Raw genomic sequence first — 43,700 nt, forward strand, 5'->3', positions numbered from 1 at the left:
AAAAGCGCTTCTTGAAAGGCTTACCTCATCTTACTTTCAGCCTTAGAGTACAATTCTCCCGCATTGGCACGGTGACGCCATTATCTGCGGAAATTATTTCTCGCTTGTTATTAATTTTCTAAAAGGGGAACCATAGGGTTGAGCAGAAAAGGTGGTGAATACTTTGAACTGGATAGAGATGCTTGCTAATCTATCTCCTTCCCTGATATTTACACGTATATATGCTAAAAAGAAGTATAGAAAACAACTTCTATAGTATCTGTAAGTTCAACAATTAAGTCAGAAGCATGAAACAACTGCCGAAGATTGATAGCAACCAAGTTTTGCAAAAACTCAAACAGATTCAATTAGATATTACCTCAATTGAAACAGAACCCCCTGTAATGCTTACTGAGGTGATAGGATTTATACGGTGCAAAGTGACTCTAACTGATAATCGTAGTAGTCAAGCCTTAGCAAATTTTTCTCTAACCAAAGAAGGTAAATTATTGCCTGGTGAAATTTCAATTGAAGAGGCAGAGACAACTGCCATATTTAGAGCCTTATCCTACTTGGGGTATGAAACAGAAGCTTTAACTCATTAAGCGTAATTATGTAAATAATTATTAGCTAAGAGTGTAGATAGAAAAAAGAGGTGCTCATGTTAAAAAACCAGCTTACAGAAGAAAATCTTGCCTTTGTTTTTCAAGAACAGCAGTTTTGCTGTGTCAAAATTAGTTCAAATGTATACAGGTTAGAGGCTATTCTTAAAGCTACATACAAGTTTACAGACAAGTGTTACATTCATGTAGAACCTGCAACTCAAGACAAATTCTTAGTTCGTTTCAAAACTAAGAATCAATGTTATAGTTCTCAAGAATTAGCACATGAATTTTGCAACGAGCTGCTTGACCAAGAATTGCGTATCATCATCGCTCAAGAAACAGAAGCAGTCAGAAATCTAATTATGGCTCATGCTTTTTCTAAGACGGCTCTCATTGAGCCTGAGCTTGAGATAGCGGATTACATAGAAGATCCGCTTAAAATTGGAAGACAAGATGAGAAGTTTTAATGTTAACACCTCTAAATTTTTGTTATACAATTTATGACCTGTCTGTAATTTACCAGCAGATGCAAGCATTGTCCAACAAAATCATTATCCGCATTATTCAGCAAAGCAATTCTTAAATTCAAGTACAATTCCTATTTTTCCAGGGTCTAAAAATTTTCTATAAATAACGAATAAGTATTTATTAAAATACTATAAAAAATGAGTGGCAAATTTAAAGCATTTGAAGCTTATCAACAAAATAGTAGCTACAACCTACTTCCTTTTAGGTTTATAACACTAGATACTCATCGTTATATACTCACAAATATTGCAGGCGAGTACATAGTTGTTTCTAAAAATGAGCTTCAAGATTTTACTAGGAAGCAACTTACGAGCCAAAATCCCCTCTATAACGAGCTAAAATCTAGGCATTTCCTTTATGATGAAGAATCTGATATTGCTCTAGAGCTTCTAGCAATCAAGTATAGGACTAAACAGAGTTATCTTGTTAACTTTACAGGACTGCACATCTTTGTAGTCACACTAAGATGCGACCACTCTTGTCCATACTGTCAGGTATCGCGCCAGTCAGAAGATAAGACGGCTTTTGATATGACTGGAGAAATGGCAGATAAGGGCATAGATATTTTGTTTCAAAGTCCTTCACATACATTAAAAGTAGAGTTTCAAGGCGGTGAATCACTCTTAAATTTTGAGCTAATAAAGTATATTGTTGAACAAGTCGAAACTAGAAATCAGGCTGTTGGAAAAGATATTGAATTTGTAATTGCTACTAATCTATCTCCATTAACCGATGAGATATTAGATTTTTGCTTAGAACATAGGATTTTTATTTCTACATCCCTTGACGGTCTAGAAGAATTACATAACAAAAATAGACCTAAAAGAGCTAATGATAGCTATGCCAGATTAATCTCTGGCGTAGAGCGCGTCAGGTCTAAGTTAGGACCGCATTCTGTCTCCGCGCTGATGACTACTACTCGTGAAAGCCTCAAATATCCTCGTGAAATTGTAGATGAATACCTTCGCCAAGGATTTAAGAGTATTTTTCTTCGTTCTATCAGTCCCTATGGCTTTGCTGTAAAAACAGCTAGTTCCACTGGGTATCAAATGAAGGAATGGTTAGATTTTTACAAAGAGGTTTTGACATACATCTTAGAGATTAACAGAGCAGGAGTTTATTTTGTTGAAGAATATACTGCTCTTATTCTTAAAAAGATGTTAACCCCATATCCAACAGGATATGTTGACTTACAATCCCCATCTGGTATTGGGATATCGGTAATAGTTTTTAACTATGACAGTGATGTCTATGCCTCTGATGAATCAAGAATGTTGGCAGAAATGAATGATAAAACATTCAGATTGGGTAATCTCCTAACAAATTCATACCAACAGATTTTTACAAGTGATATTCTTTTAGACACTATTTACGAAACAATGTTAGAAGGAATGCCAGGATGTACAGACTGTGCATTTCTTCCTTATTGTGGCAGCGACCCAGTTTATCATCATTCAACTCAAGGTGACACAATTGGACACAAGCCTACAAGTGGATTTTGTCAGAAAAATATGTCAATTATGAAATACCTCATCAAGCTCATGGAAGATGAGCCTAAGGTAAGACAAATATTTGAAAGCTGGCTCTAAAAAAAATTGGACTAAGTGTATGTTGAAACTACATGGTTTTACTACAACTAAATGGAATGAAGAACCTTTTATCGCTAGGTTAACTGATAACCATTTGTTTTCATCACATCTGGGTGAATCAGAAGCTTTTATTGTCAAATCGGAAACTTTAAACAATTCAAAATTACAAGAGTTCCGCTGTTTAATTAGCAAGGATAATGAGGAAATTCAAATTCCTAAAAATGAAGATTACAATCATCGATTAGTTCGCCTGCCAACTGATTTTAATTATTTGGTATCAGGAGACATAATAAAATTTTATCCCCAGTCTGGCAGAATAACTGTTTTTTATAGGAAACATTCAAAGCATAACGTTATTTTTTTAACTGAGAGGTGTAACAGTAACTGTTTGATGTGTTCCCAACCACCTCGTAATGTTGATGATAGTCATTTGATTAATGATTACTTAAAAGTCATTCCATTGATGTCTACAGATACAGTAGAAATAGGAATTACTGGTGGGGAACCAACTTTATTAAAGAATAATTTTCTGAATATTGTTAAAGCTTGTCGAGACTATTTGCCAAGTACTTCCTTACATACTCTTTCTAACGGTCGGCTTTTTAGTTACCTACAGTATGCAAAAGTTTTAGCGCAAATAAAACATCCTGATTTAATGATTGGAATTCCTCTATATTCGGATATTGCTAGTATTCACGATTATGTTGTCCAAGCAAAGGGTGCTTTTAACCAAACTATAAAAGGAATTATAAATCTTGCACGCACTAATGTTCAAGTAGAGATTAGAATAGTTGTTCACAAACAAACTTACGAACGTCTCCCTCAGATAGCTCGCTTCATTGCACGTAACCTTCCTTTTGCTAGTCACATTACTTTCATGGGACTGGAAATTATGGGTCATACTAGGGCAAATCTTGACAACCTTTGGATCGATCCGGTGGACTACCAAGATGAACTAGAAGAAGCTGTCCACTACTTACATAAACAACGTATGAATGTTTCTATTTATAACCACCAACTGTGCGTTTTGCGGAACTCTTTATGGTCATTTGCAAAAAATTCCATCTCTGATTGGAAAAATGAATACTTTCCACAATGCGAATCTTGTGTTGTAAAAAACAGGTGTGGAGGATTTTTTTCCTCCGCAACTTTGCGTTTTAGTAATTATATATATCCAATTAGTTCAGATGTTTTATGAAAAAGTATATTGGAAAAATATTAACTGTTGGGCTTGCAGTTGAAGCGTTGCTTCAAACCACTTCTGGGCTTCCTGCCAATGCAGAAATAATTGAAAAGATAGCCGTTGCACAAGATGTCACAAGTAATGTGACTACATCTGACATTCAAGTTGAACCACTGGTACTTGCTTCTAGTGATAATGCTAGTGTGCTAATTGCTGGACATGGCTCTCACAGTTCTCACAGTTCTCATAGCTCCCATAGTTCTCATTACTCAGCAAGTGGTGGTGGCGGATATTCAGGCGGCGGTGGTGGCGGATATTCAGGAGGCGGTGGTGGCGGATATTCAGGAGGCAGCGGTGATCCATATACTCCATCATCACCAGCACTTACGGAGCAGCAGTTAATAAATTCGCTCCCCAAACTGGAATCTTTGCTTACAAAACCAGGAATTTCTATTTCTGTAGTTGACGTTAAAGTTAACCAGAAAAAATTTGGCAAAGTAGGTCTTTTGATTAATGGACAATCCTACATACCAACCAACTTGCTTAAACTGCTACCTACAAGTACTGGATTGCAAAAGGATTTAATACTAACTTTATTTACTGCCCAGTCATTAGGAATTCCAATGTTAACTTATAAAGGCAGTATCTTTATAGAATCATCTGGGGTGTCAAAGTTGTATAGAGATATGTCTGTCAGTTGGGATAATAAAAACAAAGTAGTGATTGTGCAAACTGGTCTGGCGTTGCAAAACTGAGAGTGCTTCTGCAACTTTTTCCCCTTTCTGCTCGATGAAGTCGAGAAGGTCTTCTGGGGTTTCACCCGGGATACGCGCAAATTGGGACACGTTGTAAAGTTATGTTACGCCGATGTTTGAAAACCTTGATTTAACGTTGTTTCGATACCGGATTGAGCGTGTTCTCTCTTGTGAAGACATTCCCTAAAAAGGTCATTAATGGCGTCACGGTGCCAATGCGGGAGAATTGTACGTTAAGAAAATTTCAAGTGCCTGAAACAACGATTTTTCGTTCAAATTAGATCAAAACTAGCAGCATAACCATTTATCTGTGATTTCAGTCTTTTAACGCAAAGTTAACCTTTGGAAGCAGTATTGTTACAAATACCTTTCTGTGATTTGAACTAAAAATTGAGATTTTAACCCATGATATGCTTCAGAAATGAGTATCCATTTTATAGTTCACTTTTAGTATTCGAGTTTTTGTAATAATAATGATTATCGTGTGGTGGCTAGAAAGACTCATAAAAGAGGTGTTTGTATAAATCCTTCGGCTTAATTATCATTATTATTCAGCTACGGTTTGAGTAGGCGATCGCCCAACAACAGAGCGATCGCTTGTTCAATGAAATATTTGATTTTTACTCAGATATCTACTAAAACAAAAGTTTTGAACCATAACATGGGTATTTGAACCATATTTTGAATTGAAAGTTTAAGTTAGAACAATTTTGTCAGGGATTTTTTGTGCAAGTTTTGTCCAATTGTGTTTTTTAAACTCATTCTTGAATTATGATTCAAAATTTCAACCCTCTCTCATGTATGAATGCAAAATTTGATATTGGGATTGGTTAAAAAGCCCAAAATTGCGTTAACTCTTTCTCGATTTATCGTTCAAAATTTTTCTCATATTATGATTCAAAGGACACTTTCTCGTATTCCATTGTGTCCACTGCTTCAACTATCGATAACGCTTGCGGTAGTCCCAAGGCTTCTCTAACCCTGGCTGACTCCACACCCCAGCCTTAGATGCGATCGCTATCTTCTCAGCTTGCTCAAAAGCTGTGACATTGGGGCAATTCTTCGCGTATTGCCTATATAGGTAAGCATTTCCAGACTTGAGCATTTCCTCTTGAAAACTCATTTCCAGCCCCCACTCCCCACTAACTGAGGCCATCACCTCAGCCACAGTTCGCCCGTAACGGTCTGTTTCGATAGGTACGATCATTACTTGATTTTTCGCTAGGGCAACAAGCGATCGCAACTTCTCACGCGCCTCATCCCCAAATGGTTGCCCCGGCGCTTTACCGTGTTTCACTTCAGGAGAGTCAATCCCACAGAACCGGATTTTTTTGGTTTCGCCACGGCGACCGACAGTAATCGTGTCACCATCTGCAACGCTAACCACTGTCCATTGTTCCGACAGTGGCATTGCACGGGGTGATGTGGAGTCTGCCGCAGCTTCTACAAGCGATTTAGTTATGGGGGAAAATACAGCAGCGAGGGCGATGACAGAGGCGATAGAGGCAAGTAAGAAAACTGGGCTATTTAGGAGATTTTTGGGCATTGATAATATCTCGGTTGTGATGCTTATATAAGTCAGTTTGCCCAGTTATCTTGACTTTCTTTTCATGGCTATGGTTTTTCTCTTTTTGAGACTGTTATTTATTTGTCTGCCGGATACTTTTAATCTTATACAATTGTCTGCCAGACAAGAAGCATTTCATTCAATACATGAACAGGAAACATTAATAATGTTTTAACCAATAATATTTTATGCAAATACTTGTCTGCCAGACACAAAATCACTGATTGATGCAGCAGCTATTTACATTGTTTTTATAGAAATATCGGCATAATTCCTCAAAACAAATCATGCAGTTTTGTTTAAAACAAAAGGTTAAATTTCAGTAGCTTCACTATTTATAAAAAATAAAATTACAGATGAATATGGTTTCAAGAAAAGACGAAATTCAACTTCAATATTGGTGATGTATGAACAAATTACAAATAGCTAAGTTGGGATTAATTGCGACTGCTGCACTTAGTGCGATCGCTTCTGGTATTAATCCGGCTGCTGCAATCCCTTATAACAGCGCCACTGTAGGCATCACCGTGCCAAACCGGGTTAATTGTACTCTAAGGCTGAAACCCTTGTTTTATATAGCTTCAAACCCCTTCCAGCCACCAATCGTCAACAATATCTTCAGATAACTCATATTCTGAAGTAATCTGCCGAGCATACTCATCACCTATCTCTTTTGAATGTCCAATCAACATCGCAAAAGACTCTGTAATATCTTGTTTTCCGGGTTGGCGAATATGCTTCTCAGCAATATGTCGTAAAGCATGGGGGTTAGTCCATCTTTCTTCGCCAAATAAAGCCTTTGATGACATAGCGATCGCTCTGGTGACAACTCGCCAAATGCTGGCTACATTAAGAGGATTGCCAAAAACTTCTATGCCATTCTTCCTACTCTTGCCAAACATGAAGAATAAATGATTGTGGCTCTCAAAATTGGTTTTAGCTACCTCCCAAAAAGCAATTCGTTGTTCTACTTTCCTTAACTTTTTCTCTAAGTAATCAATGTATTGTTGAGGAGAATTTTGTACTCGATTATCAAAAATACCTTTTTTCGCAGCTTCTAACTGGCTATGAATATTTTCAATTTGATCAGAATTTTGCCCCCAAAATTTCATCCAACCATCTAAGGTTTTGATTGATTCCTCAATTAAAGGTCGCCACTTGTACACCCACATATCTAGGTCTTCGGTTAAAATATCAGGTAATTTATAGTGGCGCATTTTACCAGTAACACCAGAATTTTTGTGTTTTGTTATTTTGGCTACATAGTACGGATTTCCATCTTCATCTTCAGATCGAAATAAAGTTTCACCCAGTTTGAAGTTTCTAATTTCCTCTTGGCGAACAGGACAGTAGACTAGAATTTTGACAATTAAATAAATCTGCCATGAGCGAGCAACTGCGGAAGTGTTTCTTTTTTGCGAAGAAGCGACTTCTCCAGTTTCATCTTCATTCCCGATGTGAGTAGCACAAGATTTTCGCAAATAATCAACAACTTGTCTAGCTTGTTCATGTGTTAGTTGTTTATTTTCCCATTTCTGTTCTTCCAGTTTTCCTTTTTCTTTCGCATATTCCTCAGCTAACTCATTACGTAAATCTTTTAAATCTAAAATTAAAGGAATATCAGACCAATTGCGCCTAGTAGATTTATCATAATTAAGCCACTTAGCGATAGCAATTGCTGTTTTCACCATATTGACACCTGTTGAATGGGAAACTCCGCGTGTTTCAACTGCCCAATAAGTGTATTCATCTAAAAGTTCTACATCGCTCAACAGTTCTAAATGTAACTCTGATAACAAAATATTGCTAAACTCATAAATTAATTTGATTTGTAGTGCAGAAAGGGAAGAATTTTTATAATTAGATAAAAACCTCAAAAAAGCAGGAGATAAGAGATAGTTATTGACATCAGCCAATAGCTCTAAATGTGATTCAGACAGTAATTTATTTTCAACATACCATCCCAAAAAGCGGAGTATTCTTTCTTCATCATTTTTAAAACTTGATTGTTTGATTGCATCAATTTTAGGTCTTCTAGCTTCTCCTTTTTGTCTATGCTGTCCATATTCACGTACAGTTCGGCGGATACTTTTTCCTCCTGTTAATCGGAAATGTTTAAACTCCTCAATTTTGTTAATGACAGATAGTGGTAATTCGTCTTTTGCTAGACCATAAAAAGAAGCTTCGCCAGCACCAGTTCCTGGTTTAGGAGCAATCTTAGTTCTTGATGGAGCGATTTTAACAACAGGGTCAGGGAATAAATAAATCCACCAGGGTTGCTTTTCTAACCACTCCAAAAATCGTTTCAGAGCCGAACGGTAATTTTTGACAGTATTGATAGAAATTTCGTTATTTTCAATGGCTCTGGTAATCTGGCACTCAAATATTTTTAGAGCATCTTTAAGTTGAGCAACTGGAAAATTGTTACTGTATGCTACGAATTCATCAATCTTAAAATCTTTGGTTTTTGGGTCTAATTTTGGAAAAACGTATTTTCTTAGTGAAATGCTAAGATATTTCTCAAAATTGACATCAAGTTTCTTAGGTTCTTGATTAATTCGCCATAGTTCAATAGCATAGCCAAGTGTATATTGCCCCATATAAAAACAGTTTTTATTCCGAGTATTTAGTAATAAATAAAAAATAATCAATCTAATTTATAATTTAAATTAATTATGTAGTTTAAAGCTAAAAGTATAGTACATTAGTTTTATACAATTGGCAAGTATGACTTCATACGTTTTTTGTATGAAGTCATACTTGATAAAAACAAGTAAAATTCTTGTACAGCAAAGAGTTTAAATAATTAAGCTTTTTACGCTTCAGGGATTACTTCCGTCGGATTATGGTTGAGGGCAGTAAATTTTATAGTACAATTGTACTATAATTAGTTAGAGAGAAGTATGAATAAATACACAGTATCTTATGCGCTTAATCTTTGGAATAATTCAAAAAAATCTCAAAATATTGATGTTAATTTTGAAAAATATTTGAGTTTAGCTTTGAGAAAATTCGTCTTTACTCAATTTGATGCAGAAGCTAAAAACTTAACTACTAAACAGTTTTATACATATTCTCAGCAAGTGGACATTGAACAACTTAAAGATGCACTAACTATCTTTGATATCCAAACTAAAATTTTCATTGAACAAGGTAAAATGTCTGAAAAAACTAGAAATAATTATCGTTCTAGTTTAGCAAGGTTCATAGCATGGATAGAAGAACAAATTTGGTGGAAGGAGTTATTTTTAGGTAAAGTAACAGATACAGATGTAGCTCCTTTCCGGGAACCGCTTGCTCTTAAACCAACTCGCGGTAAATTACCATCCTATGGATTAAGACTAGATGATTTATCAGAGAATGTCTTAAAACAAATTGAGGAATTTAAACAATTCCGTGTGAGCGGAGGAAAAAATATTCGACTTTCCTTTCGGGAACGGAGACAGCAAGGAGAAGGTAGAGCTTTTAGTCCGAAGATAGATCCAATTAAACTTACCACTTTTAATAAAGATGAGCAGGCAATATCACGTTTTTTTGGTTGGTATAATCAAAACTATCTTGATGAAGAATTGCATTTAGAATTACTAACGAATGTTGAATTACTAGATGATTACACTTACTGGGCTACAACAACTAGAAATGTGAGTCACTCTACTGGTATGGAAATGGTAGGTACGGGTATAGCCATTGCGAAGTGGTTAAACTTTAACATCTCAAAGCGTCGCAACTGGTTAGACGTACCAATTATTTTAGAACTACAAGATTTGCAGAGTGAGTATGCAGAAATTTATGAGCAAGAAAAGAAGCAGTCTTTAAGTGAAAAGTGGGATTCCAAAAAGGTAACTCACCAGCAAGCACGTCAAGTAGTTCAATTATTACAAAAATTCTGCGCTCCTAATTATGGTAAGCATGATTTGCAAACTGGAGAATTTCTAAGTCATGGAACACGAAATAATTCATCTGTAGCTAGAGCTTGGCAGATTTACTTAATTGTGAAAATTTTCGTTTACTGTCCTGTTCGTCAAGAAGAAATTAGAAATTTAAAATTGGGTGAAACTTTGTTTCGTCAAGAGGATGAACAGGGTAATCCCTATTATGTAGCTAAAATCAGAGAACACAAGCGTTCTTCTTTAACTGCTAAACCCCGTCATTACAGATTGCCTGCAATTTTAACGGCAGATTTAGATATCTGGGTTTATAAATGGCGACCTTTAATTGAGGAATCAGTAAAAACTTTGCCAGGATGGATAGATTTTTGGGGCTACGGTGGAGGGAAAATAGAACGCATCGAAGCTAGATTAGAAGCGGCTAAACAAGGAGTTGTTGGAGAAAAAGTTACCAATTCTCCTGATGAATATATTCAGCAAGAACAAATAAGATTACAAGCAGCTAAAAGTTGTATAGCAGTTTGGGAAGTTGCTAAAGAAAATTTAGAAAGCCATAACTACTTATTTTTCATCCTTACCAAGCGTGAACCAGAAAGTTTTGGTAAACCTCATTATGTAGCTAGTATCTGGCGGCTAGTCAATAGAGCTATTGCTAGAGGAACCAAAACACTTTTTGGAGAAGAACGATGGACTAATCCCCATGCCCTGCGCCATATCGCTGAGGCGCATATTCGTCTGTCCGGTAAGGCTGACATTGCTGCTTCTTTTGGTGCTTTGATCGGCCACTCCAAGGAGATGGGCGACGAGTATGCCAGCCAAGTCCTTTCTGAATATGACTTAACGAAAAATATTGTTGATGACTGGTGGGAATAAGTTTTATGTGACAGATAGGGGAGCTGACTTTTCCCGTTAAGTCTCTTTTGCAAGCAGCCAACCTTCACAAAGGTCATGCAATTTTAACCAACCTCGCCACAGTACCTGGATACCAATTGGTGTTTTGCTTCGATGTTCTAGGTAGCCGCCAAGACGAGCGATCGCTTCGACAGCCCAATTAACTGTGAGGAGTTTGGGTGGTTTGGGAGACTTAGCTTTTAAAATCTTGAGTTCAAGGGGATTGAGAATTTCAATTGCGGGAGCTAAAGGCTGAGTGCGGTGGAGATAAGTCAACTGTAAAAGCTCAACAGCAATCACACTCAAGAATCCAATAAGAGTTTTCATCCCCTCAGCAGCAAGCCGATATTTTTCTACCTGACATCCCGACTTGAAAATTTTATGATACTCTTCAACTCGCCAACGGTAAGAATACCAGCGTAAAATCATAGAAGCTGTCTGGATATCTGCAACAACTTCTGTGGTTAGCAACATCCATTCTACAGAGGTTTCACCCTCTGGGCAATCAACTTCCGTGACATAAACAGCATACACCAGTAGAGGGTCACGGTTGTCAAAACGATAGGGAGTACGGAGGTTTACAGGACAAAATCGTACAGCCAGCTTGGTTTTGCGGGCAGAACGTTTACTAGTCTGGGGTAATTCGATTTCCTGTTCCAGACTGATAGGCTGCCCTTCCAGTTTTGACCAAAGACGCTCACTCTCGGAATCTAAGCTACGGTTATGAGCTGCACGAACGATAACTCCTGTGTGCTGAAGTTGACGAACTTTATCAAAAACTTCTGTGATATCACCTTCTCGGTCGAAAGCATGAATCACTTGCGTGTGCTTACTCACAAGGTTTTCTACAGTGGTGAGCGCTTCTACCCACCTGTAAGATTCTTTTTGTTCAAAAGGGCGGTTTCGGGCTTCTTTACGTGCTGCTGCTTGTCGTTTTTTCTTTTGTGTCGGAGTTTCCTCTTTTGGTGGCTTTTGTTTTGGCTCTCGATTCCAAAGTTTTTGCCACAACAGACCTATCGATTGACCTTTCTGGGGTTCTATGGCTAAAGCGCTGTGTAATATTAAACCGTTACCTCCCTTACCAATTGGGCCGTAACCTTCCTTTTTAGCCTCAATACTGCCATAATCAAGAAAAGTCGTGTCTCCAACGCACAGCACTACATCATATTCTGCAACAGTTTCCGCCGTCATTTGACAGTGCGGCTCAATCACTCTTGAAAATTCCACTTTGGGGTTGGCAAAAACTCATAAGCTCTCTTGAGTACTTTTCCACTACTGAAGATTTCTGCCAGTGCTTTGCCAAATCCAAGACTTAGAGCATAGCCTATCGACATTGCACGCTCATTTAATCTGCGATCGCCTAGCTCACAAGTCGCAAAATTTTTCTCCCACCAGTCCAGCATCGCTTGTTACCTTTAGCACTCGATTTCAATTACTGTACCGTATATGCTGTGCTGTTTCCTAAATCCTTTGTGAGCAAGCTTTTCAAGACTTAACGGGAAAAGTCAGATAGGGGAGAAAGTAGCGAAGACACTTTTGGCGAATTTGGAAACACCTATAGATAATGAAGTGATCGCGTCGCACTTAGAGGTTTAACCTCTCACTGATGCCGCAGGGCAGAACTTAGTAGGGAAGAGTGTTTAAGAGGTTTAAATGTGATCGCCGCAGATTGCGTAAAACGTAAAAATAAGCATTGCAGCTTGCAGCCACTTTATCCTTTAAACTACACGTTACGGCAATATTATGGGTTACTTCCTACCGATACAAGCTTTTGAGCCGTTGTGTGGCGGCAAACGGCAGCCTCGCTGATTTCACCCCATTTAGTGATGTAAGACGCAGGTGTGATCGCCTTTCTGCCTTGATTGAAGCACGAAATAACGATTTCGTTAAATCGCTAATTCTTGCTTAAACGAAATTTCTCTGTACGATTAAGCGAAAACACGATATAACTAATTCGCTATAGAGCGAAAGGACGGAATTTGATGACCGTATTGGTGGGTGTCATTTCTCAAAAAGGGGGTGTGGGTAAAAGCACCCTTGCTCGGCTCATTGCCCGTGAATATGCTGCTGCTGGCTGGGATGTAAAAATTGCCGACCTAGATATTTCTCAAGGTACGAGTACGGATTGGAAACAACGCCGAGAAGTCAATGGTATCCAGCCGGAGATCGCTGTTGAACCATTCCGCACTGTTGCTCAAGCACTTAAACACGCCTCGGTTTATGACCTTATGGTGATGGACGGCCCACCACATTCTATGCAAGGGACACTGGAAATTGCCCGTGCAAGTGATTTGCTTGTCTTACCCACTGGTTTATCACTGGATGACCTCAAACCGTCTGTACTGTTGGCCCATGAATTGGTAAACGCCAAAATTTCTACGGATAAAATTGTTTTTGTTTTATGTCGAGTCGGCGATCGGGAGAATGAGATCGAAGAAGCGCGATCATATATTCGTAAGGCTGGTTATGACACAGTGGCTGGCTCAATCCCCGAAAAGACAGCTTACCGACAAGCTTCTGATAATGGTCGCGCTCTCTCAGAGGTCACGTTTCCTAGTTTAAGGCAACGTGCAGAACAAGTGGCCCAAGGAATTATTGATCTGTTGAGTGAACAAGAATCCTAATTATGTCAACTAAACCACCTCCACCACCTCGCAAACCAAGCAAAGGTGAACCCCCTAGCATTAAGGAAACAAAAGATAACTTGGAGAAGCCCGATCCAGGTGAAATTTCCAACCTGAATTTTAAAGTACCTGCCGAGTTTAAAAAGGATTTTAAGATTGCGGCTGCTACTTATGGTTGTACCCAAGTCGAGCTATTGCAACGGATTTTTAAATACTGGACAGACAATCATGGCTAGTAAAGATTCGTCTTTTCGCTAAATCACGAAAAGACGAAATAAGGTTTTTCAAGTTTTTAATTTCGTCTTTTCGTTACTAAACGAAATAGGTGTTGAGCCAGAAAACAAAGGCTCAAAGCTTGATTGAATAAAAGTTTCAGAATCTTGCTCCGATTATTGCTTTCTAAAAGCGACAAAACAGGGCTAAAACTGCAATTCTTACTATACAAGGGTTAGAGCCTTAACCTCGCCAAAATATCCGTTATTTCACGCCCTTTCTTTTCAATAAAATCCAACAAATCCTCTGGTGTACGGGTATTCTCTTCATTTTTAGCATTCGGGTTTACTGCTTTCAGGTCATACACTGCATCTTCTATCGCTTGGGCTTGGGCTTTTAGTTCTCTGGCTTCTTTTTCCTGTTCTTTAGCAGCTTGTTCTATTTCTTTATATTCCTCTGTTCCCTGCTGTTTGGCTTTTTTCAATGCAGTAAGTCTATCTCGCAATCCTCTGGCTTCCTCGCCGATATCTGCGGCTTTTTGTTTTAGGGGTGCGGCTTTTTCTGTGGCTTGGCGTTTACGTTCTGTTATATCTACCGTCCAGCTTCTTTCGCTGTCACTTTTAATGGGGAGTAGCCGGAAAAACTCCTCAAATTGGGTTTCGGTTAGGGGGGAGCGTTTTCCGACTTTAATATCTGATAGGTCGTAATACCAAATTTTTTCGGTGGGTTCGCCTTTGTGAAAAAATAAGATATTGGCTTTGACTCCTCCACCTGCGGCGACAAAGGTTCCTGCGGGTAAACTGACAATACACCAGACGTTACACTCGTTAAGCAAGTTGCGTTTTGTGGCAACAAAGGCTGATTCGTTGGTGCGGAATAAAATGCCTTCGTCTAAAACTATGCCGCAGCGTCCGCCAGACTTCAAATTTTGGATGGCGTGTTGTAAGAAAAGTACTTGGGTGGCGCTAGTCTGGTAAGCAAAACCTGTTTGTGCTTCTTTACCTTCTTTGCCACCAAAGGGCGGATTCATTAAGATAACGTTATATAAATCTGGTGTGGCTGTAAATAAACCGCCATAGGTTTCGCCTCCCGTGAGGGTGTTACCATGCCAAATATGGGGTTCATCAATGCCATGCAATACTAAATTAGCGATCGCAATCGGGTAGATGAGATTATCTTTCTCCCGTCCGTAAAAAGTACGTCGCTTGAGTATTTCTAAGTCTTCTGGTTTGGTGATTTTGCAGTTATTTTCGCCCCTCATGTGTTCGTAGGACTGCGCTAAGAAACCACCTGTACCAAGTCCGGGGTCATAAACAGTTTCGCCTATTTTAGGGTCAATAACTTTCACCATCGCCCGAATAATGATGCGAGGAGTGAAGAATTGTCCACCGTCGTTACCCTTTTCACCCATTCTCAACAGCAATCCTTCAAAGACTTGGGACAGGGGGAAAATATGGGTGTCGTCTACGGTTTCATATCTGATTTCATGTATTTTATCAAGAATATCCAGCATATTTTTTTGGCTATCGATGCGAACGCGATCAATACCGGACATCACTTCGCTGATAACTTTCTGTTTTGGGGTTGCGTCTTTGCTATTTTTTAGTTGTTTGAGATAGGGAATGAAAATCAAATCTACCCAGATTTTGAAAGGTTCAGATAGTTCAATATCGGTATCTCTAAATTTCTTGAGTTCCTCAACTTCTTGGCTTTGTTCTGTAATTTGATGGCGTTTCCAACCTTGGGAGCGTTGTTCGCTGTCGAGGGTAAATAGAGAGTTATCATAGGGTGCAGCCCAGTCACGCCAACGGTAGGGGGCTTCTAATGATGGGGTAAATTTAAAGCCAACAGCATCAGCGTTTTCTGCTTCTTCTTGTTCGCGTTCGTCGAGTATGCGTAAAAATAAAATCCAGGTTAATTCGGGTATGTATTGTAGCGCACCTGCACAGTTAGAACGGCGCATGATGTCGCAAGCGCTGTAAATGTAGCTGTCGAGGCTTTGTTGGCTGGTGTATTTGCGACCGTTACCGTTACCATTGCTTTTTTTGCGGGTTGCTGCCATTGAATAAATTTAATTAGTTAACTGATTTGCCAAGAGTTATAATACTTTCGTTCCGTTAGCTTTTTGGCAATGATATTTTTTTCAGAAAAGTATCATTAAGCTTTGTTACTCGTTATAGTTCGCCGTTGAAAGCTTGACGCAGAAAGGCTGCTGGTAGCTTTTTGATGGCTTCGAGTTGTTCTTTTAAAGTTTTGCAGAGTTGTTCAGCTTCTGCTATTTTTCCTGTTAGGGTTGCGGCTATGTGCTTTTGATCGGAGAGTGGAGGCAGAGGAATAGGCATCTTATGCATAGTAGATGCGCTAATGTTCACTTGTCCTATTGCGCGAGCCATATTTGCTTCTATAAATTTTCGTCCACTTTCTGAATTAATATATGCTGCGATGTAATTTGGAATAGCTAATTCTTCCAGAACTCGAAACCGAATTAAGTAAGAAGCAAATACTGCATCACGAGAATCCTCAAATACAGCAGTTTTACCTACAAGTTCGGCACTATTAGTGCGATTAAAGATAATATCTCCTTTTATGAGGCGATATTTTCTCTCTTGTTTTTCTGGTAATTGAATATACTTCAAGTTCTCCCAAAGTATTCGGCCTTCGTAGATATTTCCCATTCTTAACATTGGTAAGCCATCATCTGTATCATTCGACGCTTCTGATGTTCCATACTGTCCATCCCCATAACAAATTTCTCGTAGCTTCTTTATTTGCCACTTCTGTGCTTCTGGGTTATTGAACACAGCGCGGAGATAGGCTGCGGGGAGGTCTTTGGCGGCTTCTAATTGCGCGATCGCATTTCTCCGTGCTTCCTCTACCCCTTCCATTTTTTCGTTCAAAATCGCCGCAATACGTTTCTGTTCATCCAGTGGCGGGAGAGGAACAATAAGATTTTCTACAAATTCTTTTTGTAAGCCAGTTTGACCAGCAGAGCGTTGTGATTGAGCAATGACAACGTTTTGTATAGTAGGTTCTTGAAGTAAATAGTATAAATAGTCTTTTAATAAACCATCTTTAGGTACAGTCTTGATTAATGCAACATTGTAAGCACCTGACAGACCACGCAAAATTTGAAATAACGGGGGCCCGTAACGACCTATCATTACATCGCTTTCATCAAAATTTCGTTTTGCTTCTTCTATAGGTATATATACAGCTACATCAGATCGACGAAAGTCTTGTATTTGAACTAATCGTACATAACCCGGCAGTGGTTCATATTTGAAAGTGTGTTTGGGAGGTTGCATTCCACCAATAAAATCACACACATGACCCAACTTTACCCATCGCCAACCACTAGGTAACTTCCTTTTACCATCCTCAAAACTAAATTCTTCCTTATTCGTCACCCTACAAAAACCCTCTTTTTCATCTCGTAAAACCTTCTTAATTACCCATCACCTCAGACAGCACAACCACTTCAATTCCAGGTAAAGCAGTCAACCGCCTATCATTAGTTAAAAAGGTTTCACAGCCACTTAAAATTGCAGTAGCGCCATGAATTGCATCTGGTAATCTCAGGTTCGCCACAGCCCGCAATCTTGCAGCCTCAATCAACACATCTCGACTTACCGCAACAACTTCCAGCACTTCTGAATTTTGCAAAGCTTGTTGATAAACAGACTGTATTTCTAGATTTCCATCCATCAAAGGTCTAACCAACACCTCTGCTAAAGTCAGTTCGCTAGTAAAAGCTCTCAAATTGCCAGCATCAATACTATCAAAAAGCTGATTTAACTCATTAACAAAATCAGGATAACCTTCTATCGCATAGATAAAAATATTAGTATCTAAATAAACTCTTTCCCTCCTAATAGCATTTACAACGACCAAGTATCCCGCTCCCTACTAATAAAATCATCAGCTTCCTGCTGTGTAGCAAAACAGCCTTTGCCAGTACCAATAATACTACGTAATGATTGTTTCTTTTTTGTTGCCGTTTCCACAATTATAATTACATCAACCTCAGTACCAACAGGTAATTCTGATGACTGAATATTGATGACTCCACCTGGTTTTACAACCGCCTTTTGTCTGATAGCTTGGTTCATGTTTTTATCCCCAATAATCTCTATGATGCTGCAAAAATCCTCTCCTTAATCTCCCGCAACACATCTCTCGGCTTACCTAAAATCTCAAGCGACTTGCGCTTCACCTGTGATGACATTTTAAAAATATCCGGATTTTCTAAAGCTTCCGTTCCTCCACTGACGAACTGATTTACCAAAGCCTCAACAGTTTTCGCTGTAGCTTCGGGCATTTTGTTCAGCCAGTCAGCGTGCTTGTACCTAAAAGCCTCAGCGCGAACAATTTTGGTTTTAGGAGCCAAGCCATAAGCTATGTCCGCTAAAACATCATACAAGTCATAGTCGCCCAATTGTTCCACAGTAGCAAATTCTTTCGGTGATACCCCTGTATTCACCAACTGCTTCAACAATTCCTGACGCTTTGTCGGGTTAACCCAGCTAACGCGAAACTCTTCTAGAGTGGGAATAATTTTTACCAAATTCGCTGCAATTTGTTCTTTATATTCCTCAACAGAAACTCTCGTATCTTCACCATCAAGCTGAGAACGCATAAAGCGTCTCCCGTCGGTTTCTTCCACCCAATCATCAGTATCGTTAATTTCCACAACTAGCGCAGAAACTCCCGTACCTCTACTGCTATTTTGAGCGGGAGTCCTTAATTTAGTGAGAAATTCTTCCCCAAATAATCTGGTAGCGTCGGTGTAATCGTAAACGCGAAACATCAATTTATTTTCACTTAACCGCGTTCCCCGTCCCACCATTTGGTAAAAACTTATTGGGGAATTAATCTGATTGAAGAAAACAATATTACGTACCACTGGTACATCAACACCAGTAGTTAATAAATCAACCGTCGTCGCAATAAAGTGAGTGCGCGAACTCCCTCGAAAATCAGGTATTAATTCCTGCCCTCCACCCTTATCGGTACATTTAAACGCATAGCTTTCAACCCGTTGCTGATTATTCTTTTGACACCACTTGGTATAAATCTTTTCCATCGTTTCCTCGATTAAATCAGCATGGCGATCGCTATTACAAAAAATAATTGTTTTTTGCTCCGCTCCACCTGTTTCCAGCAAATACCTAAATAAGTCTATACAACGACGCTTCTCAAAATTAGGCAACATCAATCGGGTGTGAATACGCCCTTTTTTAAAAATCTTGCGAATTTGTTCTTCTGTTACTGGCAATCCTGTGTCATAATCTACAGGATTTCTAGCCATAATATCTTCGACTGCCAATTTATTAAAATCAATCTTGACTCTACCTTCTCGAATTTCGCAAGCCGCCAAGTAGCCATCTTCTACACCTTGGAGCATATCGTATTCATAGACAGGCTCGCCAAAATACTCAATATTATTCGCCGTTATCTGCTTATCTGCTAAAACTTCTTCTGTTTCTTGAGTCACTTCAATTTGTCTAGGTGTCGCAGTCAACCCAATTTGCACAGCATTAGGGTTACGAGTCAGAACATTTGACCACTTACCCCAAGCGGAACGGTGACACTCGTCAATAACAATATGACTGAAGTAATTTTCTGGATAGTTATTGATTAAGAAACTCGCGTTATCATCATCTTTGGCTACCCCTAAAGTTTGGTAAGTAGCAATGAGAATTTGAGCATTTTTTTGTGTATTTCTGGAATCTACAACCGCAGCATTCGCACCAAAAATATTCTTAAAAGCTGTTGATGCTTGGGCACGGAGTTCATCTCGATCACATACAAAAAGCGCCTTTACCCTTTGTCCTGTATCTGCAATTCGTTTTAACAAATGTACTGCAATCCGAGTTTTACCCGCTCCCGTAGCCAGAGACAGCAAAGCACGTTTCGGCTGATTTTCTTTCTCAGATCGCGCAATTTTTTCTAAAACAGCACGAATTGCAGCATCTTGATAATAGCGTACTGCTGAGTCACCACCAGTATAAGGAGTTAATAGAGCTTGGGCTACTGGTTCATCTAGCTTGAAACCTACCCATTGTTCATAACAAGTACGAATATTATCTGGATTGGGAAACTCAGAAAGCGGTTTTAGTTCAGAAATACTATCATTGATGCGGTCATACTCAATATATCTATGTCCATTAGTAGAATACGCAAAAGGTACGTGAAGCCGCTTTGCATATTTTCTAGCTTGATTAAATCCCAAAGTTGGGGAGAACCTCTCAGCTTTCGCTTCAACAACACAAGCATTGACAAGTTGCTTATTAGGAACAGGTTGAAGGCGCAAAACAATATCGGCTCGTCCATTTTTTTTCTGACGAGGTACACCCTCAATAATCTTAATCTCTCCAGCAGTTACTTCACGCTTGATAAAATCCTCTGTCCAGCCTTTGCTGTAGAGACCTGGGTTTATTAGCTTGGCAATAGTTTCTGCCTCATTTTTCCCATCTTCGGTATATTCCTCACCTAACAAAATACTGACCCCCCTGGTAAAAAATATTTCCCTATATCTTGACCATGATTACTTGTTGCCGTCAAGCTTTAATAGACTACACCTCTACGCATAACTTTCACGTCGCGCATCTCGACTCAACCCCTAATAGGAACCTGGCGAGATAGCTATTAGTGATTACTATTGCACCGCAAATAGGGAATGCTAAATTAGGGGCATTAAGCATAAAAATACGACCAGGCTTAACGCTCATTAAACCATTACAAAAAGTCGAAAACGGACAGCTTTGAAGACAAATCTCCTTATCAACAGCATCTGCGATATTTTGCGCCGTTCCAATTGCGCTGGGGCATTGCGCTATGTTCCAGAAATCACTTGGATTTTATTTCTGCGGATTTTAGACGAATTGGAAGAACAGGAAGCGAAAGCTGTAGAGGACAATTATATTTGGTCGCTAGAACCTCCTTACCGTTGGCGTGATTGGGCAGCACCGCAGGGAACTAAACGGTTAGAACTTCGGTTTTACGAATCTGGCAGATTTATGAAATTTGTCAATGGTGATTTAATTCCCTATTTGCGGAATTTAAAAAACCAACCCGCAGCCACACCCAGACAAAAAATTATTAGTGAAGTCTTATCATCTACTCACCAGGTACACTTAGATACTGAATTTCACCTACTGGATGTCTTAGATAAAGTTCACGAAATTAGTTTGCAAGGAATAGATGATATTCACATATTCCATATCTCCCAAATATATGAGGAACTGCTGCTAAAAATGGGAGAAAAGGGTAATGATGGCGGACAGTTTTTTACTCCCCGTGAAGTTATTCGAGTAATGGTAGAGGCGATAAATCCGCAAATAGAACAAACAATTTATGACCCGTCTTGCGGAACTGGTGGATTTTTAGCCCAAAGTTACGAGTATATGAGGTCAGCTTTGGGAGATGAAATTACAGGCGACCAACTGGAAACATTAAAATACTGCACATTCTATGGGCGAGAAAAAGAAAATCTCATCTTTCCCATTGCACTGGTCAACCTGATGCTTCACGGCATTGACCAGCCAAATTTATGGCATGGTAACACCCTGACAAAAGAAGGAATTTATGCTGATTTATTCGCGGGCGCACCATCTTTGTTTGATATCATCCTCACCAATCCGCCCTTTGGTGGCAAGGAACATAAGGAAGTCCAGGCACAATTTACTTACAAAACCAGTGCCTCCCAAGTGTTGTTTCTTCAGCACGTAATTGATAATTTAAAGCCAGGGGGTAAATGCGCGATTGTGCTGGATAACGGGGTGCTGTTTCGCACTAACGAAACTGCATTTGTACAAACCAAACGCAAACTTTTAGATGACTGTGATCTGTGGTGTATCCTCAGTTTACCCCCTGGTACATTTTTTGCTACGGGTGCCGGAGTAAAAGCTAATATTCTGTTCTTTACTCGCGGTAAAGTAACTGAAAAAATCTGGTACTACGATTTATCTGATATCAAAGTCACCAAACGCCAACCCCTAACACGCAAGCACTTTGAGGATTTTCTCAAACTACTGCCAGGACGCGAGAATAGCGAACGTAGTTTGACTGTTAGCCGCGCAGAGATAGAAGCGAAAAACTTTAATTTAATTCCACCAGAAATTTCAGCGAAAGGCATAAGAGATACTGTTAGTTATTACTTACAACTTCAGAAAGGCGAGAAGAAATCACTTAACGAAGCTAAGTTATTAATAGTTGGGCAGGGAAGGGTAGGTAAGACTTCCCTTATGAAACAGATAATTGGACAATCATTCGCTCCTGATGAAAATAAAACTGAAGGAATAAATATACAAAAATGGAATTTACCAATTGATAATACAAATATTCAACTAAATGTATGGGACTTTGGTGGACAGGAAATTATGCACGCTACCCATCAGTTTTTTCTTACTAAACGAAGCCTATATTTGCTTGTATTGGATTCACAGATGGGTGAAGAAGAAAATCGTATTGAATATTGGCTAAAGCTCATCCAAAGTCTGGGAGAATATTCCCCTATAATTGTTGTTGGAAATAAGCGAGATGAACATCCTCTAGATATTGATCGGCGTGGATTGCAAATAAAATATTCAAATATTAAAGCATTTATTGAAACTTCTTGCCTAAATGGTCAAGGGATTGCAGAATTAAAACAGAAGATTCATGATTTAATTGCTCAAGCTCTAACTGAATCAAACAATACAGAAGAAAATCCTCTTAAACATATTCGAGATCCACTACCGCTTTCATGGTTTAACGTTAAAGATAAATTACAATTAAAATCACAGGAAGAAGACTTTATCTCTTATGAAACCTACGATGAAATTTGTCAAACGGAAGGAATAACAGAAGAAAAGATTCAAAGCGACTTAATTCAACTACTTCATGATCTTGGCATTGTTCTTAACTACCGTGATGATATACGCCTAGAAGATACAAATATTTTGAATCCAAAATGGGTTACGAGTAGTGTTTACCGCATCCTCAATGACAATTTATTAATGACTGAATTTAAAGGCATTTTAGACCGGAATCAACTTCAACGTATTCTTAACTCTAAACGTTATCCATCCAAAAAACATATTTTTATAATCGATCTCATGAAGAAGTTTGAACTCTGTTTTGACATGGATGGATATTATAATGAAAAGTTTCTAATTCCTGACCTTTTACCAAAGGAAGAACCTTACACTGGTGACTGGCAAAATAGTCTTGCCTTTGAGTATCACTATTCCATCTTGCCTAGCAGTATAATTTCTCGATTTATTGTGCGGATGAATAAGAACATTCATCAAGGAACTTACTGGCGTAGTGGTGTTATATTAGCATGTGAAAATAGCATTGCACTTATCAAAGCAGATCGGGAAGATAGGAAGATTGTCATTCACATTCAAAATACTAAAAGTGTAAAAGGAGATGGCCGCCGTTTTCTTGCTATCATACGTGACCATTTTGAAGCAATTCATAAAACCATCCCTGGACTCAACGTTGAACAAAAAGTTCCTCTCCGCAATCATCCAAATATCTTGCTGGATTATCAAAACCTTTTAGATTATGAGGAGATGGAGGAACCCTTCATTATTCCTCTAGGACTAAAAGAACGTGTTAACGTTAAAGGTTTACTGGATGGTATTGAATCAGAACCAGACCGTCAGCGACGAAGAGAAGACACAACTGATCAGAGAAATCAACATACTCACAATTACAATTTTCAATTTACTCAAGTTCAAGAGCAAAAAAATCAGGAGGGCAATTGTTCTATGTCAAATATCAATCAATATGGATTTGGAGATAATGTTGCTGGTGACAAAGTAATGAGAGATAAAATCGGCACTCAGATAAACAACTCTCAAAATTTGGCGCAGGCAGCAAAGGATATTAAAGAACTTTTGGATCAATTATCCCAAGATTATCCCAACAATACAGCAATGGTTGGAGCGAAAGCGATCGAAGCTATTGATAGTAATCCTACTCTAAAAAAGCGAGTCGTAAATGCTTTGAAAGAAGCTGGTTCGACTGCTTTAGAGAAGTTAGTTGATCATCCAGCCGTAAGCATTGTTATAGCAGGAGCCAAGGGCTTTTTGGATACTTAAATGGACTCTAAATCATTTAGTTGGGAACAGCCGAGATACAGATACCGTTATCTCGGCTGTCCACCTTGCTGCATTCTCATGGCTTTGGAATTGCACTCAACCCGTGTTAATTTCTCCCGTGTAGAATCTGGTATAGAAATATTCAAAAATCCAAAGCTGAGATCGCGTTTTGCTTCTGCTTTTCGGTGACACCCAGATATCGCTCCAAAGCCGCCAAAGTCCGATGTCCCGATATCTCCTGAATGTGGCGCAACGGTATCCCGGCATCGCTCATCCTGGTTAACGCAGTCCTCCTGAAGCTGTGGGTACTAACGCCCTCAATAAAGAGCCGCACACAGGTATCTCTGAGGATTTTGTCAGCGCTGACCTTGTGAATATGTCCCAACCCATGCCGACCCGGAAACAAAAACTCTTTGCGACGGTTAGGGTTGTACTCTTCTAAATACTGCTTGAGCTTCGGATGCACTTGGATTTCCCTGGTGTCCCGCTTGCCTTTGGTGTTGACGCTACGTAGTACTAACACGCCTCTGACCCCGTTGCTGCCAAACACATCTTTCACCGCCAAAGTGCAAGCTTCGTTGATCCGGCAGGCAGCATAAAGGCACACACCAAACAAAGCGCGATCGCGTGGGTTGACAAAGCCCTCGTTAAATAGGAGATTAATTTGGTCGGGGCTGAGGATTTCTGCCCTGCCGAAGCGGTTTATTTTCATAGGGTCTAGCTTACATTGTCTAATAATAGAAACACAATCTAAGCGACCAAAAACCTACATATTCCGTGAGCGATGACACGCGCTTAACCCAGACTTATCAATCAGCCCTCAAGCACGACCGCTACAACCCTTGTTCTTTCGTTGGCTGATTAAACTTGCTTATGATTGTAGCGCTGTAACTCTTTACAGGTATGATCCGCTTTGACTCCCGTTACAGTTACAGGACTTAAGGTGATATCAATATTGCTATCAATATTGTCTGTACTTGCCTCTACTTGCATGACTCATGACTGATGCGATCGCGCTCTTGGCGGGCGAAGCAGCGCCATTGCTCTTGGGGGTCAGGCTGATTTTTAAATTGGTGGTCAACCAGAAACGGCAGTCTGCACCAACGTCTACATGGCAGTCTATACCTGAATCTCAAGATATAATTATGCATCCCCTGGTGTTGACGGTGGTGGTCTACCCGAAGATGCCTGATTGTCCTCGGAAGCGGACGCTGTTTCTGAAGCGAGTTTTTCTATTTCTTGTAGAAGTTCCTGCGTTTTCTGCTCGGCTCGTTTGCGAGCTTCTGGTGACATTTTCGCTTGAAGTATCTTAAAAGATTTAGCCATTACAGTTCATTCCCCTATTTCAAAGTGAGCAGATGAGATGCATACTCTGCCTCTGCTACGGGAATATTCTTCTCGTACCATCGATTATCTCCAGTCTTATCTCCACCAACAAGGAGAATAGCAATACGGTTGGGGTCAAAAGCATAAAGTACGCGAAAAGGACGACCTGCGTGCTGAATACGCAATTCGCGCAGGCGAGAAAGCTTGGAACCATTGATTTTAGAGCTATGGGGGTGGGGAAGTGTCGGCCCCATCTTTTCAAGTAAACCGACTACAGCTTTTACGTCGATTTGTTCCTCCTCGCTCAAAGTATCCCACCAAGCGCCAAATTTGTCAGTATACTCTACGCACCATTCCGTTGTTTTTTCCGTAGCGTGGAAGGCGCATAGTGTATTAGCATACTCTTCAGTTTTCTTAAAGCTTGCGTTTTGAACCCGGTTTTTGAGTTGGCTGCGATTTACCATGTTTTCTCCCTTGTTTACATTCAGACACACAAATCCCCTGGATTCTTACGTTCTGAACGAATTCAGACACACGAATCCTATGGATTTTGACCTTCTGAACGAATGGGAGAAATAAACTAAGTCATCGTCGCACTAAGCCTCGATAAACAACTCAACGAACTATTTGTTTGCCAGTCACAAGCACAACTAAAGTTGTAACTTGATAAGACAAATATGGGTTAACAGAACAAATCTAACACTGTCTTGTTGTCAGTGTCAATTTTATGCATAGCAATATTTGATAAACCGCAATTCTTCCATCGGATCACCACAAACAGAGACTTTACTCAGTGCGATCATCTTGGACTGTGTGGGTTTGAGAATTTACTACCTCTGTTGTGACTTCCTCGACCGATAAATCAACTGCCTTTGCCACTTCGGAGATGCTGTAGCCCATACTTAAAAGGCGTGCTGCTGCTTTTAATTTAGTTTGACGTTCCAAGTCTTGGTAGATTCGTGTTTCTTCAATGTTCAGTCCCAACATGGCTTCCACCTCTTCACGGCTTAACTGAGTAAACTTGTAAACGGCGATAGTGGTAATAATATCTATTATTTCGTTTTTCGCCAGTGTTCCTGTTTCTTCTAATTGTACCCGCTCAATTAACAGACGAGCTTGCTCCGCCATCGCTTTCTCTGAGGCGATTGTCAACTGCATTAAATTGATGACTATTGGCTGCTGATTAGAAGTGCCTAACTCATCCAGATAAATTCGCTGCACTTGGTCGCTGTTTAAAAACATTCGATGAATTCTTGTATTGCTTGGTTCCAAACTGCGATTTGGGAAAATTACCACACAGTACCAGTCATCGTATTCAGACCGATTCCGGTTCAAATACATCATTGATTCGGTAAAAAACCGATGATACAAACCTTCATCGCTCTGGAATTGAACTTCTGCAAAAAAGATAGTTCTCGGTGTTGCACCTTCTGGAGGTAAAAAGACCCCATCAATGCGAAAGGCGGTTTCTTTCACCTCAACCGACTCAAATCGATAGTTATGCGCCTGTTCAGTCCGGTAATCAACGAGTTCAAAAAGTAACCCAGGAAAGCGCTTAAAAATTTGGTAATAAATGGAGTCGCGTTTCACTAAAATATCTGAAAAAGAGGCTGGTTATTAACTATTAACTTTATCGTAAGTTGGCATCTTTACTTCAATTATTTACGTATATACACTATTAACTATAGGAAGATAATAATTCTAAAATATAACTAACAAAAATGGTATTCTTTCACATAGTAAAAACTCTTAAACTTATTTATATAAAGTAGCAATATGTCAAATCAAAATGTATCAACTACACCTCCAGAAAATGAGTCAGATGAGCGTGTAATTCCTCAAGAAACTCTAGATGAAGTAACAGAAGGTTTTATTGGTAATAAAACTCCTCAAGAAGCTCTACATGAAGTAATAGAAGAGTTTGGGGGAAGGCTAAGTAATGATGAAATTAGAAAACTTTTTGATTAAAGAACTGACTATTACTAATATGTAAAAAAACTGCTGAAGATACTCATAAAGCAGAAGGATAGTATGAAATAATCAGTTATTTAAATTTCCTTTTCCAATACCAACACCATTATCCAGCTGCATGGGACTGGATGAGTCTTGTTTTGCTCATAACGCGATCGCTCTTTCACCATCGCATCTGTTTTCTTGCCTTTAGTACCGCCAACAGAGCTGTCACGGGTCAGACATCCAATTATAGGGGAGCGTCTCTCTTTGGCTCCCTTCACCACGGAAGGTGTCACAGCCATGACTAATAAGTAGGAAGCCCATAATGCTAGACAGCCGGGAGCCGGATTCAGATGAACAATTGGAAAACGTTACCAAAGAGCATCAGCAAGATTTGCTTGCAAGAGCGAAGGAAGCTGCTGCTTCAGGCGAGCCAAGGAAAATGCTTGAGTATTTATACTGTAGCGGTATACTCGACGGTCTTACTAGGCAAATCGCCTCGAAGTGGCAATCTCTCTCACGCGAGGAAGTAGGGGACATCTTGGCTGAAGCCGTTGACATCCTCTATGGGGCAATCCGCGATGGCAAAAAGATTTCAAACCTAGTTGCCTACTTGTGGAAGACCTCTGACCACAAAGCTTGCGATTATTACCGCGCAAGGCAAAACGAGAAATACCTGACACCGGCTGAACTGGAACACATCGCAGACAAATCAAGTGAACCTGAAGACGAGCTTGACAGTTTTACTAGTAAACAGGACTGGGAGAACAAGAAACCGCGAATTATTGCCATAGTTCGGTCTCTCCTACCAAGGCTGGGACAGCACAACGTCCCGAAGGTTATGGCTTATATACTCGATGCACTAGAGGCTGATTATGTGGATATAGCCAACATTGAAATAGCTGAAGCACTAGGGTTGAGTCCAGATGTAGTCCGGCAGTCAAAAAAAAGAGGATTTGACCGATTGGAAAGGATTGTCCGTGAGGAAGGATTAGCAGCCCAGGTGAGCGATGTTACCAATCTAAGACGTGATTACGAAGAACAGAACAAAGACGAGCAAGAGTTGGTTTAGCCCCTTAAGAGAGATTATAGAAAATGGTACTGAGAACAGATATTACCGAAGACATCCGAAAGTCGATAGAGGTGGTGATTGAAGAAGCTCACCGCATTTCGACAGACGTAGCCGAAGAAGTAAAAGAGATTTTGCAACAAGGTAAGGAAAACCCTCTAACCCCAGATGAGTCCTTTCAGCTTCTAACAAAGATAATTGCTGTCTTAAAGCATAGCGCCAGCAAAAGAGGAGACCAAGCCACCAGCAAGTCCTTAGAAGGTGACATCAATCAGATAGTTCAACAGGTTATCCAAATTCGTGAGCGAGTAATGCAAGATCCTATTCAAGAAACCACTCAAACTAAAAAGGTTGAACCTATGGCCTACAACGGGACTAAACCGGGGCCAGTTCTGCCAACACCTTGCTTTCAGGGTAGGTTTATACCCATGTGTTCAGGTTTTGTCAAAAGTACAGACATCCAGTTATGGAACGAGAACGACCGACTAGATATTCACTTAGGGCAGTTCCGTCAAAAGAATGGTCGTGATCCGAATCCAGAGGAACTTTTAGACATCATGTTCAGTAAGATGGAACTGCCTGGTATTGCTGACGACAAAAAGAACGATCAATTCGAGATTATTGAACTAGCAAGGAGTATAGCTGTCAATGGGGTTCGCAAGCCACCAATTTTAGACGTAGACGGTACTCTTTTGGATGGAAACCGTCGCGTTGCAGCTTGTTATTACATTCGGAACAGTGATGAGTTCGACTCGGAACAGAAGCGACGGGCAGAGTACATTCTAGTCTGGCAGCTTACCGAACACGCCACAGATGATGACCGGAATGCAGTAGTCGTTTCCCTTAACTTTGAATCTGACTGCAAGCTGGACTGGCCGGATTACATTAAGGCGAGGAAAGTGTATGAAGAATGGCAATCTATGCTAACACTAGAGCCGAGGTTGCCAGGTCGCCAACGGCAGGCTGAGATGAAGCGTGAGTTATCCATGAAGTTTGCTCTTGGCCCTGACACTGGCACAGTCAACAGATATTTGAAAATGGTAGATTGGGTCGTTGACTTTGAAGAGTATCACATTAACCAGAAAAAGCGAGACCCTTACGAAGTTAAGCACCGAGCCGATAGGTACTTCCAGTATTTTAATGAACTAACTAGCGGGGAGACAAAGTATGGTGGGATTGCGTTTACCCTTAACCAAGACGATGGATTAAAGCACACTGTCTTCGACTTGTTATTAGATGACAAATTTACGAACGTGCTACAGGTTCGCGCTCTAAAGCAGACGCTCAATAACCCAGAATCTCGTGAATTGTTGGCGCGAGCGCGAAATGAAAGTGACCTAGATATTGCTCAGGATCATATTCAAGATGCAATCACTACTGCCAATCTTCAGCGTGCAGAAAGGCGGGCACTGGGTGCTGATTCAAGAATTGAGTCCTTTGTCAAATGGCTTGAAGAAGTACCCCCTAGAGCATTTCGCGATCAGATCAAACCGGAAAACCTTGAGGGTTTATTACAAGCCTTGAAGTTGGTGGAACCGATGGTCAAAGAAATCCTACTGGAAAAGGGCGTTGAGGTATGAGGGAAGGAATGGTTTTCAAGATCACTGCCGATGTCCGGGTATCGAGCCTGTTGGATCGCTTAGTGATTACTCCCAGACAGTCCACAGACTACCATACACTAAGCGGTGTACTTAAAGATGCTCTTCCTGGAGTCAGAATACACCGTTCCGCTGAGGGGGTGTCGATAGCGGCTCAGGATGTTAATGCACTCCTCAATAGTGAAGTGGTAACTGACTTTCGATGGAGTGCTGAAGCAAAACTCTTCGTGGAAAACAGAATTCGCGTCAGGCAAGTTCATCAACAATTGTACGAACAGGTTAGCAGAATCCGCGTTGGTGGTCGAGATGTAGCAAACAACTACCTCACCGAGATTGAAGGGCTGGATGTTCTAGATGATCATCAGTGGGTTAACGTTGCTGCCATGACAATTCCAGAAGGGTACGGGTTGTGCGTCTTCGATGAGCAAGGGGCTGGTAAGACTGTTACTCTAATCTTCGCCTTTGATGTACTTGTAGAGAGAGACGAGGTAGACTTTGCGCTAATTGTAGCCCCAAAAAGCATGGTACCTGAGTGGCCACGCGACTTTTTGCGGTTTAAGGGCGACTTATACAAAATTGAGCTGATAAGTGGCACTCGTAAGCAAAAGCGCATAGCTATAGGATCAGGGGCTGATGTACTGGTTACTAACTTTGAGACAGCAGCCTCGATGGAAGAAGAACTACGGGCTTTACTCCGTTCCTATCAAGGGCGTGCCATGTTGGTTGTAGATGAGTCCTTCTACATCAAGAATTTAGACACTAAAAGAACTCAAGCCCTACGACGACTCCGTGAATGGTGTAGTCGTGCATTTGTTCTTTGCGGCACTCCAGCCCCTAACGCACCTCAAGACCTCATCCAGCAGTTTAACATTGTTGATTTCGGCATAACATTTGATGGTGTGAACATCCCAGATGACCGTGCAGAAGGTCTGCCGATTGTCCAGCAATCTATCGAAAAGCGGGGGCTTTTCATTCGTCACCTTAAGACCGATGTACTTCCAGACCTTCCTGTTAAAAGTTTTAATCGTGTTTTTGTCCCTTTACAACCTGAACAAAAGAGGGTGTATGCTGCTGCTTTGAGAAACCTGATTCTTGATCTGCGTTCTACTGACGATGAGACATTCCAGCGACAACTGACTTCTTTCCTGGCAAGGCGCAGCGCTCTCATACAAATATGTTCAAATCCTGCCTCTGTTGTTCAGGGGTATACAGAAATACCTGCAAAGCTACACGCACTTGATAGCATTCTTGAGGAATTCATTATCCGCAAAGCTGAGAAAGTTATTTTATGGTCTTTCTACACGGCATCCCTCAGTGCTATATTTACCCGATACAGCCACTTTTACCCAGTGAGGTACGATGGCACTGTCAGTGATGTAGCCGAACGTCGGGAAGCAGTGCGTAAGTTCCAGGAAGACGACGAGACGATGTTGTTTGTTGCTAATCCAGCCGCAGCAGGTGCAGGACTTACCCTCCACAGGGCACGTTTGGCAATATACGAATCCATGTCTAACCAAGCAGCTCACTATTTGCAGAGCTTAGACCGTATTCACAGAAGAGGGCAAACACGAGATGTAGAGTACCTGATTCTCCTATGTGACAACACTATTGAAATAGAAGAGTATGAACGCTTAACCAGAAAGGAACGCGCTGCACAGGCACTTCTAGGAGATCAGGTTGAGGAACCTATTACTAGGGAAACAATGCTCAGGGAAGCGATCGCTGCTAGTCACTTGCTCGAAAAGGAAAAGTGAAGAGCAAAACAAGAGTCAACCAATTCACCAGTGCAACATCAAGCCAGACGGACAGACTCGCCTCTACCAACTCATTAAACAGTCGCTTCAATTCCTCCGAACGAAACGTTGACCTTTTACCTTAAAGTTAGGCTGTATCTCAATAATGACTGCCGATTAAAAGCAATTGCTGCCCCGGTGCGCCAGCAATTGCTACCACCAACCACGATTGAGATAACACCCGCTAGTTGTCTGGGTTTAGACGAGAGTAACTTACGGGCTAACCAGGGGTAAAAGTAGCAAGCCTGTCATGAGCCGCCACGCAATATCTGAAAGCCTTGTGAATTAAGAGTTACAGAAATAAAATAGCTCTTTAACCCGAAATTATAAGAATTAGCTTGTTTTTGCAGTACCAATTGACCTTTAGGCTATTTGGTACTGCATTTAGTAACGTAGCCATACGGGTTTCAGGCTGCAAAAATCAGTGAGGTTTAAATGGTACAGCTTTTAGTGTGCATCCAATTGGTCAAAATCTCATTTTCGGGTAAAAGTTGAAAAATTTTGATGAAACTCTCTCTGGGTAGCGTTTCCAGGCGTTGCGTGGCGGCTCATAGCAGCTTCGCTACTTTCTCCCCAACCAAGACTGACCTGTGTGAGCGGATAAATATCAACGGCAGTCAAATCAATCAATGGGCAACGATGCTTAACCTTGACCCTGATGAATATCTGTTTGAGTTGACTGGGTGGAAGAAACCCCTTCAGGCTCGGCGGTACTTCCCGGTGTTGGAGAACGACCAGAAACAAGGGGCAAAAACTAGCTATTTCAAGTAATACAACTAGAATATCAGTAAGCAATTTAAATATATTTGATGTCTCATGTCTGGAAGCTTCTCGTCCCGTGGTTCTGAAAAAATTCGATATTTATTTATTGACGGTGGCTGCTTAGATTCACTTCTAGAAGCACTGTCAAATGGACTTTTTGGAGGAACAAAACTTGAGATCGACTACTCTCGATTAGCAGAGGGTTTTAATAAAGTTTTCTACTACGATTGTTTGCCTGCCAAAAAACAAGGGGAGGATGAAACAATTTATCAGAAGCGAGTTCAACCTAAATTAGAGCTATTCAATCATTTAAGATCAGTTGATAGATTTCATGTGTATGAAGGAACTGCTCGCTACCGAGATAAGCGTAGAGGACAGGAACAAAAGCAGGTTGACATCATGATTGCTGTAGATATGCTAACGCACTCCTTTCGGCGAAATATGCATGAAGCAACCTTACTAACAGGCGATCTAGACTTTAAGCCTCTTATTGATGCTCTTGTGCAAGATGGAATGTACGTATCGCTATGGTATCCGAAAGGTAGAACAAATTATGAGCTAGTTGACTCTGCTGATTCTAGACAAGCAATCACAATTCATAACGTCCAAGGATGGTTTACTTATACTTTCCAAGCACAAGTAAAAACTCCTGTTCTTGATCGTCCATTAAGTTCTCCCAACCTTGACTCATCCTGGCAACATCTCGAAACAATCAAACAACTAACCTATGAGACATTTATTTATGAACAAGAAGGTAATTATGGTGCTTTACTTCCAGTACTGAGTAATTATTATTTATATGTACATCATGATTTAGAACAACTGAAGTTCTACGTAGACCATATTCATAGCCAAAATGTTATCAGAGAATAAACAGAGCGCGTGCAGATGTGTTCAATTAGTAAAAAAGTAACCTATGAAAGCTCCTTATACTTGCTATTGTTGTGAAGGGATAGGAAACACTAACGAACACGCTCCACCCAAAAGTATTTACCCTAAACAAAAGTACTTACCTAAAGGAAGCCCAGATTACAGAAAAAATTTGATAACTGTCCCTTCTTGTAAAAAACATAATAATGAAAAGTCAGGTGACGATGAATATTTATTAGCATTATTCACCTTAAGTATTCCGGAAGCAAAAATTGCAGATCCAATGATGAAAAAGTGGATTGAAGCATTTAAGCGTAATGATTCATTAGCAAAAAGAATATTTTCTAAATCTAGGAAAATAACAATACTGACCGAAAGAAATAGCTTAATTATTCCTGAACAGACATGGGCTATTACTACTGAAAAAGAAAGAATTGACAATGTTATTAAATCCATTTTTCGCGCAGTTTATTATTATGATTCCAAGTATAAAAACAAGTTGTTAGGGAACTTTACAGTAACAACCCCCACCTTTTTCAATCAAAATTTATTTATAGATTTTCAGAGAAATGAAATACATCAAACTTTGTTTCAAGCCTTTGAAAATCCTAATATTAATAAAAAAGGGCCGCATCATGACATTTTCTTTTATCAAATATTTGAGGAAGGGCTAGAAGGAGCTTGTGTTATAAAAATGGTATTTTATAATCATCTAGTGTTTTTTGCTTTAATTGTTTAAATATTTTTTAACCTGATTTAATTACTATTTTTTATTGGTGTCTGTTAATATCTATGCCGTATAAGGATTTCACAGCTTAGTATCTGTGGTGTCTGGTGTCCGGTGTCCGCGAAAAAGGGGGGTTTGGGGGCAGACACCAGCCACCATTCGCAGTCAAATTTGATTGAGCTTGATAACACCCTCAGCTATCCAGTCCGCCAATCCTGCCCCACAATTTCATACATCCAGCCCTTGATTTGCTCAACAGTAAATCTTTTACCAGCCACTTTTAAGTTGCCCTTAAGCATCAAAATAAATCGGCTTGCCGTTGAAATGGTTGTAGATGGACTCTGGGTTAAACCAGCTTGGCAGTGTACGGTCTGCATCTTTCAACTCCTCGCCATTGTCATCAAGCAAGCCGCGAATAATCTTGACTCTGGACAGTGGGGTTTTACCGTTAGCTGAGAATTTTTGAATGAGGATTGTACCCGCCTCCCTCATTGCTTGTGTACCTTCTGGATAGCTTGAATTCGTGTCATTGTGGGTAATACCAGTAACATGAACTTTTGCCTTCCTAGTGTCTGTCAGATGCAGTTTGTAAAACTTTTCTGCGGGTTCACCAATCAATGATTTCAGGTTAGTGTATTCATCAATAAGCACTTGTTCAGGCGTGATAGTCGCGGGTTGCTCTAAGTCATTTTTCCCTTTGATTCTTAATAGCCAATGCTCACACAGACCATCAAGCGCAGTGCCTATCTCTGTCTCTGACTCTGCAATATTTTGAGTATTAAGATATCGCCATGCTTTGGAGTTATCCCCAGTTGCGTGACGGTCAATTAAGTAGTAGATGGGAATCCCTAAACAATGCTTTCTCACAAAAGCTATAGCTGCGCTCGTGTAAGTTTTACCTGACCCCTGGCGACCGATTAACCACAGTGGCGTTAAGTTGTCGATAATCTTCCACAACCATCCCTCTTCATGAGCTTTGAGCGCTTCTATAAGCTCATTTGCTCGTTGCTGGTCAACTGACTGCTGATTGTCACCGCTTGCGATCGCTCCCTTGGTTTTACCCTCAATTTTGCCGCGTTCCTGGTCAGCTTTCGCCCTGTCTCTCAGGTTCTCAGCAATGGTTTTATCCATCATAGAATGATTAACAGCACGGGCCTTGATGAAATCCTCTAGCTGAATACGTGCCTTAGCGCGTTCGTTTTCCTCATCTGTCAGTCCTAGCGTTTTGCGTTCTTCTGTGTCCAGTCCTGACAGCCCATCCTTCAGGCGTTCAGTATAAAGCTGGGTTGAATGCTGCTTAATTTCACGTTTGTACTTATTATGCTGCCAAGTTGCATAGTCGCCAGTCTTTTCGAGTTCGCCCAATTCATAATCCGTGCGCTTGAGGCGTTGCGAACGCACGAGCAAGCAACCCACGACACCCCATAGCCCAATAACCGCAATCCCATATCCTAACAACTGATTAGGGTTATCTGTGGGCAAATCACGCACCCACTGAATAGCATCGCCCTTGTAGGGAATGATGCTGCCATACAATCCGTAGCGCTGCCATTCTTCAGTAAGAACAAAACGCGGCTGGTTGCAAAAACGCTTATCCAAAGCTATTTGGCTGTGTACGCCGTTTGCTGATCTTGGGCAGAACTGAATCTGTGTCAAATCGTAGGGCTGACGTGTTTGCGATGTTGCTAGCCCGATGATTGCGGTTACACCACATACACCAGCCAGCGCTAACTCGAAAACACCTTGTTTCATGAGCGCCCCTTAAAAATAATTGCAATAGAGCCAATGAATAAAGCCAACGCGACTGCAATACTTAGCCAAGGGTCTGATTGCGGGTTCTGTTTTTCAATGGTTTGGATGTCTTGGCTAATCTGCGTGACTGTTTCTTTAGTCAAATTCTCAAAATATTGATGGTCTTTGACTGCTAACCAAGTTGTGATACCTGCAAACACCAAGCCCCCAGCAGTTTTTAAAACATTTTGCATATTATCCACCTCTAATCCATCACTGTTGTAATTAACTCTCAAGCCCGTTAGCCCAGCGAGAGAGCCAACGCTGCATATAGAAAATGAGAGCGAAATTGCCAACCAGAGATTAACGCCACCGCCAGTTATTAAGAGATATTTAGCTATAAAGAATCCTGTAGAATTTAGCGACCAACCGACAAAGAATCTGGTCAGTTTTTCAGTTGTATGGATAACATCTTTGCGGTGCTGCTTACGCGACTCTAAATGTTCTATCAAGTCTTTTGGTAACTGCGTATCTGGCGCGATTTCGCTTACTACTTCTTCTTGATGATCTTCAATGTCGTATGTCATATCTGTATCAGATTATTTCTCGAACCCGTCAGCAAACAGCTAAACTTACTGACGGATTTAGTTATTAAAAACCTAGCAGAGCATCCTTGACTTTTTGTACTATGGAACGCCCTGCATATTGCTTTCTCGGCTTGAAGTCATCACGAGCGTTATCACCCATTTCTAAGTAATACTTGCCCAGTTCTCTATCATGTTGCAGGTCAATTGTTTGTTGTCTAATGTCTGTCTGTAATTCTGTCTGCAACATCTTGTATTCGCCATCAACTTGCATCATGTGTTTATCCACCCAAGCCTTCAGCAATAGATGGTCTGTTGCTTGTTGATGGCGCAGCGCTTCTTTCTCCTTGGATGAAGTGAAATCAAGCTTCATCTCTTCTAGGATGTTAGCTAGATGAGTGTCAGCTAAAATTGCTGACTGCACTGCTCTTTCAATCTGATCGCCGCTAACACCTGCTTGTTTGTAGATGTCACTTAGGACTATATTTAAGTCCTCAGTCCCCTTGATAGCAGCTAACATCTGCTCTCTCACCTGTGGGGCAAATTCACTAATCTTCGCCCCGTCATTACCCATTTGCCCTATCAGCTTCAGGGCTGATTTATCACCTGTTAGCGCTCTAACTACTAAGTTAGTAGAGGCATTGAATTTAGTTTTTAATTGGCGTTCTAGGTGGCGTGATTTGGAAGTTACCAGATTCTTTAGCTTCATTGAACTTTTCACAGCGATATTCCTTTAATGGGGTAAATATTTGGTTGCAGTGATACTCCATTCGCCTTACATATTGCTCAATAGTTGACTTTCGTTTTAGATATTGTTGATAGCTTGAATGCTCTAGCATTGGCAGATATACCCAATTGTGCAAGGGTAAAATCACAGCACCGAGCGCACCAAAACTAACAGCAATTCTTGAGAAGTAGCTCATCCTCAGCCAGCGAATAACCAAGCACTCTCGTAGCGTAAAATTATCACTATTGAGCCGCGTTGAGCCTTGCGAGGATTGAGAATTGGGTGCTTTTAATGTTTTGGCGGATGACTCCCATATCCGCTTTCATGTCTCCTGAGAAGTTATTAACCTTTTGGTTCAATCTAGAAGCTCTGTTGCTGACGTGTTCTCGCAAGTCTTGGGCGTTAGTTTCAAATGATTGCTCAATGACATCAAATTTCTGATCAACGTAGTTCTTGATTGCAGCCGTTACAGTACTGATAAATTGGCTGTAGTCGGTAAAAGTGTCGTCAACGTTAAGAGCAATGCTCAATGTTTCTTGTTCGGTTAACTCAAACCCCAGCGCCGATGATTGGGCTGTTACAAAGGAACGCTTATCTGAGCTAGTTACAGTGATGCTGTTAATCTCTGGTTCGGCGACTGCAAGCTGACTATTATCAAGTTCCGGGTCAAGCTGTGCATTTTCTGACCCTACTAGAAACGTTTCTTCAACGGGTTCATCAACTACAGATAATTGGCAAGTCGTTTTTCCTTTGAGATAGTCAACGGCTTGACTCAATTGCTCTTTGGTTGGATTGTCAAGGTCATCGCACTCGACAGCAAGCGCTGCCGTTGTGTAATCGTCCTTGGTAAATCCTTGATAGCCCTGTTTGTACAAACGAGCGCGGACGTTATTAGTAAATTTGTCAGACATGATGATTACTCCTTATTTGACTAGTGCTAAAACTTCGATGGTTGCGGATTTTATCGGTTGTGAGCGCTTGTTGATTGCCCATTTAGCAGCAACAAACGCAACAAGGGCTAAATCTTTGCTCTGATAAGATTGAAGGGCCTTATAACTTAGAGTTGCTTGCCTAAACCAGTAATAACGAGTGCTGCGCGGTACATCGTCAAGATTGATTTTTAAATAGTCTGCAAGCGCGACTAGGAATTGCTGACCTGTGTATTGAACTTCTTCGCCATCATAGAAGTGTTTAAAGGCTTGCCAGCGTTCGCTAAAATCAGAAGTTCTAAAAGAAAAGGCTGGACACTTGCGCTTCAATTGAGCATAGGTTTCAACAATACTTTGAGCTTGTATGGATTCAATTTCAAGCGATAAATATTGTTTCAAGGATGCGACTGTTCGATACCAAGTGATATCTGAAATGCCTTTGACTGTGATGCCCTCGTAAGTTTCTTTGAGCAAGCGATACTTAGCTAAATATCTTTTTGTTGCCACATTGACTCTGTTGTAGTTACTTAAGTGTGTATAGAATTAGCTGACTATCCGTAAAATTAGGTTATTTGACAGGCTAATTTAGCTAGAAACAGTTATCTTGATATGCCAAATTAGTTAGGCACTATCAATAACTTTGGATTTAGGACTTTAGACAAATGTGAGACTGGAGTTTTTATCGGCTATAACCACGTAATAACAAGGTTTGTCAGCTTTGATGACATACTGACACTTTCTCGTTTACCCCCGCCGATACACCCTTTTGAGCCTAGTTTTTGCGATGGCTACGCTCAACGAGAGCATTAAAGCCAGTCACAAATCAAACACGTTAGAACAAGCTTTGCTGTATCCCCTGTCCTATTACTTCAGATTTCCGGTTGGCCACCATGCCAGGGACTTCATAAATCCCATATCTTACAAGGTTCGTAGATAGGGAATTAAGTCATGCATCTTTCTTATCTCCAGCAACACACGCACTTGTCAAGCTTGCACCCAGGAAGACAGCGATAGATGCGATCGCGCTTCCTTCAAAAATTTTGGCGTTGTAAATCCATGTGGGTTGATATTTTTCACCTCTGCTTTCTTCAATCCGGTCAAAGCCGTGACAAAAGATAGTACCAACAACCATAAAACTAGTAGTTACCAAGCTCAGAATTGCTATTTCTGATGCTGCATCGAGTATGAATGAGTTAATCTTTTCACGCCAATTTTTCACACGGCGAATGTGCATAACTGGCTTTTCTTCTAGATATGAATGCCACTCTGGATCAGTAAAATTCAAGTGCTTGGAATCACAATGAACGTGAAAGTCAAGTAGTTCGCCCACTGCTTGTATTGCATCCCCTATCATCACATCTGGAGAGTATTCTAGTTGTCTGAATTCTTCCGAATCTCGGATTTCTCTGAGCCAGCGATCTATTGCTTCTAACCTTCGTAATTGATTTTGATTAAGCATTACTTTCTCAAAAGGTAGTTCGTTGATTGCTTCTAAGTTGCGTAAATTGATATGCATGAATCCTCTGTCCTAATGCAGACACGCACAATTACCACGACCGCATATATAGAGCGGACGCAATGCAAATAACCTGTGTTCGTAGCTAAATAATCGTGTTTGCCTGAGTTATTGACGCATCAATAACCCAGGCACTATGATAATAGTATAGGCTAACTTGTAATGTCAAGATAGCTGACCATATAAAGCTAGCCGACAATTGCAAGCTTAACTGGCATAGTGTTAAATGGGAATCTGATAATACCAGACGGGTTGCCATGCCAGTTCGTAACACTGTGAGGAGGTTTATTGAAGAAAAGCTCAAAATCACACGTTATCAATTTATGAAAGAGACGGGACTATCAAAAACCACAGTGTACGCGCTGTGCGACAATTCTGAGCAAATACCCAATGGAATAGCACTCAACAAAATCTGTGACTGTTATAAAGTCCAGCCCTGTGAGTTATTGGAATGGAGCGAGGATTAAGCGATTGCGTACAAAAAAAAGGAGGTAATTTGACCCATTAAAACAAACTAGGCAATGGTCAGCCCCAGTATCGGAGGAACGCTGTAAAAGAATAGCCAGGAACACTTTTAAGCGGTTGGTCGAAATCATCGACACAGAAGACGAACCTCTACCAATTGTTTGTATTTTTGAGGACTACCCAGATGACTGAGACAGCAACCCAAATACCACTAACTTCATTACTCCCCATGCTGACAGCTATCAGCGAACGGGACTATCCATGTTTTAAAGAGCTTGAGATTGATTTTGCTTCTATTCACGGTGTAGAGGTGTGGGAGGATGTTTTTAATTTTCGTCTCAAGCCAACACTGGATAAGGACTCTGACCGTTGGCTGTTAATTCAAAAATGTAGTAAGGGCTTCACAGTAAAGGATGTAGCTTGATGATGAGAATTGCCATACACCCATTAGGAAAACAGGTTCACAAATGACGAAACCCGCTCGACCGGGAAGTTAAGCGGGTTCCATCATTTCTAGATTTATCACGGGTAACTCCGAACAAAAAGTTTAAGAGGCTTTTTCGGAACCGCGATCGCAATTCTATAATAACCAGTTCTGCGGTCGTGTTGCAATAAGGAGTTACCCGGATTTTAAAAAATTCGGAGTAATAAAAAGTGAATACTACACAGACAACTGGAACGCTGACTGCTAATAGACTTACAGACAGACATTATAAGGAGTGCGTAACAAACCGGGGCTTGTGTCCTGAGTGGATAGCTGTTAACTGTCGTTCAATGGAAATCAAAGAAGCGAGCCAGCGCTTAGGATACACAGCGCTTTCCTCTGGCATCTGGCTAGAAGGAAGCAACGGTTTTGGGCAGTACCGCCCTAACAAGCCCTGGAAAAGCACAGACGAGAAGAAAGCGCCCAAATATCGGACAGCCACCAGGGAAGAATACGATGCAATGCTACCCCGTCATCCTCATAATCCAGGCTACTGGAAGGATTTAGAGGCGCTCAAAGCACTTTGCTATAACATAAACGGTCATCCCTGCTTACTTCTGACTGAAGGGCTATTTAAAGCGATCGCCGGCTGTTCTAACGGATTCCCCACAGTTGCTCTCGCTGGTGTTGAACAAGGCTTAACATCGGCGGCTAACGACCCCCAAGGCAAACGTTACCTAGTCGATACCCTAGAATTCTTAGCCCGTGCTAAGTTTGGATGGATTATTGCATTTGATGCGGACGAATCCGCCAAAGCTAACAAAAATGTGATTGCAGCCCAGAGAAAACTGGCTTGTCAATTAGCTAAGTTTAAAGTGCCTGTGTACATTGCCACGGGCTTATGGAGTGCAGCAGAGGGGAAAGGGATGGACGATTACATTCAGTCCAACGGCAGCGACGCTTTCAGAGACAAGGTGTTAGGTAAGGCGGTTAACTTTGAAATTTGGGAACGTCAGTTCAAAGAAGACGATTCTGATAACAAAACCTTGTCAGAGTCGGCTTTTGCCGCACAAATAGCAGAAGATTACCGCGCTCGTCTTGCTTGGCATGTAGCAAATAAAGCTTGGTACTGGTATGAAGCAGAAAACAAGCGCGGGGTCTGGGGTGAAATTCCCTCTGAAGAGGCGATGTCAATTGTTTTAACAGAGTTAGAAACGCGGACACGCCATTTTTCCAGCAAGTTTGTCAACGGCGTTTTGACTTTACTCAAGGCCAAGCTCAGGGTTAATCACTGGGAAGTCCGCAAAGGCTTTATTTGTCTTCAGGATTGTCTGCTTGATGTTAATACCCTCAAAGAGTATCCACATGAGCCGGGATACAGAATGCTTAGTCAGCTACCTTTTAAATGGGCTGACCGCAGTGTAGGTTGTGAAACAGTTAAAGAATGGTTGCTCGAAGCTTGCGAAGGTAAAGCTGACTGGGTACAAGTAATTCGCGCTGGCATCAATGCCACCGTCACCGAACGCGGCGGAGAGTTACAACGATTCATGGAACTAGTGGGCGCTGGCGGCACTGGCAAAGGTACTCTCTTGCGGCTGGTACAAGCGCTACTTGGCAGGGAAAACTACGCAATTACAGAACTGAAGCAGTTGGAGCAAAACCGCTTTGAAACTGCGGCTCTCTACGGCAAGAAAGCTGTGTTTATCACTGACTCTGAGCGCTACACAGGTGATGTTAGCACTCTCAAGAAATTGACCGGTGATGATGAGCTGCGACACGAGAAAAAAGGAATCCAGCAAACAGGCAGCTTTAGATTTAGTGGGGTGGTCTGGATTGCCGCTAACGAAATCATTCAAAGCAGTGATTACACTAACGCGCTGGCCCGCCGTCGGCTGTCAATGCCTTTTGAGCGGGTGGTTTCTCAAAATGAGCGCCGCCCTTTAGAAAAGGAATTTCAACCATACTTGCCTGGGGTATTGCAATGGGTTTTAGAGATGCCAGCAAAAGATGTCGCCGCTTATGTAGGTGACACTAACAAACTAGTACCTTCGCTTGCTTCATTTAGCACAGAGGTATTGTTAAGCACTAATCCTCTGGCGGATTGGGCTAATGACTGTCTTTACTATGACCCCAACGCACAAACGCAAATCGGTGATAACGGTCAAAGCGCTGAATTGTTCCTCTATCCTAACTACTGCGAATGGGCCCAGCGTAATTCTCACGGCATCATGACCAAGCAACGATTCTCAGCAATTTTGCTCAATCTGTTGAAGTCTCAACTCAATATTAATGCCGCGAAAGTCAGAAACAAGAAAGGACGTTTTATCACTAAAATTGCTATTCGGCAGCCAGGACATGACTTTCCGCTCTTAGTTTCAGAAAAAGATGCTGACCTAAATGCTGACCTTAGTAAAAGTAGTGCTAACCCAGTGCTGACTGAAATGCTAACCGAAAGTGTTGATAGTGCTGATTTTCAAGGCGGTGCTGACATGAGTGCTAATAGTAGTGCAGTTGACACCACCAACCAACACTACTTGATGGACACTACTAGCAGTCAAAATCAGGAGGATAAGCCAGCACAGTCAGCACATCCAGCACCAGCAAGAGTTTCAGCCAGCACCCATGCCAGCACCACACAAAAAGAAGTCAGCACCACACAACGAATTATTGAGGCTTGGGAGGACAAGTCAGCCTTGGGCGAAATCGTTCTAAGCCTTGATAGTGCTGAATTACAGCAAATAGTCAAAGGTTTTAGCCCTGAACGACTCCAATATATTAAGGATGCAGCTAATACCGTGTGGCGACTCGGCGCTGACTCTCAAGCTGATTACAACGGCGAACTAGTCTACATCTGGGAATGCGGACAATCAAACGATATCCGTATTGGTACTAAGACTCAGCCAGGAGTGAGGGTTAGACGCGCTCATCTGCGCCCTTGGTTGGGCATTTAATTAAAAATCTAGATTTTGATGGACATTTTACAAAGTTTAAGAACATGGTGCGATCGCAGTCAGCACAAACTGACTGCGATTAAAAAGCATGGTTAGAGAAACGTTGCTTAACCATGTTGGTTAAGCAACACGAGTGTTGCCCTAACTTACTTTGGGCATGAAAGCCTGACTCTCAAAGCCTTCTGAGAGCCAATACTGAATATCGCTGTTGCGCGATAATGGCTCAAGTAATTGAATATATCTGACATTTTGAACCCTAAAGGATGTCTGCCGAGATACTGATAGCTTTCTGAATAACCTATGTATTCGGCATCACCGTGCCAAAAAAGGTTTTTTGTACGCTAAGAAAAATTCAAGTGCCTA

The 43,700-nt window shown here is 40.9% G+C and carries 41 protein-coding genes; 20 read left to right on the forward strand and 21 right to left on the reverse strand.

Going from position 1 to position 43,700, the window contains the following annotated elements; all coding sequences use genetic code 11:
* Window positions 1–287: 287 nt before the first annotated feature.
* The 5 genes from RM368_RS28420 (at window position 288) to RM368_RS28440 (ending at window position 4,639) form a co-directional block, all read left to right on the forward strand.
* Window positions 288–584: a hypothetical protein gene (locus tag RM368_RS28420; RefSeq protein ID WP_322697156.1), complete on the forward strand. Its 297-nt coding sequence runs from the start codon at window positions 288–290 to the stop codon at window positions 582–584.
* 56 nt (window positions 585–640) lie between these two features.
* On the forward strand, window positions 641–1,051 hold the full coding sequence (gene hxsD / locus RM368_RS28425; protein ID WP_322697157.1) for a His-Xaa-Ser system protein HxsD: 411 nt from the start codon (window positions 641–643) through the stop codon (window positions 1,049–1,051).
* Window positions 1,052–1,249: 198 nt separating this feature from the next.
* On the forward strand, window positions 1,250–2,701 hold the full coding sequence (hxsB, locus tag RM368_RS28430) for a His-Xaa-Ser system radical SAM maturase HxsB (RefSeq protein WP_322697158.1): 1,452 nt from the start codon (window positions 1,250–1,252) through the stop codon (window positions 2,699–2,701).
* Between the two features lie 19 nt (window positions 2,702–2,720).
* Window positions 2,721–3,899, forward strand: a complete 1,179-nt coding sequence (hxsC, locus tag RM368_RS28435; protein WP_322697159.1) for a His-Xaa-Ser system radical SAM maturase HxsC — start codon at window positions 2,721–2,723, stop codon at window positions 3,897–3,899.
* Window positions 3,896–4,639, forward strand: a complete 744-nt coding sequence (locus RM368_RS28440) for a hypothetical protein (protein ID WP_322697160.1) — start codon at window positions 3,896–3,898, stop codon at window positions 4,637–4,639. The genes hxsC and RM368_RS28440 overlap by 4 nt, the downstream gene beginning before the upstream one ends.
* A gap of 940 nt (window positions 4,640–5,579) precedes the next feature.
* On the opposite strand, the gene RM368_RS28445 is transcribed toward RM368_RS28440, so the two are convergent.
* Window positions 5,580–6,185 (reverse strand): thermonuclease family protein, encoded by a 606-nt coding sequence (locus tag RM368_RS28445; protein ID WP_322697161.1) that lies wholly within the window; start codon window positions 6,183–6,185, stop codon window positions 5,580–5,582.
* Window positions 6,186–6,613: 428 nt separating this feature from the next.
* Here RM368_RS28445 and RM368_RS28450 point away from each other — a divergent pair, with 428 nt between their 5' ends.
* A complete protein-coding gene (locus RM368_RS28450; protein ID WP_322697162.1) occupies window positions 6,614–6,832 on the forward strand; it encodes a hypothetical protein in 219 nt (72 codons plus the stop codon).
* Here the strand turns inward: RM368_RS28450 and RM368_RS28455 are convergent.
* Window positions 6,788–8,857 carry a hypothetical protein gene (locus RM368_RS28455; RefSeq protein WP_322697163.1) on the reverse strand — a complete coding sequence of 690 codons (2,070 nt, stop codon included), beginning with the start codon at window positions 8,855–8,857 and terminating at the stop codon, window positions 6,788–6,790. The genes RM368_RS28450 and RM368_RS28455 overlap by 45 nt on opposite strands.
* Window positions 8,858–9,109: 252 nt before the next feature.
* On the opposite strand from RM368_RS28455, the gene RM368_RS28460 reads away from it, so the two are divergent.
* The gene (locus RM368_RS28460) at window positions 9,110–10,966 is read left to right on the forward strand and encodes a hypothetical protein (RefSeq protein ID WP_322697164.1); all 1,857 of its coding nucleotides are present in this window, start codon (window positions 9,110–9,112) and stop codon (window positions 10,964–10,966) included.
* Window positions 10,967–11,002: 36 nt separating this feature from the next.
* Here the strand turns inward: RM368_RS28460 and RM368_RS28465 are convergent, their stop codons facing one another.
* Entirely contained in the window at window positions 11,003–12,175 is a 1,173-nt protein-coding gene (locus RM368_RS28465; protein ID WP_322697195.1) for an IS4 family transposase, read from the reverse strand.
* Between the two features lie 17 nt (window positions 12,176–12,192).
* Complete coding sequence (locus RM368_RS28470; protein WP_322697165.1) at window positions 12,193–12,387, reverse strand: transposase DNA-binding-containing protein; 195 nt, start codon at window positions 12,385–12,387, stop codon at window positions 12,193–12,195.
* 579 nt (window positions 12,388–12,966) lie between these two features.
* Between RM368_RS28470 and RM368_RS28475 the strand changes: the two genes are divergently transcribed.
* Complete coding sequence (locus tag RM368_RS28475; protein WP_322697166.1) at window positions 12,967–13,608, forward strand: ParA family protein; 642 nt, start codon at window positions 12,967–12,969, stop codon at window positions 13,606–13,608.
* Between the two features lie 2 nt (window positions 13,609–13,610).
* Window positions 13,611–13,844, forward strand: a complete 234-nt coding sequence (locus tag RM368_RS28480) for a hypothetical protein (protein WP_104910315.1) — start codon at window positions 13,611–13,613, stop codon at window positions 13,842–13,844.
* A gap of 212 nt (window positions 13,845–14,056) precedes the next feature.
* Here RM368_RS28480 and RM368_RS28485 read toward each other — a convergent pair whose 3' ends face one another.
* The 5 genes from RM368_RS28485 to RM368_RS28505 form a co-directional block, all read right to left on the reverse strand.
* The gene (locus tag RM368_RS28485) at window positions 14,057–15,883 is read right to left on the reverse strand and encodes an N-6 DNA methylase (RefSeq protein ID WP_322697167.1); all 1,827 of its coding nucleotides are present in this window, start codon (window positions 15,881–15,883) and stop codon (window positions 14,057–14,059) included.
* 112 nt (window positions 15,884–15,995) lie between these two features.
* Window positions 15,996–17,228: a restriction endonuclease subunit S gene (locus RM368_RS28490; protein WP_322697168.1), complete on the reverse strand. Its 1,233-nt coding sequence runs from the start codon at window positions 17,226–17,228 to the stop codon at window positions 15,996–15,998.
* A gap of 37 nt (window positions 17,229–17,265) precedes the next feature.
* On the reverse strand, window positions 17,266–17,712 hold the full coding sequence (locus RM368_RS28495) for a type II toxin-antitoxin system VapC family toxin (protein WP_322697169.1): 447 nt from the start codon (window positions 17,710–17,712) through the stop codon (window positions 17,266–17,268).
* Window positions 17,700–17,930 carry a hypothetical protein gene (locus RM368_RS28500; protein WP_322697170.1) on the reverse strand — a complete coding sequence of 77 codons (231 nt, stop codon included), beginning with the start codon at window positions 17,928–17,930 and terminating at the stop codon, window positions 17,700–17,702. The genes RM368_RS28495 and RM368_RS28500 overlap by 13 nt, the downstream gene beginning before the upstream one ends.
* Before the next feature lie 20 nt (window positions 17,931–17,950).
* Window positions 17,951–20,320, reverse strand: coding sequence for a DEAD/DEAH box helicase family protein (locus RM368_RS28505; protein WP_322697171.1), 2,370 nt, complete (start codon window positions 20,318–20,320; stop codon window positions 17,951–17,953).
* Window positions 20,321–20,585: 265 nt separating this feature from the next.
* Here RM368_RS28505 and RM368_RS28510 point away from each other — a divergent pair, with 265 nt between their 5' ends.
* On the forward strand, window positions 20,586–23,912 hold the full coding sequence (locus RM368_RS28510) for a COR domain-containing protein (RefSeq protein ID WP_322697172.1): 3,327 nt from the start codon (window positions 20,586–20,588) through the stop codon (window positions 23,910–23,912).
* 142 nt (window positions 23,913–24,054) lie between these two features.
* Here the strand turns inward: RM368_RS28510 and RM368_RS28515 are convergent, their stop codons facing one another.
* From RM368_RS28515 to RM368_RS28535, 5 genes are all read right to left on the reverse strand, one after another.
* Window positions 24,055–24,624 (reverse strand): site-specific integrase, encoded by a 570-nt coding sequence (locus tag RM368_RS28515; protein ID WP_322697173.1) that lies wholly within the window; start codon window positions 24,622–24,624, stop codon window positions 24,055–24,057.
* A 149-nt stretch (window positions 24,625–24,773) separates the two neighbouring features.
* Window positions 24,774–24,905 carry a hypothetical protein gene (locus RM368_RS28520; protein ID WP_322697174.1) on the reverse strand — a complete coding sequence of 44 codons (132 nt, stop codon included), beginning with the start codon at window positions 24,903–24,905 and terminating at the stop codon, window positions 24,774–24,776.
* A 150-nt stretch (window positions 24,906–25,055) separates the two neighbouring features.
* Window positions 25,056–25,238 carry a hypothetical protein gene (locus RM368_RS28525; protein ID WP_322697175.1) on the reverse strand — a complete coding sequence of 61 codons (183 nt, stop codon included), beginning with the start codon at window positions 25,236–25,238 and terminating at the stop codon, window positions 25,056–25,058.
* Between the two features lie 14 nt (window positions 25,239–25,252).
* Window positions 25,253–25,702: a type II toxin-antitoxin system RelE/ParE family toxin gene (locus RM368_RS28530; protein ID WP_322697176.1), complete on the reverse strand. Its 450-nt coding sequence runs from the start codon at window positions 25,700–25,702 to the stop codon at window positions 25,253–25,255.
* Window positions 25,703–26,024: 322 nt separating this feature from the next.
* Complete coding sequence (locus tag RM368_RS28535) at window positions 26,025–26,828, reverse strand: Rpn family recombination-promoting nuclease/putative transposase (RefSeq protein WP_322697177.1); 804 nt, start codon at window positions 26,826–26,828, stop codon at window positions 26,025–26,027.
* Between the two features lie 186 nt (window positions 26,829–27,014).
* Between RM368_RS28535 and RM368_RS28540 the strand changes: the two genes are divergently transcribed.
* On the forward strand, window positions 27,015–27,206 hold the full coding sequence (locus tag RM368_RS28540; RefSeq protein ID WP_322697178.1) for a hypothetical protein: 192 nt from the start codon (window positions 27,015–27,017) through the stop codon (window positions 27,204–27,206).
* A gap of 80 nt (window positions 27,207–27,286) precedes the next feature.
* On the opposite strand, the gene RM368_RS28545 is transcribed toward RM368_RS28540, so the two are convergent.
* Window positions 27,287–27,493 carry a hypothetical protein gene (locus RM368_RS28545; protein ID WP_322697179.1) on the reverse strand — a complete coding sequence of 69 codons (207 nt, stop codon included), beginning with the start codon at window positions 27,491–27,493 and terminating at the stop codon, window positions 27,287–27,289.
* Window positions 27,494–27,516: 23 nt separating this feature from the next.
* Here RM368_RS28545 and RM368_RS28550 point away from each other — a divergent pair, with 23 nt between their 5' ends.
* From RM368_RS28550 to RM368_RS28575, 6 genes are all read left to right on the forward strand, one after another.
* Window positions 27,517–28,263, forward strand: a complete 747-nt coding sequence (locus RM368_RS28550; RefSeq protein WP_322697180.1) for a hypothetical protein — start codon at window positions 27,517–27,519, stop codon at window positions 28,261–28,263.
* 23 nt (window positions 28,264–28,286) lie between these two features.
* Window positions 28,287–29,840 carry a hypothetical protein gene (locus RM368_RS28555; RefSeq protein ID WP_322697181.1) on the forward strand — a complete coding sequence of 518 codons (1,554 nt, stop codon included), beginning with the start codon at window positions 28,287–28,289 and terminating at the stop codon, window positions 29,838–29,840.
* A gap of 8 nt (window positions 29,841–29,848) precedes the next feature.
* Entirely contained in the window at window positions 29,849–31,612 is a 1,764-nt protein-coding gene (locus RM368_RS28560) for a DEAD/DEAH box helicase (RefSeq protein ID WP_322697182.1), read from the forward strand.
* Between the two features lie 543 nt (window positions 31,613–32,155).
* Window positions 32,156–32,422: a hypothetical protein gene (locus tag RM368_RS28565; protein WP_322697183.1), complete on the forward strand. Its 267-nt coding sequence runs from the start codon at window positions 32,156–32,158 to the stop codon at window positions 32,420–32,422.
* 45 nt (window positions 32,423–32,467) lie between these two features.
* A complete protein-coding gene (locus RM368_RS28570; RefSeq protein WP_322697184.1) occupies window positions 32,468–33,286 on the forward strand; it encodes an NYN domain-containing protein in 819 nt (272 codons plus the stop codon).
* A 43-nt stretch (window positions 33,287–33,329) separates the two neighbouring features.
* Window positions 33,330–34,022 carry a hypothetical protein gene (locus RM368_RS28575; protein ID WP_322697185.1) on the forward strand — a complete coding sequence of 231 codons (693 nt, stop codon included), beginning with the start codon at window positions 33,330–33,332 and terminating at the stop codon, window positions 34,020–34,022.
* A gap of 279 nt (window positions 34,023–34,301) precedes the next feature.
* On the opposite strand, the gene RM368_RS28580 is transcribed toward RM368_RS28575, so the two are convergent.
* The 6 genes from RM368_RS28580 to RM368_RS28605 form a co-directional block, all read right to left on the reverse strand.
* Window positions 34,302–35,762, reverse strand: coding sequence for a hypothetical protein (locus RM368_RS28580; protein WP_322697186.1), 1,461 nt, complete (start codon window positions 35,760–35,762; stop codon window positions 34,302–34,304).
* The gene (locus RM368_RS28585; protein ID WP_322697187.1) at window positions 35,759–36,328 is read right to left on the reverse strand and encodes a hypothetical protein; all 570 of its coding nucleotides are present in this window, start codon (window positions 36,326–36,328) and stop codon (window positions 35,759–35,761) included. Before RM368_RS28585 ends, RM368_RS28580 begins: the two co-directional genes overlap by 4 nt.
* A 64-nt stretch (window positions 36,329–36,392) precedes the next feature.
* Window positions 36,393–37,034 (reverse strand): hypothetical protein, encoded by a 642-nt coding sequence (locus RM368_RS28590; protein ID WP_322697188.1) that lies wholly within the window; start codon window positions 37,032–37,034, stop codon window positions 36,393–36,395.
* Between the two features lie 260 nt (window positions 37,035–37,294).
* Entirely contained in the window at window positions 37,295–37,963 is a 669-nt protein-coding gene (locus RM368_RS28595; protein WP_322697189.1) for a hypothetical protein, read from the reverse strand.
* Window positions 37,964–37,975: 12 nt separating this feature from the next.
* Window positions 37,976–38,488 carry a hypothetical protein gene (locus RM368_RS28600; RefSeq protein WP_322697190.1) on the reverse strand — a complete coding sequence of 171 codons (513 nt, stop codon included), beginning with the start codon at window positions 38,486–38,488 and terminating at the stop codon, window positions 37,976–37,978.
* Between the two features lie 439 nt (window positions 38,489–38,927).
* A complete protein-coding gene (locus RM368_RS28605) occupies window positions 38,928–39,497 on the reverse strand; it encodes a hypothetical protein (RefSeq protein ID WP_322697191.1) in 570 nt (189 codons plus the stop codon).
* 257 nt (window positions 39,498–39,754) lie between these two features.
* Here RM368_RS28605 and RM368_RS28610 point away from each other — a divergent pair, with 257 nt between their 5' ends.
* The 3 genes from RM368_RS28610 to RM368_RS28620 all read left to right on the forward strand — a co-directional run bounded on the left by RM368_RS28610 (window position 39,755) and on the right by RM368_RS28620 (window position 43,337).
* A complete protein-coding gene (locus RM368_RS28610) occupies window positions 39,755–39,964 on the forward strand; it encodes a helix-turn-helix transcriptional regulator (RefSeq protein ID WP_322697192.1) in 210 nt (69 codons plus the stop codon).
* 182 nt (window positions 39,965–40,146) lie between these two features.
* Window positions 40,147–40,386, forward strand: coding sequence for a hypothetical protein (locus tag RM368_RS28615; RefSeq protein ID WP_322697193.1), 240 nt, complete (start codon window positions 40,147–40,149; stop codon window positions 40,384–40,386).
* Window positions 40,387–40,616: 230 nt separating this feature from the next.
* Complete coding sequence (locus RM368_RS28620; protein WP_322697194.1) at window positions 40,617–43,337, forward strand: DUF3854 domain-containing protein; 2,721 nt, start codon at window positions 40,617–40,619, stop codon at window positions 43,335–43,337.
* Window positions 43,338–43,700 lie beyond the last annotated feature (363 nt).

The organism is Nostoc sp. DedSLP03, from assembly GCF_034530815.1.
Taxonomy (GTDB): Bacteria; Cyanobacteriota; Cyanobacteriia; order Cyanobacteriales; family Nostocaceae; genus Nostoc.

Coding starts and splice junctions, on each gene's coding strand:
- RM368_RS28595 (WP_322697189.1), bottom strand. CDS start 37,963: ATGTCTGACAAATTTACTAATAACGTCCGCGCTCGTTTGTACAAACAG.
- RM368_RS28615 (WP_322697193.1), top strand. CDS start 40,147: ATGACTGAGACAGCAACCCAAATACCACTAACTTCATTACTCCCCATG.
- RM368_RS28480 (WP_104910315.1), top strand. CDS start 13,611: ATGTCAACTAAACCACCTCCACCACCTCGCAAACCAAGCAAAGGTGAA.
- hxsB (WP_322697158.1), top strand. CDS start 1,250: ATGAGTGGCAAATTTAAAGCATTTGAAGCTTATCAACAAAATAGTAGC.
- RM368_RS28465 (WP_322697195.1), bottom strand. CDS start 12,175: ATGACGGCGGAAACTGTTGCAGAATATGATGTAGTGCTGTGCGTTGGA.
- RM368_RS28450 (WP_322697162.1), top strand. CDS start 6,614: ATGAACAAATTACAAATAGCTAAGTTGGGATTAATTGCGACTGCTGCA.
- RM368_RS28610 (WP_322697192.1), top strand. CDS start 39,755: ATGCCAGTTCGTAACACTGTGAGGAGGTTTATTGAAGAAAAGCTCAAA.
- RM368_RS28460 (WP_322697164.1), top strand. CDS start 9,110: ATGAATAAATACACAGTATCTTATGCGCTTAATCTTTGGAATAATTCA.
- RM368_RS28475 (WP_322697166.1), top strand. CDS start 12,967: ATGACCGTATTGGTGGGTGTCATTTCTCAAAAAGGGGGTGTGGGTAAA.
- RM368_RS28485 (WP_322697167.1), bottom strand. CDS start 15,883: ATGGCAGCAACCCGCAAAAAAAGCAATGGTAACGGTAACGGTCGCAAA.
- RM368_RS28545 (WP_322697179.1), bottom strand. CDS start 27,493: ATGGCTGTGACACCTTCCGTGGTGAAGGGAGCCAAAGAGAGACGCTCC.
- RM368_RS28605 (WP_322697191.1), bottom strand. CDS start 39,497: ATGCATATCAATTTACGCAACTTAGAAGCAATCAACGAACTACCTTTT.
- RM368_RS28590 (WP_322697188.1), bottom strand. CDS start 37,034: ATGAAGCTAAAGAATCTGGTAACTTCCAAATCACGCCACCTAGAACGC.
- RM368_RS28560 (WP_322697182.1), top strand. CDS start 29,849: ATGGTTTTCAAGATCACTGCCGATGTCCGGGTATCGAGCCTGTTGGAT.
- RM368_RS28500 (WP_322697170.1), bottom strand. CDS start 17,930: ATGAACCAAGCTATCAGACAAAAGGCGGTTGTAAAACCAGGTGGAGTC.
- RM368_RS28555 (WP_322697181.1), top strand. CDS start 28,287: ATGGTACTGAGAACAGATATTACCGAAGACATCCGAAAGTCGATAGAG.
- RM368_RS28515 (WP_322697173.1), bottom strand. CDS start 24,624: ATGAAAATAAACCGCTTCGGCAGGGCAGAAATCCTCAGCCCCGACCAA.
- RM368_RS28420 (WP_322697156.1), top strand. CDS start 288: ATGAAACAACTGCCGAAGATTGATAGCAACCAAGTTTTGCAAAAACTC.
- hxsD (WP_322697157.1), top strand. CDS start 641: ATGTTAAAAAACCAGCTTACAGAAGAAAATCTTGCCTTTGTTTTTCAA.
- hxsC (WP_322697159.1), top strand. CDS start 2,721: ATGTTGAAACTACATGGTTTTACTACAACTAAATGGAATGAAGAACCT.
- RM368_RS28580 (WP_322697186.1), bottom strand. CDS start 35,762: ATGAAACAAGGTGTTTTCGAGTTAGCGCTGGCTGGTGTATGTGGTGTA.
- RM368_RS28570 (WP_322697184.1), top strand. CDS start 32,468: ATGTCTGGAAGCTTCTCGTCCCGTGGTTCTGAAAAAATTCGATATTTA.
- RM368_RS28470 (WP_322697165.1), bottom strand. CDS start 12,387: ATGCTGGACTGGTGGGAGAAAAATTTTGCGACTTGTGAGCTAGGCGAT.
- RM368_RS28550 (WP_322697180.1), top strand. CDS start 27,517: ATGCTAGACAGCCGGGAGCCGGATTCAGATGAACAATTGGAAAACGTT.
- RM368_RS28445 (WP_322697161.1), bottom strand. CDS start 6,185: ATGCCCAAAAATCTCCTAAATAGCCCAGTTTTCTTACTTGCCTCTATC.
- RM368_RS28575 (WP_322697185.1), top strand. CDS start 33,330: ATGAAAGCTCCTTATACTTGCTATTGTTGTGAAGGGATAGGAAACACT.
- RM368_RS28525 (WP_322697175.1), bottom strand. CDS start 25,238: ATGGCTAAATCTTTTAAGATACTTCAAGCGAAAATGTCACCAGAAGCT.
- RM368_RS28530 (WP_322697176.1), bottom strand. CDS start 25,702: ATGGTAAATCGCAGCCAACTCAAAAACCGGGTTCAAAACGCAAGCTTT.
- RM368_RS28440 (WP_322697160.1), top strand. CDS start 3,896: ATGAAAAAGTATATTGGAAAAATATTAACTGTTGGGCTTGCAGTTGAA.
- RM368_RS28540 (WP_322697178.1), top strand. CDS start 27,015: ATGTCAAATCAAAATGTATCAACTACACCTCCAGAAAATGAGTCAGAT.
- RM368_RS28585 (WP_322697187.1), bottom strand. CDS start 36,328: ATGACATACGACATTGAAGATCATCAAGAAGAAGTAGTAAGCGAAATC.
- RM368_RS28520 (WP_322697174.1), bottom strand. CDS start 24,905: ATGCAAGTAGAGGCAAGTACAGACAATATTGATAGCAATATTGATATC.
- RM368_RS28565 (WP_322697183.1), top strand. CDS start 32,156: ATGAAACTCTCTCTGGGTAGCGTTTCCAGGCGTTGCGTGGCGGCTCAT.